Annotated in this window: 57 protein-coding genes and 1 riboswitch (1 of these 58 running past the window's edge); of the genes, 44 read left to right on the top strand and 13 right to left on the bottom strand. The window is 46.1% G+C overall.

Annotation, left to right across the window (positions count from 1 at the left end):
* A protein-coding gene (locus tag A4U59_RS12430; RefSeq protein ID WP_245680551.1) for an HAD family hydrolase crosses the window boundary here: on the top strand, positions 1-600 show its 3' portion. It extends 87 nt beyond the left edge of the window; only the last 600 of its 687 coding nucleotides appear in the window; its start codon lies off the left edge, out of view; the stop codon is at positions 598-600.
* Positions 585-764, top strand: a complete 180-nt coding sequence (locus tag A4U59_RS12425) for a hypothetical protein (protein WP_070120903.1) — start codon at positions 585-587, stop codon at positions 762-764. The genes A4U59_RS12430 and A4U59_RS12425 overlap by 16 nt, the downstream gene beginning before the upstream one ends.
* 150 nt (positions 765-914) lie before the next feature.
* On the opposite strand, the gene A4U59_RS12420 is transcribed toward A4U59_RS12425, so the two are convergent.
* The 3 genes from A4U59_RS12420 to A4U59_RS12410 all read right to left on the bottom strand — a co-directional run bounded on the left by A4U59_RS12420 (position 915) and on the right by A4U59_RS12410 (position 4,228).
* Positions 915-1,370 carry a GNAT family N-acetyltransferase gene (locus tag A4U59_RS12420; protein WP_070120902.1) on the bottom strand — a complete coding sequence of 152 codons (456 nt, stop codon included), beginning with the start codon at positions 1,368-1,370 and terminating at the stop codon, positions 915-917.
* 467 nt (positions 1,371-1,837) lie between these two features.
* Positions 1,838-3,352, bottom strand: a complete 1,515-nt coding sequence (locus A4U59_RS12415) for a gluconokinase (protein WP_070120901.1) — start codon at positions 3,350-3,352, stop codon at positions 1,838-1,840.
* 18 nt (positions 3,353-3,370) lie between these two features.
* A complete protein-coding gene (locus A4U59_RS12410; protein ID WP_070120900.1) occupies positions 3,371-4,228 on the bottom strand; it encodes a MurR/RpiR family transcriptional regulator in 858 nt (285 codons plus the stop codon).
* A gap of 285 nt (positions 4,229-4,513) precedes the next feature.
* Here A4U59_RS12410 and gnd point away from each other — a divergent pair, with 285 nt between their 5' ends.
* From gnd to A4U59_RS12355, 11 genes are all read left to right on the top strand, one after another.
* The gene (gene gnd / locus A4U59_RS12405) at positions 4,514-5,410 is read left to right on the top strand and encodes a phosphogluconate dehydrogenase (NAD(+)-dependent, decarboxylating) (RefSeq protein WP_070120899.1); all 897 of its coding nucleotides are present in this window, start codon (positions 4,514-4,516) and stop codon (positions 5,408-5,410) included.
* A gap of 38 nt (positions 5,411-5,448) precedes the next feature.
* On the top strand, positions 5,449-6,504 hold the full coding sequence (locus A4U59_RS12400; RefSeq protein ID WP_070120898.1) for a TRAP transporter substrate-binding protein: 1,056 nt from the start codon (positions 5,449-5,451) through the stop codon (positions 6,502-6,504).
* 104 nt (positions 6,505-6,608) lie between these two features.
* A complete protein-coding gene (locus tag A4U59_RS12395; RefSeq protein ID WP_070120897.1) occupies positions 6,609-7,139 on the top strand; it encodes a TRAP transporter small permease in 531 nt (176 codons plus the stop codon).
* Positions 7,140-7,157: 18 nt separating this feature from the next.
* Positions 7,158-8,438, top strand: a complete 1,281-nt coding sequence (locus A4U59_RS12390) for a TRAP transporter large permease (RefSeq protein ID WP_070120896.1) — start codon at positions 7,158-7,160, stop codon at positions 8,436-8,438.
* A 26-nt stretch (positions 8,439-8,464) separates the two neighbouring features.
* Positions 8,465-9,430: a sugar kinase gene (locus A4U59_RS12385; RefSeq protein ID WP_070120895.1), complete on the top strand. Its 966-nt coding sequence runs from the start codon at positions 8,465-8,467 to the stop codon at positions 9,428-9,430.
* Positions 9,431-9,455: 25 nt separating this feature from the next.
* A complete protein-coding gene (locus A4U59_RS12380; protein ID WP_070120894.1) occupies positions 9,456-10,103 on the top strand; it encodes a bifunctional 4-hydroxy-2-oxoglutarate aldolase/2-dehydro-3-deoxy-phosphogluconate aldolase in 648 nt (215 codons plus the stop codon).
* A gap of 13 nt (positions 10,104-10,116) precedes the next feature.
* Positions 10,117-11,265 carry a galactonate dehydratase gene (dgoD, locus tag A4U59_RS12375; protein WP_070120893.1) on the top strand — a complete coding sequence of 383 codons (1,149 nt, stop codon included), beginning with the start codon at positions 10,117-10,119 and terminating at the stop codon, positions 11,263-11,265.
* Between the two features lie 8 nt (positions 11,266-11,273).
* Entirely contained in the window at positions 11,274-12,170 is an 897-nt protein-coding gene (locus tag A4U59_RS12370; protein WP_070120892.1) for an AEC family transporter, read from the top strand.
* Between the two features lie 28 nt (positions 12,171-12,198).
* On the top strand, positions 12,199-13,197 hold the full coding sequence (locus A4U59_RS12365; protein WP_106406337.1) for a C-terminal binding protein: 999 nt from the start codon (positions 12,199-12,201) through the stop codon (positions 13,195-13,197).
* An 18-nt stretch (positions 13,198-13,215) separates the two neighbouring features.
* A complete protein-coding gene (locus tag A4U59_RS12360) occupies positions 13,216-14,124 on the top strand; it encodes a dihydrodipicolinate synthase family protein (protein WP_070120890.1) in 909 nt (302 codons plus the stop codon).
* 28 nt (positions 14,125-14,152) lie between these two features.
* A complete protein-coding gene (locus A4U59_RS12355; protein WP_070120889.1) occupies positions 14,153-14,413 on the top strand; it encodes an HPr family phosphocarrier protein in 261 nt (86 codons plus the stop codon).
* A gap of 170 nt (positions 14,414-14,583) precedes the next feature.
* On the opposite strand, the gene A4U59_RS12350 is transcribed toward A4U59_RS12355, so the two are convergent.
* Positions 14,584-15,471 carry a helix-turn-helix domain-containing protein gene (locus tag A4U59_RS12350; RefSeq protein ID WP_070120888.1) on the bottom strand — a complete coding sequence of 296 codons (888 nt, stop codon included), beginning with the start codon at positions 15,469-15,471 and terminating at the stop codon, positions 14,584-14,586.
* 156 nt (positions 15,472-15,627) lie between these two features.
* Here A4U59_RS12350 and A4U59_RS21380 point away from each other — a divergent pair, with 156 nt between their 5' ends.
* The 14 genes from A4U59_RS21380 to A4U59_RS12290 all read left to right on the top strand — a co-directional run bounded on the left by A4U59_RS21380 (position 15,628) and on the right by A4U59_RS12290 (position 30,808).
* On the top strand, positions 15,628-15,783 hold the full coding sequence (locus tag A4U59_RS21380) for a hypothetical protein (RefSeq protein WP_157888177.1): 156 nt from the start codon (positions 15,628-15,630) through the stop codon (positions 15,781-15,783).
* Between the two features lie 120 nt (positions 15,784-15,903).
* Positions 15,904-17,811, top strand: a complete 1,908-nt coding sequence (locus A4U59_RS12345) for a RiPP maturation radical SAM C-methyltransferase (RefSeq protein WP_070120887.1) — start codon at positions 15,904-15,906, stop codon at positions 17,809-17,811.
* An 18-nt stretch (positions 17,812-17,829) separates the two neighbouring features.
* Positions 17,830-17,994 carry a hypothetical protein gene (locus A4U59_RS21375; RefSeq protein WP_157888176.1) on the top strand — a complete coding sequence of 55 codons (165 nt, stop codon included), beginning with the start codon at positions 17,830-17,832 and terminating at the stop codon, positions 17,992-17,994.
* Positions 17,995-18,073: 79 nt separating this feature from the next.
* Positions 18,074-19,324 carry a M16 family metallopeptidase gene (locus tag A4U59_RS12340; protein WP_070120886.1) on the top strand — a complete coding sequence of 417 codons (1,251 nt, stop codon included), beginning with the start codon at positions 18,074-18,076 and terminating at the stop codon, positions 19,322-19,324.
* A gap of 17 nt (positions 19,325-19,341) precedes the next feature.
* A complete protein-coding gene (locus tag A4U59_RS12335; RefSeq protein ID WP_070120885.1) occupies positions 19,342-19,893 on the top strand; it encodes a winged helix-turn-helix domain-containing protein in 552 nt (183 codons plus the stop codon).
* 28 nt (positions 19,894-19,921) lie between these two features.
* Complete coding sequence (locus tag A4U59_RS12330; RefSeq protein WP_169823956.1) at positions 19,922-21,166, top strand: aKG-HExxH-type peptide beta-hydroxylase; 1,245 nt, start codon at positions 19,922-19,924, stop codon at positions 21,164-21,166.
* Between the two features lie 40 nt (positions 21,167-21,206).
* Complete coding sequence (locus A4U59_RS12325; protein WP_070120883.1) at positions 21,207-22,454, top strand: MFS transporter; 1,248 nt, start codon at positions 21,207-21,209, stop codon at positions 22,452-22,454.
* A gap of 150 nt (positions 22,455-22,604) precedes the next feature.
* Positions 22,605-22,754, top strand: a riboswitch (adenosylcobalamin (AdoCbl) riboswitch).
* Positions 22,755-22,835: 81 nt separating this feature from the next.
* Entirely contained in the window at positions 22,836-23,336 is a 501-nt protein-coding gene (locus A4U59_RS12320) for a DUF4430 domain-containing protein (RefSeq protein WP_070120882.1), read from the top strand.
* The gene (locus A4U59_RS12315) at positions 23,311-23,886 is read left to right on the top strand and encodes an ECF transporter S component (RefSeq protein ID WP_211274935.1); all 576 of its coding nucleotides are present in this window, start codon (positions 23,311-23,313) and stop codon (positions 23,884-23,886) included. The genes A4U59_RS12320 and A4U59_RS12315 overlap by 26 nt, the downstream gene beginning before the upstream one ends.
* Positions 23,887-24,006: 120 nt before the next feature.
* Positions 24,007-24,441, top strand: a complete 435-nt coding sequence (locus A4U59_RS12310) for a hypothetical protein (protein WP_070120881.1) — start codon at positions 24,007-24,009, stop codon at positions 24,439-24,441.
* Between the two features lie 445 nt (positions 24,442-24,886).
* Positions 24,887-25,450 carry an alkyl hydroperoxide reductase subunit C gene (gene ahpC / locus A4U59_RS12305; protein WP_070120880.1) on the top strand — a complete coding sequence of 188 codons (564 nt, stop codon included), beginning with the start codon at positions 24,887-24,889 and terminating at the stop codon, positions 25,448-25,450.
* A 22-nt stretch (positions 25,451-25,472) separates the two neighbouring features.
* The gene (ahpF, locus tag A4U59_RS12300; RefSeq protein WP_070120879.1) at positions 25,473-27,002 is read left to right on the top strand and encodes an alkyl hydroperoxide reductase subunit F; all 1,530 of its coding nucleotides are present in this window, start codon (positions 25,473-25,475) and stop codon (positions 27,000-27,002) included.
* Positions 27,003-27,161: 159 nt separating this feature from the next.
* Positions 27,162-27,533, top strand: coding sequence for a hypothetical protein (locus A4U59_RS12295; RefSeq protein WP_070120878.1), 372 nt, complete (start codon positions 27,162-27,164; stop codon positions 27,531-27,533).
* 74 nt (positions 27,534-27,607) lie between these two features.
* On the top strand, positions 27,608-30,808 hold the full coding sequence (locus tag A4U59_RS12290) for a DEAD/DEAH box helicase (protein ID WP_070120877.1): 3,201 nt from the start codon (positions 27,608-27,610) through the stop codon (positions 30,806-30,808).
* 134 nt (positions 30,809-30,942) lie between these two features.
* Here A4U59_RS12290 and A4U59_RS12285 read toward each other — a convergent pair whose 3' ends face one another.
* Genes A4U59_RS12285 through A4U59_RS12275 form a run of 3 tightly spaced genes read right to left on the bottom strand, consistent with a single transcriptional unit; the run spans position 30,943 to position 34,737 of the window.
* Entirely contained in the window at positions 30,943-31,482 is a 540-nt protein-coding gene (locus A4U59_RS12285; RefSeq protein ID WP_070120876.1) for a 4Fe-4S dicluster domain-containing protein, read from the bottom strand.
* A complete protein-coding gene (locus tag A4U59_RS12280; RefSeq protein WP_070120875.1) occupies positions 31,475-33,496 on the bottom strand; it encodes a molybdopterin-dependent oxidoreductase in 2,022 nt (673 codons plus the stop codon). The genes A4U59_RS12285 and A4U59_RS12280 overlap by 8 nt, the downstream gene beginning before the upstream one ends.
* Before the next feature lie 20 nt (positions 33,497-33,516).
* Positions 33,517-34,737 carry a PucR family transcriptional regulator gene (locus A4U59_RS12275; RefSeq protein WP_070120874.1) on the bottom strand — a complete coding sequence of 407 codons (1,221 nt, stop codon included), beginning with the start codon at positions 34,735-34,737 and terminating at the stop codon, positions 33,517-33,519.
* Positions 34,738-35,035: 298 nt separating this feature from the next.
* Between A4U59_RS12275 and A4U59_RS12270 the strand changes: the two genes are divergently transcribed.
* The 7 genes from A4U59_RS12270 (at position 35,036) to A4U59_RS12240 (ending at position 42,783) form a co-directional block, all read left to right on the top strand.
* Positions 35,036-36,355 (top strand): radical SAM protein, encoded by a 1,320-nt coding sequence (locus tag A4U59_RS12270; protein ID WP_070120873.1) that lies wholly within the window; start codon positions 35,036-35,038, stop codon positions 36,353-36,355.
* Positions 36,356-36,373: 18 nt separating this feature from the next.
* Positions 36,374-37,096: a TorD/DmsD family molecular chaperone gene (locus A4U59_RS12265; RefSeq protein ID WP_070120975.1), complete on the top strand. Its 723-nt coding sequence runs from the start codon at positions 36,374-36,376 to the stop codon at positions 37,094-37,096.
* An 18-nt stretch (positions 37,097-37,114) separates the two neighbouring features.
* Positions 37,115-39,688 carry a molybdopterin-dependent oxidoreductase gene (locus tag A4U59_RS12260; protein ID WP_070120872.1) on the top strand — a complete coding sequence of 858 codons (2,574 nt, stop codon included), beginning with the start codon at positions 37,115-37,117 and terminating at the stop codon, positions 39,686-39,688.
* A gap of 19 nt (positions 39,689-39,707) precedes the next feature.
* Entirely contained in the window at positions 39,708-40,247 is a 540-nt protein-coding gene (locus A4U59_RS12255; RefSeq protein WP_070120871.1) for a DMSO/selenate family reductase complex B subunit, read from the top strand.
* Between the two features lie 15 nt (positions 40,248-40,262).
* On the top strand, positions 40,263-41,096 hold the full coding sequence (locus tag A4U59_RS12250; RefSeq protein ID WP_070120870.1) for a dimethyl sulfoxide reductase anchor subunit family protein: 834 nt from the start codon (positions 40,263-40,265) through the stop codon (positions 41,094-41,096).
* Between the two features lie 78 nt (positions 41,097-41,174).
* On the top strand, positions 41,175-42,092 hold the full coding sequence (locus tag A4U59_RS12245; protein ID WP_070120869.1) for a 4Fe-4S binding protein: 918 nt from the start codon (positions 41,175-41,177) through the stop codon (positions 42,090-42,092).
* A 184-nt stretch (positions 42,093-42,276) separates the two neighbouring features.
* Positions 42,277-42,783: an endonuclease domain-containing protein gene (locus A4U59_RS12240; protein ID WP_245680549.1), complete on the top strand. Its 507-nt coding sequence runs from the start codon at positions 42,277-42,279 to the stop codon at positions 42,781-42,783.
* Between the two features lie 92 nt (positions 42,784-42,875).
* Here A4U59_RS12240 and A4U59_RS12235 read toward each other — a convergent pair whose 3' ends face one another.
* The 4 genes from A4U59_RS12235 to A4U59_RS12220 form a co-directional block, all read right to left on the bottom strand.
* A complete protein-coding gene (locus tag A4U59_RS12235; RefSeq protein WP_070120867.1) occupies positions 42,876-44,243 on the bottom strand; it encodes a sigma-54 interaction domain-containing protein in 1,368 nt (455 codons plus the stop codon).
* A 180-nt stretch (positions 44,244-44,423) separates the two neighbouring features.
* Entirely contained in the window at positions 44,424-44,870 is a 447-nt protein-coding gene (locus tag A4U59_RS12230; RefSeq protein WP_070120866.1) for an acyl-CoA thioesterase, read from the bottom strand.
* A complete protein-coding gene (locus A4U59_RS12225; protein ID WP_070120865.1) occupies positions 44,867-45,787 on the bottom strand; it encodes an alpha/beta hydrolase in 921 nt (306 codons plus the stop codon). Before A4U59_RS12225 ends, A4U59_RS12230 begins: the two co-directional genes overlap by 4 nt.
* A gap of 24 nt (positions 45,788-45,811) precedes the next feature.
* Positions 45,812-46,120 (bottom strand): muconolactone Delta-isomerase family protein, encoded by a 309-nt coding sequence (locus A4U59_RS12220; protein ID WP_070120864.1) that lies wholly within the window; start codon positions 46,118-46,120, stop codon positions 45,812-45,814.
* A gap of 280 nt (positions 46,121-46,400) precedes the next feature.
* Here A4U59_RS12220 and A4U59_RS12215 point away from each other — a divergent pair, with 280 nt between their 5' ends.
* The 4 genes from A4U59_RS12215 (at position 46,401) to A4U59_RS12200 (ending at position 51,900) form a co-directional block, all read left to right on the top strand.
* The gene (locus tag A4U59_RS12215) at positions 46,401-47,393 is read left to right on the top strand and encodes an NAD(P)H-dependent flavin oxidoreductase (protein WP_070120863.1); all 993 of its coding nucleotides are present in this window, start codon (positions 46,401-46,403) and stop codon (positions 47,391-47,393) included.
* A 39-nt stretch (positions 47,394-47,432) separates the two neighbouring features.
* Entirely contained in the window at positions 47,433-48,851 is a 1,419-nt protein-coding gene (locus A4U59_RS12210; protein WP_070120862.1) for a carotenoid oxygenase family protein, read from the top strand.
* An 88-nt stretch (positions 48,852-48,939) separates the two neighbouring features.
* Complete coding sequence (locus tag A4U59_RS12205) at positions 48,940-50,673, top strand: class I adenylate-forming enzyme family protein (protein WP_070120861.1); 1,734 nt, start codon at positions 48,940-48,942, stop codon at positions 50,671-50,673.
* 24 nt (positions 50,674-50,697) lie between these two features.
* Positions 50,698-51,900 (top strand): acetyl-CoA C-acyltransferase, encoded by a 1,203-nt coding sequence (locus A4U59_RS12200; protein ID WP_211274933.1) that lies wholly within the window; start codon positions 50,698-50,700, stop codon positions 51,898-51,900.
* A gap of 330 nt (positions 51,901-52,230) precedes the next feature.
* Here the strand turns inward: A4U59_RS12200 and A4U59_RS22030 are convergent, their stop codons facing one another.
* Together A4U59_RS22030 and A4U59_RS22025 are read right to left on the bottom strand one after the other, a co-directional pair.
* The gene (locus A4U59_RS22030) at positions 52,231-52,863 is read right to left on the bottom strand and encodes a thiolase C-terminal domain-containing protein (RefSeq protein ID WP_211274932.1); all 633 of its coding nucleotides are present in this window, start codon (positions 52,861-52,863) and stop codon (positions 52,231-52,233) included.
* Positions 52,850-53,452 carry a thiolase family protein gene (locus A4U59_RS22025; RefSeq protein WP_211274931.1) on the bottom strand — a complete coding sequence of 201 codons (603 nt, stop codon included), beginning with the start codon at positions 53,450-53,452 and terminating at the stop codon, positions 52,850-52,852. The genes A4U59_RS22030 and A4U59_RS22025 overlap by 14 nt, the downstream gene beginning before the upstream one ends.
* Before the next feature lie 382 nt (positions 53,453-53,834).
* Between A4U59_RS22025 and A4U59_RS12190 the strand changes: the two genes are divergently transcribed.
* The 6 genes from A4U59_RS12190 (at position 53,835) to A4U59_RS12165 (ending at position 57,652) form a co-directional block, all read left to right on the top strand.
* On the top strand, positions 53,835-54,845 hold the full coding sequence (locus tag A4U59_RS12190) for an EVE domain-containing protein (protein ID WP_083270823.1): 1,011 nt from the start codon (positions 53,835-53,837) through the stop codon (positions 54,843-54,845).
* 35 nt (positions 54,846-54,880) lie between these two features.
* Positions 54,881-55,864, top strand: a complete 984-nt coding sequence (locus A4U59_RS12185) for a helix-turn-helix transcriptional regulator (RefSeq protein ID WP_083270822.1) — start codon at positions 54,881-54,883, stop codon at positions 55,862-55,864.
* Positions 55,865-55,950: 86 nt separating this feature from the next.
* Positions 55,951-56,295, top strand: a complete 345-nt coding sequence (locus A4U59_RS12180) for a hypothetical protein (RefSeq protein ID WP_070120859.1) — start codon at positions 55,951-55,953, stop codon at positions 56,293-56,295.
* Positions 56,296-56,315: 20 nt separating this feature from the next.
* Positions 56,316-56,669 carry a thioredoxin domain-containing protein gene (locus tag A4U59_RS12175; RefSeq protein WP_070120858.1) on the top strand — a complete coding sequence of 118 codons (354 nt, stop codon included), beginning with the start codon at positions 56,316-56,318 and terminating at the stop codon, positions 56,667-56,669.
* Between the two features lie 14 nt (positions 56,670-56,683).
* A complete protein-coding gene (locus tag A4U59_RS12170; protein WP_070120857.1) occupies positions 56,684-57,241 on the top strand; it encodes a DUF1643 domain-containing protein in 558 nt (185 codons plus the stop codon).
* A 3-nt stretch (positions 57,242-57,244) separates the two neighbouring features.
* Entirely contained in the window at positions 57,245-57,652 is a 408-nt protein-coding gene (locus A4U59_RS12165) for a hypothetical protein (RefSeq protein WP_070120856.1), read from the top strand.
* The last annotated feature ends 19 nt before the right edge of the window (positions 57,653-57,671 follow it).

Here is a 57,671-nt window from a genome sequence, read left to right as displayed (position 1 = left end):
ATGATGAGCCACTTAAAAACCCACCCTTTACATAGCAAAAAATACCGCCTATTCATGTCACGGATTTTACCGGGGTATGTGGCATATAAGTGCAAGCTTTACCCTGAGCAGAAAATGAAAGAACTGTCGATGCGCTCCTATATCTCTTCTTTCGGCACCGCCCTTAAAGCGGAAATCGAGCAATTTTTTGCCGAGCTGGGAGATGCGATGAGCGAGAAACTGAGTGAACCGGTGCTGGACAGGCTTGAACAGCACAGGAGGGAGGGCTATTACATCATGCTGGTTTCCGGAGCATTCGAGCCCCTTTTACATTCTGTTACAAAGAATGTGAACGTTGACTATATTGTCGGGACCCGTATTCCGTATGAAAATGAGCAATTGGATAAGCGCACACCTGTAAACCATGTACACGGTGCCCGGAAAACGGAGAAAATTGTCGTGCAGCTTGCCGATTCCGAAGTAGACTGGAAGAACAGTTTTGCATACGGGGACAGCTATTCGGATCTGGATGTCCTGGAATTGGTGGGGAATCCTGTTGCGGTGAAGCCGGAGCCGCGCCTTTTGCAGGTTGCGGAGGAGCGTAAGTGGGAGGTGCTTTAGAAACGACAAGTGCCAGTTATTTCCCGGGTTATGTTGAATTTTGTCAAATTCCTGTAATGCCACTTTACCAGGAAGAGCTGGAATATGAGTCCGGCCGTTTAGGGATTGTATTAGTAAGTAATAAAATAAAATGGTTAGGAATTGGCACTGCAATTGACAGCTAAACAGCGAAAACAGCATAATAAAAAGGAGCTTGGAAACCAAGCTCCTTTTGTTATGAATTGAATGATCTCTTATTCAACTGACGCTTCCGTTAACACAATAAGAAAGAACCCAAGAATGGTCCTCCCTTATTAAAATATTCTATCGACCTATCACTCGGTTACATTTTTTATAACTGCCATTTCCTTACCGAACCTATCACCATTATCAATAAATCCCAAACTCGAGTATAAATTATGCGCTCCTAAATTTTCAGGATGATAACCCACAACAATTTTTTTTGCATTAGGTAATTTAGACATTTCTGTAATCATTAACTTAGTTGCAGCTTTACCTATACCCTTGCCTTGGAATTCCTTATCCACCATTATTCTATATACCCAATAACCATCAAGTTCTTCTTGAACAGAATTGTACATCAAAAAGCCAACTATCTTATCTTCAGCATAAATAGCATATGGCTTTAATGTAGGCTCAAACTTTGACTGAGCTATTGATATAGCATTTGGCTCCATGTATTCTTTTTGTTCTGTTGATACCTCTAACTCACAACATTCGTACCAGTTTTCTGCATTTAATTCTACGATTTTTACATTTTCTGTACTCATAATTTTCCCCTTTCAAAATTTGGGGAAACGCTAAACAACTTTGTTAATTAGTCGTTATCCCCTTGTAGTCATTAATAATATAAATTCTTTTGTTTGTCATAATGAACGCCTACTTTATATAGATTTTACCATATAAATCCATAATCCTTATTAAAGATTACTGCTCCGTTAGTAGAACAAATAAAAATCAAAAATAAACAATGGATTTATCACTCTTTTTGACATACTAATCCGATAAGTGACAATAGGTTGTGTCATTTTGCTAAATGGGGTGTTAATTCCTACGTATTTGTTTTAGTAATAAATCCCTTTGTATCAATTAAAATAAGCAGTCCAATTCTATGGCTAATTGGACTGCTATTTTGGTGTGTTATTTACCAGTCTCGTTAGGCTTAAAATATTTTGGAGGATTTATAACAGTAATGAAAAAAGGAGGTGCGGTTATGCGCCTCCTTTTTAAAACAAAATCAACTTTCCGTCCGTTTCTGAAAATCCGAAATAGCTGAATAATATGGGCTCATTGCATCAGCCAGCCCTTTATAAATCTGATAAAGCTCAGCATAACGCTCATGATTTTCACCATTTGGCGTTACCGTTTCTTTCATAGGAATAGAGCTTTTAATCGAATCGAAGCTGTCAACAGCTCCGATTGCAACAAGTGCTGTCCATGCGGCGCCCCAGGCCGAGCTTTGATGACTGATCGGTACATGGACCTCTTTGTTAAAGATATCGGCCAGGATTTGCAGCCACACGTGTGATCTGGCGAAACCTCCGCTTGCATAGATTTTTGCCGGTGGGCCCGCAAGTCTGCTGAGTGCTTCGCCAACGTGATAGATGCTGAAAATGACTCCTTCCATTGCCGCCCGCATAAAATGTTCCTTCTTATGGGTGGCATTCACTCCGAAAAAGCTTCCGCGCGCATCTGCATTCCAGATAGGGGCCCGTTCCCCGTTCAAGTATGGGTGGAAGAGCAGTCCGGCAGCACCGGGCGGCACCTTTGATGCCAAAACGGAAAGATCCTCAAACGAAAGATCCTTACCATGAAATAGTTCCTTTGCCCAATTTAGGACGAGTCCGCCATTGTTAATCGGTCCGCCCAAAATCGACAATTCTTCCGAAAAAGAATAGCAGAACGTCTGCTGCAGTGCGTCGGTTTCGGGGCTTGTGCCAAATTGCCTGATGGCTCCGCTTGTTCCGATTGTGATTGCGGTCTCACCAGGCTGAATCGCACCGATACCGAGATTGGCGAGTGGTCCGTCACTTCCAGCTAAGACAAATGGCGTATCGGGGGAAATGCCCATTTTTTCGGCAACATCATCGGACAGTCCGCGCCGGATTTCGGTAGGGGGGACTGGTTTCCCGAGCTGTTCTTTTGTAATGCCGGCAAGTTCGAGTGCAGCTTCATCCCAATCGAGTTTCCTTAAATTGAACATTCCCGTTGCGGCTGCAACTGAATAGTCGACAATGGCTTCGCCAAACCATCTGTATAGTAAGTATTCTTTGATGGAGAAGAACCAATCAGCCTTTTCATAGGCTTCAAACTTGTTTTCTTTCATCCATATGAGCTTAGGAAGCGGAGACATCGGATGAATTGGCGTACCTGTTCGCAGGTATATATCTGTTCCGGCTGTACTTGTCTTCAATGCTTCAGCCTGTTTGGTGCTTCTGCCGTCGGCCCATGTGATGGAGTTTGAGAGCGGGATCCCCTCTTTATCACAGCAAATCAGGGAGTGCATCGCGCTGGATAGACCGATTCCAAGCAGTTCACCTGATGAAAGGGAAGCATCTTCTGCCACAGTACGGATTGTGGAAATCGCTGCTTCTTCAATTTCAGCCGGATTTTGTTCCACCCATGCCGGCTGCGGATAATAAAGGGGATATGCAGTTTCAGCTTCTGCTTTGACACGGCCGTCCAGGTCAAACAGGACAACTTTTACGCTTGTGGTGCCGATATCAAGGCCGATTATATACTGTTTTCCCAATGTAGACTCACCTTTCTCTTATACTCGTTTTAACGAGATCGCGCTCCGCATTTTTTGGAGCGGCGCTTTCATTTTGTCATTCAGTTTTACGCTTACATTAACATAAAGGGCATCCAGAATACTGAGCTGGGCAAGGCGTGAAGCGGAAGCCTCGGGACGGTACTCCGTTTCTTGAGATACGGTGAAAAGCGGAATATCCACACTTTTGCTCAGCGGAGACCTGGCGAAATTCGTAATCCCGATTGAGGTAGCCCCATTTTTCTTGATTACTTCAAGTACTTCCAATATATCTTTGCTTGCCCCCGAATGGGATATCAGGATGACGACATCTTCCGGTGAAAGCTGTGAAGCACTCATGATTTGCAGATGGCTGTCTGTATAAGCAACAGATGGGATGCCGATCCGCAGTAGTTTGTGGTGACCATCCATGGCAACAACCCCGGAGCCGCCGTTTCCGTACAGTTCTATTTTTCTGGCATTCACAAGGGCATCGATCGCTTTTTTAAGCTGTTTGCCGTCAATGATCTGCATCGTGTCCTCAAGCGTGCGGATATTGGATTGGAATACTTTTGCCGCAATCGTTTTCTCATCATCTTCCGCGCTGATTTTTTCATGGATATCTGTCATCGGGGAACTCATCCGAATTTCGGATGCCAGTGCAATCTTAAGGGCCTGATATCCTTTGTAACCGACTGTACGGCAAAAACGAAACACGGTCGCATCCGAGACCCCGAGATCATCTGCTGCCTGGCTGATTGAACTGTGGATGATTTTATCAGGATTATTTACTATGTAATCGGCAACCAGCTTTTCCTTTTCACTGAATTGCGGGTAGGACGACTGGATCCGATTCAGTGTATGGTTAGTGGATGACATGAATATAACCTCCTTTTTTCCTTTATTAGACATATAAAAACGGTTCCATTTATGAAGAAATTTTTTTTCATGAAAAATAATCCTTCACATTTTATTCAATTATTCGCTTTGCGACTTCACTACTATTTTACCTCTAAAATCAAGGATTTACAGCTATTATACCCTAATTTTAGAGAAAAAAATAACTTTCATGGCAACTATTGCAAAGAAAAGAAATTGATGTATAATGAGCCTTGTAAGAAAATTTTTTTCACTTGTCGGACAGGGTTGAAAGGGGTTACAAAGATGAAGGTTGCGATGATCGGCCTTGGAAAAATGGGTTACAACCTTGCGTTGAACCTGTTGGACCACGGGCATACAGTTGTCGCGAACGACGTCAATGAGGACCAGATCAGAAAGATTTCTGAGGAAGGTGCATTAGGAGCGTTCTCTATTGAAGAAGTCGTGCAGCAACTAGAAAAACCGCGTATCATCTGGCTGATGATTCCGGCTGGCGAACCAACGGAACATGTGCTTTCCCAATTAGGGGAGCATTTAGAAGCTGGAGACATTGTGATTGATGGCGGAAATTCCAATTACAAAGACTCGCTTCGACGAGGACAGATGATGGAAGAACAGGGGATCCACTTTTTTGATTGTGGGACAAGCGGCGGAACAGAGGGAGCACGGCATGGTGCATGCACCATGATCGGCGGAAATGCCGATATGTTCAAAACCATTGAACCTTTGTTTAAAGACGTCACAATTGAAAACGGTTACTTTTATTCAGGTCCATTAGGAAGCGGCCATTTTTTAAAAATGGTACATAACGGAATTGAATACGGCATGATGCAAGCTGTTGCAGAAGGGTTTGACATCCTTGAAAAAAGCCAATTCGATTACGATTATGAAGGGGTTGCAAAAGTCTGGAACAACGGATCGGTCATCCGTTCCTGGCTGATGGAGCTGACTGAAAATGCTTTCTCAAAAGATCCGAAGCTTTCCGGAATTAAGGGAGTTATGAATTCTTCCGGAGAAGGCAAGTGGACAGTTGAAACAGCTCTAGATCTGGAAACAGCCGCACCGGTGATTGCGCTTTCGCTCATGATGCGTTACCGCTCCCAGGAGGATGATACATTCACTGGCAAGGTGGTAGCAGCTTTGCGAAATGAGTTTGGCGGCCATGAGGTAGTTAAAAGCTAGCAATAGCTAGTTAAAAATAAAAAGGGGGATATAAAAAAATGAAAAAGATATTATCATTGTTGGTAGCTGTAATGATGATTGCTGCTCTTGCAGCATGCGGAGGAGGGACTGAAGAAAGCTCTTCTTCAGGAAACGGCGACGGAGGCGGCGACAGCGGCAGCGAAGAATCAAAAACAATCCGTGCCGGAATTGGTCTTAATGATCAGCACCCGCAATATAAAGGTCTATTGAAGTTTAAAGAAATCGTTGAAGAAAAAACAGATGGTGCAATCACTGTTGAAACGTACCACAGCGGACAGCTTGGCGATGACCGCACAATGACAGAAGCATTGCAGCTTGGTTCCCAGGAAGTTACAATTCCTTCAACTGCGCCGCTTGCAAACTTTGTCCCTGAATTCAGCGTGTTTGACTTCCCGTTCTTATTCCCGAACGAAGAAGTGGCTGACAAAGTCCTTGATGGCGAAGTTGGCCAGAAATTTCTTAAGAAGCTTGAAGACCAGGATCTTATGGGTCTTGCATACTGGGAAAATGGATTCCGTAACGTAACAAACAGTGAGCGTGCCATTGCCTCTGCAAAAGATTTCGAAGGCTTGAAGCTTCGTACAATGGAAAACGATCTTCACCTTGAAGCATTCCGTGCGCTTGGTGCGAACCCGACTCCAATGGCATTTACTGAACTTTTCACTGCTATGCAGCAAGGTACTGTTGATGGCCAGGAAAACCCGTATGCGACAATTTATCTGCAAAAGTTCTATGAAGTACAGGATCATGTATCCAATACTCAGCATATCTACAGCCCATTCGTATTCTTGATGAGCAAATCGTTCTATGACGGCTTGACTGAAGAACAGCAAACAATCGTTAAAGAGGCTGCTGTTGAAGCTGGTCAGTATGAGCGTGAACTGAATCGTGAAGCGAACAACAAATATCTTGAAGATCTTCAGGCAGAAGGCATGACATATACTGAAATCCCTGCAGAAGGCCATGAAGAAATGAAAGAATTGGTAAAGCCGGTCATTGATAAATATGCAGAAAAAATCGGTAAAGATGTCGTACAGGAAGTCTATGATGCGGTAGAAGAGGCATCTAAATAATAGTTGAAAAACTAAAGAGAAGAAAAGGCTTTGGAGGCGGGTACCATTCTTCAAAGTCTTTTCTCATTTAAAATAGTCGTATCAAATGTGAAAAGGAGATTGTCATGAAAACGATTAGATGGCTTGATCGATATTTTGAAGAGGTTTTGCTTGTCCTGTTCACGACCGTTATGGTTTCTGTCATCTTCTTGCAAGTCATCATGCGGTTGATGGATAACTCGCTGTCATGGTCTGAAGAGCTTGCAAGGTATGCATTCATCTGGCTCGTATATATCGGAATCAGCTATGGTGTGAAAAAACAGCGTCATATCAAGGTTGATGTCATGTTGGTCCTATTAAAAGAACGGGGCCGGATTATCCTGACAATATTCGCAAACATCCTGTTCCTGATTTTCGCGATTTTTGTCATCAATTATGGATATCAAATTGCAACAAAGTTATTGGCATTCGGCCAGCAATCCCCGGCTCTTCATATTCCGATGGGCCTTGTCTATATGGCGACTCCGATTGGAATGGGGCTTACGGTCATCCGTTTGATCCAGAATCTTATTATCCTGATCGAAGGTCTTCGCAACCCGGACCGCGCCCATATTGAAACAGAAGCTGAACGAGTAAAGGAAAATCCAAATGAATAACGTAGGAGGGTTTACATCATGACGGCTGGAGTGTTATTTGGCAGCTTTGCCCTGTTTTTGTTGTTAAGCGTTCCAATTGGAATATCACTTGGACTGGCAACTCTTGTAACGATTTATTATTCGGGCTCTTTGCCGATCGAATTCTTAATGAAGGAACTGGTTACATCAGTTGACTCATTTCCGCTAATGGCGGTCCCGTTCTTTATCCTTGCTGGTGAAATTATGGGGAAGGGCGGAATATCAGAACGTCTCTTTAACTTTGCAAACTCACTTGTCGGAAATAAAACAGGCGGTTTTGCAATCGCTACCATTATTACATGTATGTTTTTCGCAGCTATTTCCGGCTCTGGCCCGGCTACTGTTGCCGCTATCGGAGGAATTATGATTCCTGCGATGGTACGAAACGGTTATGACAAAAAGTTCGCGACAGTTACCGTCGCGGCAGCTGGATCAATCGGTGTCATCATTCCGCCGAGTATTCCGATGGTCATCTATGGTGTAGTCGGCAGTACGTCAATCGGTGACATGTTCATCGGCGGCATTATCCCTGGTATCCTTGTCGGTCTTGCGATGATGGTCTGGGCCTACTTGTATTCGAAGAAAAAAGGTTTCAAAGGGCTGGATGAGCCGACTTCCCTTAAGAAAATCGGCCAGTCATTTTGGGCTGCCAAATGGGCGCTCTTGATTCCGGTCATCATTCTCGGCGGTATTTACGGAGGATTCTTCACACCGACAGAAGCCGCAGTTATTGCCGTTGTCTATGGCCTTTTTGCAGGTCTGGTACTTTACAAAGAGCTCACCATCCGCGATCTCCCGAAAGTGTTCGCCGATTCGGCCTTAACGACTGCAACAGTGTTGATCATCGTTGGCACCGCTACGGCGTTCGGCCGCTTCCTTACAATTGAACAGATTCCGAATAAAGTCGCAACGGCAATGATGTCCATCTCTGATAATTCCATTGTCATTATCTTGCTTATCACATTGCTGCTCCTTTTTGTAGGTATGTTCATGGACACACTTGCAGCAATTATTATCCTGACACCAATTTTGCTGCCGATCGGCATCCAGCTTGGTTATGATCCGATCCATTTCGGTATTATCATGGTCGTCAACCTTGCGATCGGATTCATTACACCACCGCTCGGAGTTAACCTCTTCGTCGCGTCAGGAATTTCGGGATTATCGATCGAAACATTATCCAAATCGATTGTTCCGTATTTTGTAGCAATGGTGTTCACGTTGCTCTTGATTACATTCATTCCGCAGCTCACGATGTTCCTATTGAGCTTCGGCCAATAGATTACCAGTAAAGCAGGTGTTCAGAAATGAAAGGATTAGATGTTGTAACGTTCGGAGAAACAATGGTGCTGTTTACGCCCGATCAGATGCTGCCGCTTGAATATGTGCCGGGGTTCAATAAACAGCTTGGCGGGGCCGAATCGAATGTTGCGATCGGCCTCCAGCGTCTCGGTCACAGAGTCGGCTGGTTCAGCAAACTTGGAAACGATCCTTTCGGAAGATATCTGTTGCATTTCATACGCGGGGAAGGTGTTGATACATCTTCCTGCCTTTTTACAGACGAGGCTCCGACAGGCGTATTCTTTAAAGAAAAGCGCTCTCCGGAAAACATCAATGTGTATTATTACAGGAAAAATTCCGCTGCCAGCTTACTCGGGCCTGAAGACCTGGATGAAGAATATATTGCAAATGCCAAAATCCTTCATTTGACCGGCATAACACCCGCTCTCAGCAGTTTTTGCAAAGAGGCGGTTTTCAAGGCAATTGATATTGCAAAAAAACATGGTGTGAAGGTTGTATTTGATCCGAATCTCCGTTTGAAGCTCTGGGACGCTGAAACTGCCAGGCAAACATTTCTGGAAATGGCCGGAAAAGCAGACGTAATCCTTCCCGGCCTGGATGAAGGGCAATTCATGACAGGGAAAGAAACGCCTGAAGAAATAGCCGATATCCTTGCAGGCGGTACAGAAAAAACGATTGTCATCAAGCTCGGTAAAAAGGGTGCTTTTTATAAAACGCCGCAGGGATCCGGTTACGTGTCCGGCTATCCTGTTAAGCAAGTCGTCGACCCTGTCGGAGCAGGGGACGGCTTTGCGGCAGGCATCATAAGCGGAATTCTCAGAAATGAGCCGATTGACCGAGCCGTTAAACGCGCCAATGCAATCGGAGCAATCGTTGTGGGTATTCCCGGCGATGTTGAAGGCTTGCCCCGTGAAGATGAAGTGGAAGCATACATGAACCAGGATGGAAATGAAAGAGATGTCATCAGATAAATAGCACCGCAAGGAGGTACGATTGATGAATAAGTGGGCAAACCTTGAAAAAATAAAAGAATCAGGCCTTGTAGCGGTCATTCGCAGGCCGAAAGCGAGCCAGATCAATGGGATTGCGGAAGCACTGGTTGACGGCGGTGTCGGTGCTCTGGAAATAACAGCCGATACACCGGGTGCTTTTGACATGATCCGCAGCATCAAAAAAGAATATGGGAACAGAGTGCTTGTCGGTGCCGGTACAGTTCTTGATGCGATCACAGCGAAAACGGCCATTGACGCAGGTTCGGATTTTGTCTTTTCCCCCAACTTCGATGAGGAAACGATCCGTGTGACCAATCAGTATGGCAGGATTTCAATCCCGGGTGTGCTGACGCCGACTGAAATCGTGAGTGCGTATGCGGCCGGTGCCGATCTATTGAAAATTTTTCCGGCTGATTCACTGGGGGAAAATTACATTAAGAACCTTCAAGGCCCGCTCGGCCATATTCCGATGATGCCGACAGGCGGCGTCTCGGCTGATAATGCGGAGCATTTCATCCGCAGCGGTGCAGTTGCGCTCGGTGCCGGCGGTTCTCTTGTTGATAAGAAGGCAATCGAACAGGGAGACTACGGCAAACTAACAGAAATCGCAAGACAGTTTACGGCAGCAATCAAGCGGGGCAGAGCCCGGTAAAAGGAGGATAACGATGAAAATCACGAAACTCGAAACCTTCGTTGTGCCGCCACGGTGGCTGTTTCTGAAAATAGAAACCGATGAAGGCCTGTTCGGCTGGGGTGAACCGGTCATAGAGGGCAGGGCGGAAACCGTAAGAGCGGCAGTGGATGAACTGAGCGATTATTTGATCGGCAAGGATCCGCTTCGCATCGAGGATCACTGGCAGGTCATGTACCGCGGCGGTTTTTATCGCGGCGGCCCCATCCATATGAGTGCAATAGCGGGAATCGACCAGGCACTTTGGGATATCAAAGGAAAGTTTTACAACGCTCCTGTCCATGAATTGATGGGAGGCGCCTGCCGGGATACTGTAAGGGTTTATTCCTGGATTGGCGGAGACCGCCCGTCTGATGTCGGGCTTGCAGCCAGAAAAGCAAAAGAAGCCGGCTTTACGGCGGTTAAAATGAATGGAACGGAAGAACTGCAGTATATTGATTCACACAAAAAAGTGGATGAAGCGATTGCCCGAATTGCTGCAGTAAGGGAAGCGGTTGGAGACGATTTTGGAATCGGCATCGATTTTCACGGCCGTGTACATAAGCCGATGGCAAAAATACTTGCAAAAGAACTGGAACCATTCCGGCCGATGTTCATCGAAGAACCGGTCCTGCCTGAAAATAACGAAGCGCTGAGGGATATTGCCCGTATTACGAACATTCCGATCGCAACAGGTGAAAGGATGTATTCACGCTGGGACTTCAAAAAAGTGCTGGAAGACGGTTATGTTGACATCATCCAGCCGGATCTTTCCCACGCCGGGGGCATTACGGAGTCTAAAAAGATTTTTGGAATGGCGGAAGCCTATGATGTTGCAGTAGCGCCGCATTGTCCTCTGGGTCCGATTGCGCTTGCATCCTGCCTGCAGGTGGATGCGACATCACATAACGTATTCATTCAGGAGCAAAGCCTCGGCATTCATTACAACCAGGGCAGTGATCTATTAGATTACTTAACAGACAAGTCGGTGTTTGATTACAAAGAAGGGTATGTAGAAAACTTGAAAGGGCCGGGCCTCGGTGTTTCCATCGATGAAGAATATGTCCGTAAGCAGGCCGAAACCGCACACCGCTGGCGGAATCCGGTGTGGCGGCACAAAGATGGAACCGTTGCTGAATGGTAGTCTTTTAAATGACTATTTTCATAGAAGTGGTGCTGCCCGTATTGTTAATCTTCGCGGCGGCATTCGGGCTGCAGAAGTGGAAACGGATCGATATTCGATCTGTTTCAACTGTGGCTATTTACATTCTGACACCGGCACTCGTTTTTCCGACTTTCTATAAAGCAGATCTGAACAGGGATTACTTGAATATGGTCATTTTCGCACTGATTTTGCTGGCTGTGATTTTGATTATCGTTACAGTCTACAGCAAAATCATGCGTTATTCGGAATCGGTGGAAAGCGGGCTGATCTTATCGACAGCGTTTATGAATGCCGGCAATTTCGGTTCCCCGATCATCTTATTCGCCTATGGGCAGAGAGGATTCGACTATTCGGTATCATTTCTTGTCCTGCAGGCGATCATCATGAATTTCTTTGGCATTTACTATGCCGCACGGGGCGGAGCAGGTGTCAAACTCGCCCTGAAGACGGTGATGCAAATGCCGCCGACCTATGCGACAATTATTGCCTTAATCATGAACGTTTTTGATATTGGCATGCCTGCCAATATCATGTCAGCGATCGAACTGGTTGCCAAAGCTGCCATCCCGATGGTGATGCTGATCCTTGGCATGCAGCTGGCTGAAATCCAGTTAAAAAACCTGCAATGGTCAAAAATAACGTTTGGAACCATTACCCGGCTTTTCCTTTCGCCTGTCATTGCCTATATCATCATCCAATTTTTCCCGATGGACCCGCTGCTTGAAAAAGTGCTGATCGTTTCAGCTGCGATGCCGTCGGCAGCAACGACGACGATGTTCGCCGTGCAATATGATTCCGAGCCTGATCTTGTTTCTAGTATTACGTTAATTACGACATTAGTGAGTATCGTGACGATTACACTCCTTTTAGGCATCATGGGATAATAAAAGAATGGAAGAAGGAGAGAATGACGTGAGTACATTTAAAGTGGTTGTGACCGATTATGAATTTAAAAGCTTTCAGCCTGAAAAAGAAGTGCTCGACCACCCGGATATCGATCTTCAATTTGCACAGTGCACAACAGAGGACGAAGTCATAGAGGCGGCGCAAGATGCAGATGCTCTGATCAATCAATACGCGCCAATTTCCAGGAAGGTAATCGAAAGCCTGGAAAACTGCAAAGTCATATCCCGATATGGAATTGGCTTTAACACGATTGATATTGAAGCAGCAACGGAAAAAGGCATTGTCGTCGGAAATGTCACCGATTACTGCCTTGATGAAGTTTCAGACCATGCATTTGCGCTATTATTGTCCCTTGCCCGCAAGGTGACATTGCTGAACAATGAGGTGAAGGACGGGAACTGGGATTTCAAAGCAGGCTCTCCGATTTTCCGCCTGCGCGGCAGGACGCTTGGATTGGTCGGGCTGGGCAACATTCCGCAGACACTTGCCCGCAAAGCGCAGGCATTCGGGATTGAAGTTGCCGCTTATGATCCGTTCATACCGGAGGAAACTGCAGCGGCCTTGAATGTGAAACTTCTTGAACTTGATGAACTGTGTGAGAGGTCTGATTTTGTCTCTGTCCATGCTCCGTTGAACGAACATACAAAAGGGATGATGAGTACAGAGCAGTTTAAAAAGATGAAAAATGAAGCATTCATCATCAATACAGCCCGTGGCCCGGTCATTGATGAAAAGGCATTGATCCTGGCGCTTCAAGAAGGCGAAATCGCCGGTGCCGGCCTGGATGTCGTTGAACAGGAGCCGATTGAAAAGGATAACCCGCTGCTTGAGATGCCGAATGTCATCCTGAATCCGCACGTTGCCTGGTACTCCGAAGAGTCGCAGACAGAGCTGAAAAGAAAAACAGCCCAAAATGTCGCTGATGTTTTTAAAGGCTATTTTCCTGATTATCTTGTAAACAGAGATGTGAAGGATAAAGTAGAGTTGAAGGAAAAAAACGCATAACGGCAGGAGGGAACCGCAATGGAAAAGAAACCGGCTTTTACAGGCATTATTCCACCTGTATCAACGATTTTTGATGATCAGGGGAACTTTGATAAAAACGGAACAGCAACGTTGATTGATTTTTTGATTGAACAAGAGGTTGACGGATTGTTCTTCCTCGGCACAGGCGGCGAATTCAGCCAGATGTCCGTTCAGGAAAGAAAGGAAGTCGCTGAATTTGCTGTTGACTATGTGAACGGGAGGCTGCCGGTCCTGATTGGTACAGGCAGCACCAGCACACGGGAGGTCATTGACCTGTCCCTCCATGCCAAAGAAACGGGGGCAGATGGTGTTGTTGTCATCAATCCATACTACTGGCCTCTTTCAGAAGAGCATTTGTATGCCCATTATCGTGATATAGCCCTGGCGGTAGACTTGCCTATTTTGCTTTATAATTTTCCAAATCTCACCGGCCAGGACCTGTCACCGGATTTTGTCCGGCGTCTTGCTGAAGAATTCGGCAACATCGCAGGAATTAAAGAAACTGTTGATACAGCCGGGCATATCCGTGAAGTCATCTTAAAAGTGAAGCCGATCCGTCCGGATTTTTCAGTCCTTGCAGGGTTTGATGATCATTTGCTCAATACCCTCAGTCTTGGCGGGGACGGTGCCATTTCGGCTAGCGGCAACTTCGCGCCTGAATTGACAATCGGCATTTTGCGGGCATTTCGGGAAGGAAACATGGAAAAAGCGGTTGAGCTTCATCAAAAACTCGCCCCTATTCCGTTAATGTACAAAATCGATTCACCATTCGTGAATGTAATCAAAGAAGCCATCAAGCTGAAGGGACTGGATATCTCCACTAACGTCCTGCCGCCGGCAAGACCGCTCGGTGAAGAGAAAATCAGTGAGCTTCGGGCAGTACTGCAGCAAGCCGGCCTTCTTTAAACGAATATGCATGAAAGGAGCATGGCGTATGTCTGAAAGTATAAGAGAAAATGTGCCTGTCCAAATATCTGATGAGCTAACGATTGTTGACTTAAGTGCTCTCACCCAGAAATACAAATCGGAAATTTACTTAAAAAAAGTTGTAAGAGGATCGGTGATTGAAGTAAGCCTTAAAAGCTTCCTCGGTTTAATCACCCTGCAGCTGCAAAACGGCGATGAAATCACCATCCGTGCTGTAGGGGAAGACAGCGAAGAAGCGGTTGCTGAAGTGGAGACGTTTTTTAGTTAAGCATGTTAAGAGAGTGAAAATGAAAAGCGGCTGAGATTTACCGCGGACGCAGACACAGCAATAAACGGGTAAGAAAGAGCGTACCAGGTGGATTCTCCGGTGATGCTCAGAAAGAAATAAAGAATCGCCGAGTATCCTCCCGGGTACTCGGCGACTCTCTAACACATGGCTCAATTCCCACCCTTAATCAGCTCCTGAACCTCATCCAAATCCGCTTCCGTCTTCCTATAATGGGCCTCATTCTTTTCCAGCCGAAACAAAAACTTCGCTTCGATCAAATATTCCCTCGCCTGTTCGTAGTCACCCAATTTCATATTGATTTTTCCCAGCATATGCTTCGTTTTCCCCATAATAAAACTCAGCTGCTTCTTTTCCAGCATTTCAATGATTTTGTATGCAAGGGTGATGGCCTCATGCAGGTTTCCGTTATAGTAGTGACAGTAGGCCAGGTTATAAGCCACCCTGGGAGCGAGTGTGAAATCACTTTTGAACGGCAAATCCTCGATGGCTGAATAGGCTTTTTTGAAATAGTTGATGGCAGCCGCGACACCTTGCCGGTTCAGTTTGACAAGACCGAGCGAATTGCAGATGCCGATGTCCAGTTCTGTTCTGAGCCGTTGTTCATAGATGCTTTTCAGCTGGTCTTCCGCTTCTGCCGGATTATTTTCTTTCATGTGCAGCAGTACGGCTTTGTGCCATGTGATGAAACGTTTTGTGCTCGCATATTCCGCCTGATGCTTATAAAGGTCTAAAAGCTTATCGAATTCCTCAATTGTTAGCGTGAGAGCTTCGTAATCTTCGTTGTATGTAAGTTCACGGCATAAATTTTTATATCGTTCAATTTCCATCAGGTCGTTATAATGAAGGTCGCTAATGACGAAGTCAATCGGGACCTTCAGTTTTCGGCAAATGTCATAGAGCAGGTCAAGCCTCGGGTTTTGCGCCCCTTTTTCGATCCGGTATAAAGTCGATTCGTCACAGATTCCAGCGGCCAGGTCTTTTCTGGTCATTCCCGCCTGTTTTCTATAGTATTCGATATTCTTACTTACGGTACTCATAAAAGCCTCCCTAAAGCAAAAAATCAAAAATATTCAGAATTTTAAAATTACTGCATAAATGCATATTTAAAATCTCCGTTATGCAATGGATAATGAAATCAGAGAGAAGATAGTCCTAAACTCTTATGAAAATTATACCATATGGGGGAGATTGATATGAGAAAACTGTTGCTGTTCTGTATTTTGTCTTTTGGATTGGTGTTTGGCGGCGGTACGGCTTCTTATGCTGAAGTAACTGTTGAAAAAGCGGTGGCGGAAACTGCTGATGTTATTGGAACGCTTGGCGATGAACTGATTCCGGGAAACCATTGAAGCTGAACTGAAATCTCCTATTCTATTCCGCTTGCATCACAAACTGCCTGTGATTCCGGATATATTCTAACAGATCGGCCTCACGTAATTTGTAATATTTTGTAGAAAGGAGATGGATAGATGAAAGCAGCGCTTATTAATATGCCCTTTGGTTCGTTATACAGGCCTTCCATCGGATTGAGTCTGCTGAAAGCAGGGTTGACGCAGCGGGATATCGAGTGTGATGTGCACTATCTGAATCTGAAGTTCGCCGAGCAAATTTCACCTGAGTTATACGATGGAATTGCTGAAGGGACCATCTTTTCAAGCAATGCCCTGGCAGGTGAAGTCGTCTTTTCTCAATCTCTATTCGGCAAAGATACCCTGGACGCCTACATAGAAGAAGCGAAAGTGAAGCTTGGGAATTCAGAAGCTGATTTTGAGATCATCCGTGAAGTAAGAACACACGTTGAACGGTTCCTGGACGCATGCTTGTCCGAAATCGATTGGAGCCAGTACTCAGTAATCGGCTTCACGAGTGTTTTCGAACAAAACGTTGCTTCAATCAGTTTCGCGAAAAGATTGAAAGAAAAATACCCGGAAAAATTCATCATATTCGGAGGAGCCAACTGTGAGGAAACGATGGGGGAAGAACTGATTCAACAATTCCCATTCATCGATGCTGTCTGTTCGGGTGAAGGCGATCAGTCATTCATTACGTTCCTCACTGAATGGAACAAAAACAAGAAGGTGCCAAAAATTAACGGGATCCGGCTGCAACGTTCCTCCAATGATAGCGCCCCTCCGATATCGCCAGCAGCCGTAAAACTCGATGAAATTCCTTATCCCGATTACACCGACTATTTCGAGCAATTTGTGAGCTGCAGCTACGGGGACCAGGTCAGTAAAACCCGTTTCCTGTTCGAGTCCTCAAGAGGATGCTGGTGGGGACAGAAACATCACTGCGTCTTTTGCGGCCTTAATGGAACGAATTTGAACTTCCGGAGCAAGTCGGCAGACAGGGCGCTGGAAGAATTGATTTACCTCAGCAACAAATATAAGGACTACACGTCAAAAGCCGCTGCCGTCGATAACATTATCGATATGGGTTACTTCAAAAGCGTGCTGCCGGCTTTGAAGGAAAAGGGCCTGGATCTGGATATGTTTTATGAAACGAAAGCGAATTTGAAAAAGAGCCAGGTGGAACTGTTTCGGGACGCCAAGTTCAGATCGATCCAGCCGGGGATCGAAAGCCTGCAGACCTCTGTTCTCGAACTGATGAACAAAGGTGTCACGATGCTGCAGAATATCCAGCTGTTGAAATGGTCGAAAGAGTATGGGGTGTTCCCGGTCTGGAACATTTTGTACGGCTTTCCGAAAGAGAATCCGGAAGAATATGAACGTTTGCCTGAGGTCGTCGAAAAGATCACCCATCTGACCCCGCCGGGCAGCGTCGCAAAAATCCGGCTTGACCGTTTCAGTCCGTATTTCAACGATTATGAACGGAACGGTCTTACAAATGTCCGGGCGATGTGGCCGTATAAGTACATTTACAGCGGGCTGGATCAAGCCGGGCTGAACCGGATCGCTTATCATTTCGATTATGATTACGCGGAACCGCGCAATCCGGGTGAGTATACAATTCCTATGCGCAAGGCGGTTGCTGCGTGGACGAAAACACATGCGAGCAGTGATTTATTCTTTGTTGATAACGGCAGGGAATTGCTGATTGTGGATATGAGGAAAGAGAACGACATTCAGATGACAGTTTTAAAAGAAGAAAAACGGCAGCTTTACCTGGCATTGGATTCAGCCAGAAATCTAGCGAGTGCATATAAAGACGTTCAGAATGCCGGTTACGACATTACGATCGATGAATCGGAAAAGATTGTCCGTGAGTTTGTCAACAAAGCATTGGTGCTTGAGGAGAAAAACAGATACATCAGCCTGGCGCTTGACTGCAAGATTTACAGTCCGAAAAAAGCCGCATTGGTGCGGCTGGCCGAGTGGAACGAAAAACAAAAAGAACAGCGTCCGGTTCATGCTTGAAAGGGGGTGAAATACATAATGGAAAACAAGAAAGTAAGCATTACTCCGGAAGTATTCAAGGTCAACGACAAGGGGGAAGTGGTCATCAGCGATTCCCAGCTGGTGGAGCAGATCGAAAAGGCGACTGACGAGTTGGCAGCCGGCGAACAGGGAATCAGGATTTCAGTTTCAGCAAGTTTCTAAAACGGCATCATTTGTTCAGGGAGATCATTATTTGAGCTCCCTGAACTTGATATGTCAAGCACCGTAAAGGAGGGATAACTTGTACTATGAATCGATTTCCAAAGGGATGCTTGAAAACTGTATGAAAGTGATTGTCAGAAGGACGAAACAATCCCGCAATCTATCAATCGGAATGTATGTGAACCACGGCTCAAAAGACGAAAACAATGAAAATAACGGGATATCCCACTTTATTGAACACATGGCGTTCAGCCATGAGAACATGAACCATTCTGCTAAACAAATGGTGGGGAACCTGCTCGACAACGGTGCGTTATATGAAGCCTATACAAATAAGGAAATGACAAGGTGCTGCATCACGTCGCAGCGGAATTACCGCTCTGATATCATTAAAGCTTTAGCTGAAATCGTTAAGCTCCAACATATCCCGGAAGAACGAATCGATCATGAACGGGCGATCATCTTACAGGAAGCCGAAACCTACTTCGCTTCATCGAAAGTGAAAACTGAGCTTGCGGAACGGGCGCTCTGGGGTGACCGCTCCCTCGGGCTGTTTGTGATCGGGAACCAGCAAAATATTGCCCGGTTTTCCAAAGAGGAAATCGAAAGCCGATTCAAGCAGTACTATTCACCAAGCAACACCCTCATTGTCATTCAAGGGGATGTCGATCCTGATGAAACGCTTGGCCAGATCGCTCATGAATTCGACTTCTGGAAAAGCGAACCGGCAAGCAACCCGTCCCCGCAGCTTGAAGTGTCCCCAAGTGTGATGGGGATCGGAAATGCCGATCGAGTCAATTTGACAGCTACATTCGTCGGGCCTTCCTTCCGGTCGCGGAAGAGGTACGCCATGGCGCTGCTTTCAGATATATTGGGTGATGGATTGAAATCGAGGCTTTTCATGGAACTGAGAGAAAAAAGAGAACTGGTCTATTCCGTTTATTCCTATGCATTAAGCTATGGCCTGGGCGGTTATATGGCAATTGATTTTAATTGCAAAAAAGAGTCCCTGGAAGAAAGTTTCAAGGTCGTTATGGACATCATCAATGATATTAAACAGAACGGAGTGACGAATGAAGAGCTGGAGCGGGCCCGCGCTTCCCGCATCACATCCACCCTGCAGATCCCGAATGACGCAGTGCGGCATCTGAATACAACCGGCCGCTATGCGCTGTATAATAAAGATTTTTTCGTGGATAATGAAGTGTTTGACTTAATGAGTGTAACGGAGGAAGAAGTCCGCGAGGTTGCCAGAGAAATGTGTGATCAGTCAAATATGGCTTTGTCTGCAGTAGGCACAGATTCCGAGTCGCTGCTGGCCCTACTATAAAAAACGAGGTGGTATGTATGACAAATCCAGCGATATACATAGATAATGCCGACAACGATTTCCTTGATGCAATCTTGCATGACGGCGGAATGGAAGTTTTAAGCGTCCTCTCAGTAGCTTCACTTACCGCAACGGAAGTGGCACGACAGGTGAGTGTCCCGCTTGCAAAGGTGAATTATATCATTAAAATCCTGGAAAGAAATGAACTGGTGTATGCAGACAGCACGAAGTCTAAAGAAGATATTGTGGAAACAGCTTACAAAGCGGATGTGAATTCATTCGGCATCCGGCTGAGCAACCGGAACTCCAATGAAATGGAAAAAATAAAACTGATTACATATATGATTGAAGAAGTGCGGACCGGAATGCGTAACGCCGTTTCGGGAAACTCGCCGGCCGAGTTTTCTCTCGTAAAAGCGCGAATTCCGAAAGAGCGGGTGAAAGAATATATCCACATGCTGCGCGAACTCGAAGATGACATTGACTCGCACCAGGAAAATAACGACGATCCTTACACATTTGCGGTTTCTTTGTTTCCAAATTTTAAAACAGAAAGGGTGAAAAAATAAGATGGTATCATTCCTGCAGCCTTCCCGTATGGAGAACGATCAGATCTATACGCTCAGTTTACGGCCTTTTTCCCAGCGGCTGATCAGCGTGATTGACATCATGGAGCAAGTCGGAAAAATCCCTGCAGATCTTGCGGAGAAACTGAAAGGCGCACTCGATCAGCCAGAATTTTTAAAAGACCTTTACAGTCCGGGTTTGAACTACTTCACTTACTTCCTGACAACCTATTCAGATGATGGCATGATCTATAATATGGAGCCGGCTGATGTGATCCGCAAAATGGAAACGACGAACTTTGTTGAACCATTTATGAGCTATTTTATCCTGCCGTGTGCGAAACATGGAATTGAGTTTGAGAGTGAAGTTGAATGCCGATCCGGAGGCACAATTGAAATCCCGGGGCTGAATCACAAAATAAACTTGAGTCCGCCTTATGAATGTTACCGCTGTACAGTCATTACAGCGAAAAATGAAATTACACTCCTTGCTGATGAGGTCATTATCGGAGCAATTCGGTCCAACGATGAGTTCACCACCCGGCTTGAAGTGACGAGCCCAAAACATATTGAATGCATTCCACATTATTTTGACAGTAAAAGCAGGATTGCATTTGAAATGAAAGAAGAGATCGTCGGACAATGCCTTTCAGAAAACATCAACTCTCTCAATGTCAGAAAGAGTGAAATCAAAGACAATAGGTTGCACAGCATTTCCTTCACACCGAATGACCACTTATTCTATGAATCGTGCTTGAATTTAATTCAAGAGATTTGGCCAGAATATTATGGAGAAATGGAGGGCCATATTAAACTTTTAGCCATCATGGATACGGATGCGTTTGGCGGCTTCACGACTGATATATTGCCAGATGCCATTTTCATCTCCCATCACCCCCATGACTTTCTATGGGTGACGGAAAATATCATTCATGAATGCGCCCATTCCAGATTGAACCAGCTGTTTGCGATTGATCCGATCGTCATGAACGACCACAGCGAAACTTATAAGTCACCGTGGCGGACAGACCCGCGGCCGATGAAGGGAGTCTTCCACGGCGCTTACGCTTTTGCGAGAGTTGCAATGTGGCTGGAAAGGCTCCAGCAATTCCATCCGAGTTATAATCAGACAGCAGAAAGGCTTGAATTTGTTAAGGGGCAATTGAATGATGCCATCTCTGTAATTAATGAATCTGGTAAGCTTAGCCCTCTTGGCGAACATATTTTTAATGAAATCAAGTCACTTACAGCTCCAAAAACATTAGTTGAAAACTAAGATTAAGAATCAAGCATACTTTTAAATGTGGAGGAAAAATATGAGTGAAACCTCAGTAGAAGCAACAGTGCCCTCTGAAAAGAAAGAGAAAACGGACAGTTTCAAAAGCCTCTTTGCCATCAAGGATTACCGGTACTTGATCGCCGGCCAGTTTGTATCAGCGCTTGGCGATGGGGTGTATGCATTATCGATTATCTGGGCGATGAAAGTGCTGACGGGGTCGGCTGTACTCATGTCACTTGTGCTGGCCGCGGAAATCGTTCCGACGATCCTGTTCGGAATCTTTGCGGGTGTGCTCGTTGACAGGGGAGATCAGAAGAAATTCATGCTGATGTCGGATATTTTCCGCGGCCTGGTAATCCTGGGACTGGTGTTTTTATTCTGGGCGGACTTGCTGGAACCGTGGATGCTGATCGTATCGGCAGTGATCATCTCGTCATTCGATTCGTTCTTCGTCCCGGCCAAAACCGTCGCCATCCGGTCGATTGTGCCGGATCACTTGATTACACGGGCCCAGAGTGTTTCATCGACGATTCAGACCGTCGTGGGGCTTGCTGCACCTGCAATCGCGGGGATATTATTGGTCTACAGTCTGCCGACGGCTTTCCTTTTCAACGCACTGACCTTTTTTGTTTCGTTCTTCTTTATTCTTTTAATAAAAGAAAAAGCATTGACGAAAAAAGCTGCTGATAAATTGAACTGGAAAAGCTTTGGCGCAGACTTGAAAACCGGGTTGAAAACGATTGTTTCGGTGCCGATTTTACGGGGCATGATCATTTATCTGGTGCTGATCAATTTCATGCTCGCGCCGGTAGCCGTGTTATTCCCGCTGTTTGTCGAAAGTGCGGCTGATCTGGCGAAGGTGGAGATCGCTTTCTTCATAGGAATCCTGCTCGGTTCGGTTTCCATCAATTTTTTTAATAAAGTCCGGAAAATCGTCCCGATGGTCGTTGGGCTGGTCCTGATGCTCGGTTCCTTTGGAGCGTTGGCGTTCACTGATAACTTTATCGCTGTCATGGGAATCATCCTGGTCGCCGGTATCGGAAGTCCGCTAGCCAGCATTGCGCTGCAGTCGCTGTTTATCGTGAAGGTGCCAAGGAAGCTGATCGGGAGGTCGCAAAGTACGATGCGGGTGCTGCTGGAGTCGAGCAAGCCGGTATCGCTGATGTTAACGGGTACGCTGCTTGTCCATTTCAGTATTAACCATTTGTTCCTTGGCATTTCGATTTTTGGAGGGATTGTCGTGTTACTGATGGTGTTGAATCCTGTCATCAGAAAGGCAGAGTGAAGCGGAGGAGGTTTCAGGTAACGGCCGTATAGCCGATTCGTGCCATCCCGTTATAAGAGGTAAGATATTCTCTTAATAGAAAAATAAAATTAAAGCAGTCATTTTTCAGAAATATGCTATAATTAAATTCGTAAACATTGAACGAGCTAATTAAAAAAGAATAAAGTGCGTTGATAAGGAAGTTGGTGAAAATCCAACACGGTCCCGCCACTGTGATAGGGCACAGCCCTTAAGTCAGGTCTATTATCACCGTACTGTGAATCGCTGTATCCAGGCTCGAGGTAAGCCGGTTACAAAAAGCTTAGTGATTTTTTCTACCTCACTGAGCTTTTTTTATTTATATCAAAAACTATATTTTAAGGAAAAAGGAGAGGCAACAAGATGAAAAAATGGTCCCACTATTTAATGACCCTGATGGCGGCATTTGGCTTGATCTTCATGACTGGCTGTACGCAAGCGGAAGAAGCCCCTGCTGATGAGCCGAAGGAAGAAACAACAGCTGATGAGGCGCAGGAAGAATCCTCTGCTGACAAGCCAAAGGAAGAAGAAAAGGCAGCGACTGAAACAGAAGAATCCGCGGCAACGGAGTCTGGTGAAGCGGAAACGGAACAGGTCGTTATCCAGGTGGTCTCGGACGAAGGTGAAGCGGTTGCCGAAAAGGACATCGAAGCGAACGGCGATAGTCTGCTCGACATCATGAAGGAAAACTTCGAAGTCGAGGAAAAAGACGGATTCATCCAATCAATTGAAGGCGAAGCCCAGAGTGAAGAAGACAACAAATTCTGGGTATATGAGGTTGATGGAGAACAAGTGACTGTCGGCGCCCAGGAGTTCACTCCTGAGGGAGGCGAGGAAATTGTCTGGAAGCTCACTCAGTTTTAAAAAAGCGGCAAGCCCGCCCATCACCAATCTCAGGAGCATTGCTTTATTGGCAATGCTCACCGCACTTGCGGTCGTGAGCCGCAACGCATTCGCCTTTCTGCCGAACATCCAGCCGACGACTGACATCATCTTGATCACAACACTGTTGATGGGCATCCGGTTCGGCCTCACCAACGCGATGCTCACCGTGCTGTTGTCCAATTTGACGCTCGGCATGGGAACCTGGACCATATCACAGCTTATCGCGTATGCGGTTGTGGTCCTCGTCACCGGCGTGTTTATCCGCCCCGTATTTGAAAAAATGCCGCTGTGGGCGATGGCGATTTATGCAGGTGCGGCCGGGCTGCTGTACGGCTTCATCATCTCACTTGCCCAGGCGCCGATTTTCGGTTTCGACAAACTCATCCCGTACTATCTCGCCGGGCTTCCATTTGACCTCATGCATGCAGGGGGGAACGCTGTCGTTTACTTCGTTCTGGGCCCGATTTTAGTGCCGCTGCTGGAGCGTTTGCTGATGAAGTATAATAATACTGGTGAAATGAATATGTGAGGGTGGGGAAAGACTTATTGCGCTGGCGATAGGTCTTTTTTGTATGGGGACAGGTCCCCTGTCCCTTCGGTGGTTTTACACTTTTAGTACAATATAGATAGATGATAAATAGAAAGAGTGATGACTATTAAGAAAAACAGAATAAAAGAAATTGTAAAGGACATATTGTGGCTGGACACTAAAAATTTAAGCAATCTGACATTGCCTCAACTGGAACAAAAAATGAAAGAAGAAGGCTTTCACGAAAGCGTTATAAAAGACTTGATTTCAGTATTGCAAGAAAAACTCATCAAAATCGGTGAACAAGATTTTCAAAAATGGCTTTATCATCTCAATTTTCAAGTCCCTGATGGGCTTCAGAATGAAAAATCCGCGGCAGAATTTTATGAAAAACATCATTTTTGGATCGAAGACGAACTCGTGAAATTAGAAGAAGAAACGAAACTTTCCTGGGACGTACAATCAGTAGACCTTAAAAAACTTGATGTAAAAGCAAGAAAGGCTCAATTGGTAATCAGGCATAGGTTATCTGAAATTGTTTTAGAATTGATTTGAGTGCCAAGTCATTCCGCGGTTTTCAGGGGACATCGGTGATTTTAGGAAGTGACACACATAATCTTAGGAAAAGACTTATTGCGCTGGCGATAGGTCTTTTTTTGTTGGGGGGAAAGGTACATCATCCCGGGTGGGACAGCGGACCTGTCCCTTGTTCTTCCGTTAAATAAACGTTTGTTTAAAACGAAGGGCCAGGCGTCAATGCAAGGGATCATGTCCGTAACCGGGAAAAGTCATTTTCAGCGTGGAATCGAAATTCTGTAAGTGTTTTCTCAATAAGAACTGATAATGATTATTAATTAAACAAAAAAGATAGTCTTTTTCTGTTGACTTAATGAAAATTATATATGATAATAAATATCGAATTAGAATTATTATAGATAACTAATTATTATAAAGTGATGTTATCTATAAAATAAAGTAAACAAACAGGAGGAATTAACTTATGTCTTTAATCGGAAAAGAAGTACAACCTTTCAAAGCGCAAGCATTCAAAAATGGTGAGTTCATTGAGGTGACAGAAGAAAACATGAAGGGACAGTGGAGTGTCGTTCTCTTCTATCCTGCAGACTTCACTTTCGTCTGCCCGACTGAGCTTGAGGATCTGCAAAACAACTACGAAGCGCTTCAAAAGCTTGGTGTAGAAGTTTATTCTGTTTCGACTGACACTCACTTCACACATAAAGGCTGGCATGACAGTTCTGAAACAATCGGCAAAATTAAGTATGCGATGATCGGTGACCCTTCACAGGTGCTTTCCCGTAACTTTGATGTACTGGATGAAGAAACAGGCCTTGCGAACCGGGGCACGTTCGTCATCGACCCTGACGGCATCATTCAGACAGTTGAAATCAACGCAGAAGGCATCGGACGTGATGCGGATGTTCTTGTAAGCAAAATCAAGGCCGCCCAATATGTCCGCAACAATCCTGGTGAAGTTTGCCCGGCGAAATGGAAAGAGGGTTCAGAAACACTTACACCTGGCCTTGATCTAGTCGGGAAAATATAAGAAGAGATAAGGAGTGCGGTAAATGGTACTTGAAGCAGATATCAAAGCACAATTAAAACAATACCTCGAACTCATGGAAAACGACGTGCTGCTTAAAGTCAGTCCGGGTGAAGATGATGTCTCAAAGGACATGCTTGACCTTGTTGATGAAGTAGCTTCCATGTCATCCAAAATAAATGTTGAAAAAGCAGAATTGAACAGAACGCCGAGTTTCAGTGTCAACCGTGTTGGAGAAGACAGCGGCGTTGCCTTTGCCGGCATTCCTTTAGGGCACGAATTTACATCATTCGTGCTCGCTCTCCTTCAAGTAAGTGGCAGGCCGCCAAAAGTCGATCAAGGTGTGATTGACCAGATTAAGAACATTCGTGGCGCATACCACTTTGAAACGTATGTGAGCCTGAGCTGCCACAACTGCCCTGACGTCGTACAGGCCCTGAATATCATGAGCGTTCTCAATCCTGGCATTACCCATACGATGATTGACGGCGCTGTGTATAAGGAAGAGGTCGAGAGCAAAAATGTCATGGCTGTCCCGGCTGTTTTCCTGGATGGCGAGTTTTTCAGCGGCGGGCGGATGACACTTGAGGAGATTCTGGCCAAGCTTGGTGATGGACCGAGTGCGGAAGAACTTTCAAATAAAGACCCTTATGATGTTCTTGTTGTCGGCGGCGGCCCTGCCGGGTCCAGTGCGGCCATTTACGCGGCGCGCAAAGGGATCCGGACAGGCATTGTGGCTGAACGCTTCGGCGGGCAGGTTCTCGATACGCTGAGCATTGAGAATTTCATCAGCGTTAAGCATACGGAAGGGCCGAAACTGGTTGCCAGCCTTGAAGAGCATGTCAAAGATTACGGCATCGATGTCATGAACTTGCAGCGTGCCAAACGCCTGGAAAAGAAGGACCTGTTCGAGCTCGAACTTGAAAATGGCGCTGTTTTGAAAAGCAAAAGTGTCATCATCTCAACCGGTGCCCGCTGGAGAACACTGGGCATCCCGGGCGAGGCCGAGCTCAAAAACAAAGGTGTGGCATACTGCCCCCACTGTGACGGACCGCTCTTTGAAGGCAAAGACGTCGCTGTCATCGGCGGCGGCAACTCCGGCATCGAAGCGGCGATCGATCTCGCCGGCATCGTGAAACACGTAACGGTGCTCGAATTCATGCCGGAGCTGAAAGCGGACGATGTGCTGCAAAAACGCCTGCACAGCCTGCCGAATGTGACGGTCGTGACAAATGCCCAGACAAAAGAAATCACCGGTACCGGCAACGTCAACGGCATCACCTACATTGACCGCGAAACCGGCGAAGAGAAACACATTGAATTACAGGGTGTATTCGTCCAAATCGGCCTTGTGCCAAACACCGATTGGCTGGACGACTCAGTCGAACGCAACCGCATCGGCGAAATCGCCGTCGATAAAAGCGGCGCCACCACAGTCCCCGGACTGTTTGCCGCCGGCGATTGTACAGACAGCCCGTACAACCAGATCATCATTTCGATGGGATCCGGTGCAGGCGCTGCGTTGGGCGCGTTTGACTATCTCATCCGGAATTAATAGAAGCCTGTCATTCCTGAAGGGGGATGGCGGGCTTTTTCGTGGTGCCTGTCACTCCCCGGATTATGTCGATATTCGACAAATTTCGGGAAGTGACAGGCACTCCCTTTATCCGCTAAAATAAAGAAAGTATATTTTTCATTAAGGGTGTCTTTCAAGATGAATAACGAGAAACTTAAGAAACGGGTAAAGGCAGCAACAAATGAGCTGCTCTATGAAAAAGGATACGCTAGTGCGGTTGATATGTTCATGGAGATCGGCAAGCTCAGTCAGAAAGATTATGAGGCATGGCGCAAGGGACAGGTTCCTTATCTTGAACGCGTCATCGGCATGAACCTGTCAAAAATAAGTTTTGCAGCAAAAGAGTTTCGTAAAGAGTGCCGTGAACAGGGGGCGAAACCGTCGTTCACCGTGTACAAAGGCTGGGGCATGAAGCGGAAGAAACTCGTCCTTAGGTTCAGCAAATCCGGCAACGAACAGATTGAGAAAAGTTACGCCACTCATTACGTACATAAACGGAATGGGAAATAGATGACTTTGTGATTGAGGATAATGAAATAAAACGAGGCGGCAAGCCGATTTAGGCAACGAACACCATAAAAGGAATGAGAGAGATGTTTATAACAGAAGAGGACATTCGCAATGAGTTTTCGCCAGAAGTTTTCCGGAAAGGCAAATCGTATTTCCAGCAGGGCCGTGTTCTCTCTTTGCAAAAGGCTGATACAAAGGGCGATGCGTGGCGCGGCAGAGTGGTTGGCAGTGACTTATATCATGTCGAGATCGAATTCGTGGATGATATGCTGTTCCTTCATTGCGACTGCCCCGCTTATGAAAAGTATGGGAAATGCAAACATGAAGTAGCAGTGCTGCTCAAGCTGGCCAATAAAAAGAGCGATCATGACCTTGTCGCAAAGGCAGAGGAGCCGAACACCGAGGCAAATAGGCTGATTCGGGCTTTTTCAAGTTTTGGACTGCCAGCACCCCGCCATCAGACGGACAGAACGCTGCTGAATGTGGAATATACACTGAAGCTGCACGAGCACGGGTGGGAAGAGTTCATGCTGGCACTCACCATGAAAGTTGGTGAAGGCAGGCCGTATGTCGTAAAGGACGTGAAGGATTTCATCCGCAATATTGAAAATGGGGAAGAACACGAATTTACCAAAAATTTCCGTATTCATTCTGCCGACCATACATTTCGTGAAGCCGATCGTGACATATTCCTGGTGATCAGCGAAATCATCCAGACCGATGCCTTTTATAATGCCGATTATTACTATTCATCCAGGAGTGCAAGTCCGAAGGAAATAATCATACCTCCTGCGTTCATAAAAAGGCTGTTCCCCCTGTTGGTGAAAAACGATTGTGCATTTGCTGGCGGGAGATATGCCCCTGAGCCTTTACAATGGGTGGAAAATGAACCGCCATTCTCATTTTCCCTCGATAAGAAAGACAGGGGATACGCACTGAACCTCGATTTTTTTAAAGACTCCTTGTATTTGGATAAATATGGGTTGTTATTGTCCGGCGGTTGCTTTTATAATCTGTCGCGCGAACAGCAGGCGATCGTGGAAGAAATGAAAGAGAAACTGCCTCATGCCGGATCCGAAATGTCGATATCGTCGAGGGAGATCCATTCCTTTGTGTCTCACGCCATTCCTGCTTTGAAAAAAGTCGGGACGCTGGATCTGTCCGAAAGTGTTTCCGATGAAATCATCGATGTTCCGTTAACGGCCCGCCTGTATCTTGATTATCAGGACGGCATGCTGAAGGCGAAACTTGAATTCCAGTATGGAAACTCGGTCATAAATCCTTTCGGCGACCAAAAACCGGAACTCCCGGAAAATAGCATTTTGATGCGGGATGCCGCAAAGGAAAGAAATTTGGTTCACCTTTTGGAAGACGGCGAATTCATGTTCCACCGGAAGGAATTGTATCTTGATGGTGACGACAGCATGTACCGGTTTTTGTTCGAGATCCTTCCGCGTTTTCAGGAAGAAGCGGAGGTGTACCTGACGGATGCGGCGGAAAACCTTATTCAAACGGAAAAGCGGCTGCCGAAAATGGAAATCGCGCTTGAAGAGGACAACGGCCTGCTTTCAGTAAGTTTCAGAAGTGACAACTTCACAGAGGAAGACATCCGCCAGCTCCTTCAGGCGGCTGTGGAGAAACGCCGCTATCACCGGCTCAGTGATGGTGTTTTCATTGACCTCGAGAGCGATACGATCCAGAATATGGCTGAATTCTTTGGGGAATTCGATCTGACACTCGAAGACATGGAGGATGGGGCTGTCCAGCTGCCAGCCTATCGCAGCCTTCAGGTTGATGAGGCGGCCGGGGGCAGGGCGCAGGCTAAATATAATAAACAACTGCGCCAGCTCATCGACTCCATAAAGAATCCGGTGCAAAATGAGTATCCGGTGCCGCAGGCGTTGAACGCAGAATTGCGCGACTATCAGCATACCGGATTTCAATGGCTGAAAGCCCTTGGCAATTATCATTTCGGCGGCATCCTTGCTGATGATATGGGGCTCGGCAAAACCATCCAGAGCATTGCGTTCCTGCTTTCCGAGCTGGAAGAAGGAAATACGGCGGACAGGCCCGCCCTGATCGTTGCGCCGGCCTCCCTTGTGTACAACTGGAAAAATGAGTTTTCGGCGTTCGCCCCTGATTTGAAGGTGCAAGTGGCTGCAGGTACGAAAGCAGAACGCGAATCATTGCTCGAAAATGCGGGTGATGCCGATGTGATTATCACGTCGTATCCGTTAGTCAGGCGGGATTCTCAGATTTATAAAAAACAGCCTTTTTCCTGCATGATCCTGGATGAAGCGCAGGCCATCAAAAACAGTGCGACCAAAACGGCAAAGACGATCAAGGCCATCCCTGCCGCTAAACGGTTTGCGTTGAGCGGCACACCGATCGAGAACTCCCTTGATGAACTATGGTCGCTTTTTGACGCGATTATGCCCGGCTTTTTCCCGGCCAAAAGGGAATTCAAAAAAATGTCTCATGACCGGATCGCCCGCATGAGCCGCCCGTTTATTTTACGGCGGATGAAACAGGACGTGTTAAGCGAACTGCCGGACAAAATCGAGTCCATCCACACATCAGAGCTGACAGCCGAACAAAAGAAATTGTATCTGGGGTACCTTGATAGAATCAAAGGCGAAACAATGGACGCGATCGAGCAGGAAGGGTTCCAGAAAAGCAGGATGAAAATCCTCGCCGGACTGACGAGACTGCGGCAAATCTGCTGCCACCCAGCTCTGTTCCTTGAAAACTATGAAGGCGAATCCGGAAAAATGATCGAGCTTCAGGAACTGGTCGACACATCACTTGCCAACAACCAGCGGATTCTTGTGTTTTCCCAGTTTTCATCCATGCTGCAAATGATTAAAGCCGATATGGAAAGCAGGGGGATTTCGGTCTTTTATATCGACGGAAACACGAAATCACAGGAAAGAGTCGAAATGGCTGAGCGGTTCAACAACGGAGAAAACGACGTGTTCCTTATTTCCTTGAAAGCAGGCGGGACCGGCCTCAACTTGACAGGCGCAGATACGGTCATCCTATACGACCTGTGGTGGAACCCGGCCGTCGAGGAACAGGCCGCCGGCCGCGCCCACCGCATGGGCCAGAAAAAAGTCGTCCAGGTATTCCGCCTGATCGCAGAAGGAACGATCGAAGAAAAAATCCACGAGCTACAGCAAAAGAAAAAAGAGTTGATTGGCACAATCATCCAGCCGGGTGAGAAGATGATATCGAGTTTGAGTGAAGAGGATATTCGGGAGTTGCTTAGTATTTGAAGTGAAACAGGGGACGGTCTGAGCTGTTGTAGCAGCAGAACCGTCCCCTGTTTTGTGTTGGTAAAGTGCCTGTCACTCCTCGAGTTTTGTCGACTATCGACATATTCCGACGGGTGCCTGGCACCCGTCGAAGTCTACTCCAAAAAATACCGTTTTCGTGGTTTTACCGGATAGAAAACGATGGAGGGGTTCGTTAGGTTGGTATCCGGGAATCCGATAATTGTGTTGAGTGTGTCAGGGTCGCTGAATGTAAGTAGATCAATGAGCTGGAGTGCCCCTGTCGTGCATGAATCAACACAGGCGGGTTCGAGTCCCGCATCCTGCCGCGGATAACACATTTGGCACTTGCTGACTTTGTGGTTTTCCTGGTTGAATTGCGGTGCACCGTACGGACAGGCGGATACGCACAATTGGCAGCCGTTGCATAGACTGTCATCAATAACAACAATCCCATCCCTCCGTTTGGTGAATGCATTTTCGGGACAAACCCGGAAACACTCCGGGCTGTCACAGTGGTTACAGGAAATGGAGAGAAAAATTTCAGGTGCAGGTTGGCTGACTTTTCTCCAGGATATATGCGTAGGAGTCTGGTTTTCGTTTTTACAAGCGATTTCACATGCTTTGCAGCCTATGCAGTCATCAGCATTAAAGCTGAAGCCGACTTCTTTAAACATCTGGCTCCCTCCATTTCCGTATGTTTACCAGGCTATCGTAAAAATAAGAGCTGGCTTCCTGTTCCCGCTGTTTGCCGTCTTCCTTGATCAGCTGATTGATCGGATGTTGCCCGCCCTGAGTTGCCAGTATTGTATGTGAAGGTAATAATGGATTTATTTTTACCCGCCTGATCACCTTTCCGTGTTCGTTGAAAATTTCCACTTTCATATTTTCATCTAATTTTAAATCAGCTGCAGCACTACGGGATATTTGGACATAAGCTTCTTTATTTTCCCGGGGGTGAAGCCAGCTCAGCCATTCATATTGCGAATGGATTTTTAATAGGGACTGAGGAGATATGAGACGGAATGCCCTCCTATTTTGCCGTGAACCTGCTGAATCTTTCTCCGGCAGCTCACTGCCGATTGATAAAAAGAAATGGAACTTCTCCTTCATATCTGAAAACAACGGCTCTCCTTTTTTATGGAAAGGACGTTCCATAAGGTCTTCTATACAGGAAATGCCGTAACGCTGCATGATTTCTGGAGTCAGTTCATCCTTGATCCAATCGATGGGTTCTTTATCAGCAGGGAAGTTGGAAAACGACGGTGAACGTTCATTTAGTTTTTGCGTAAGTTCCCTGGCAATCTGCAAATCGCTCTTTGCTTCATAATAAGGGGGTATCGCTTTTTGATTGAGTGATAGCCAATAATGCCAGTATCCGATATTCAAATCTTCTTCTTCAAAATGGGTGGCGGCAGGCAGCACGATATCCGATTGCTGCGCTGTTTTGGTCATGAAAAGATCAACGGTGACGACTAGTTCAAGTTGGTCCAGCAGTTCCTGCCAAGCGTTCAAGTTCGTATCTTGCGTCAGGATATTGCGTGATGCGATCCATAACAGTTTTAGCGGCGGATCATTAAATTTCAGCGCATTTTCTGCCAGATTACTGATTTCCGCTTCCCTTGAAGATTTAATGACCGGATGTTGCGGACCTTGATGATGCAAGAGGGCACACGGGAACTTTTCCACATCAAAGTGCATGTAATATAGCCCGCCATTCGGTTCTGTAAGGTTTCCGGTCATAGCGACAAGGCTGTTTATCGCTTCGATGCTGTTACTTCCGTTGCAAGTGCGCTGGATTCCAAGTCCGGCCCACGTAGCGGCAGGCTTGATTGAAGCATATAAGCTGCTGAGTTCGCATATCGCTTCAAGCGATACGCCTGTTTTTTCATGTACATACTCCAGTTCAAGTTCAGTTTCAAGCCAGTGTTTGAACACCGCCCAGCCTTCGGAGTGACGTTCCACAAATTCTTCTGCGTATTTTTCCTCTTGCAAAAGTATTTTTGCAATGCCAAGTGCAAGCCACATATCTGTTCCCGGTTGGATTTGAATATAAAGGTCTGCTTTTTGGGCGGTTTTCGTAAAAATCGGGTCAATGACGACCAGTTTTGCCCCGCGGCGCCTTGCTCCGTAAATGAATTTCATCTGGTGGACATTGGTCACGGCCGGGTTTGCACCCCAGAGAACGATTAAGTTTGCACCTTGCATATCTTCAGGCACCGAGCTGTAACTTTTATGGAAAGAACGGTTAAAGGCAGATTTACCGGTCAGCGCACATGGGTTCCCGACTGGCTTTGTATGCGGGCCGATGCTGTTGAACATGCCTTCCGTTGCATAATGCAATAAACCAAGGTTTCCGGAAAATTTATTATAGCCTGATGCAAGATTGGAGCCATAACGGCGGTTCAGCTCAATCATTTTCTCGGCGATGCGTGAATAGGCTTCATCCCAGGAGATTCGCTGCCAGTTGCCAGATCCCCTTGGCGTTTGCATCATCGGATATTTCAAACGATGGGGGCTGTATACAAATTCGGTATAGGCGTATCCTTTTGCGCAAAGTTTTCCCTTCGTATAGCCATGATTAGGATTACCTGTTACCTTGATCAGTTTGTTATTTTCCACATGGGACAGAATCCCGCATGTCCCATAGCAGTTCCGCGGGCAACTGTTGCGATAAATGCCGTCTTTCATAATGAATCTCCACCCTGCACTTATATTTTCCGCAGTTGTTTAATTTTGAATGCAGCCACGATTTTCAATCTATTATTCCAATCATCCAGTTTCAAGCCCAATATTTCTTCCGTCTTTTTCAAGCGGTACCGCAAAGTGTTCCGGTGCAAGAACAGCGCATTGGCGGTCGCTGTCATTTCAAATTGGTTGGCGGCAAAGGACTCGAGTGTTTCCGCCAGATCGGTGTGGTGGTTTTCATCATAGAGAATCAAGTCGCCAAGGCTTGATTGATAAAATTCTTTCAGTTCTTGCAGATCATGCTTATATAAGATTCTCTCAAGGCCGAGGTCGGTAAAAAACGGAATCGGAATCTTCAGCAATTGGCCGATTTCCAGCGCCACTTTCGCCTCCTGAAAGCTGCGAAACAGATCTGTCGGGTTATGGTACGTTTTCCCGAGTCCGCATGCGGACGTCCGGTCAGCATGAAGGCTGTGCATTTGCTTGATGACCGAAGCGGCAAGCGCTTCCAAAAGAGAAGTAGTTTGTTCTGCTGTTTCGTGTTCCGTTGCCACTATCGCTGTCACCTGGTTTTGCTTTAACATCGTGACCGGTTTCATGTTGTGCCCTAGGAGCGTTTTCTCAACGATGTAAAGAAGCTTTTCTGCCAGTTTTTTATCTGATGACACATGTGTAAAGTCCACAAGTGAGAAGACAATGGCTGTTTGGGGGATGGTGAAGTCCCAGCCCCATACCTTTCCATACTCAATGATTTCTTGTCTGTCCTTTATATTTCCGTACAGCAAATCGAATAGAAACGGCTTTTTGAAATTCATCTTTTCCTGGCGGAGTTCAATTTTTTTATGGAGTTGAATGGCTAAAAGGGAGGCGGTGTACTCGAGGAGGGATTGGCATGATTCCGGGTTTAGACGCTCATGTTCATCCACCAGCAAGAGGTAACCGACCGTATCTGCCTTATGGATAATCGGGACCCTGCAACAATGGAAAAACGTTTCAGTCATTGTGATCCGGCATTTGGACATGCTGCTGTGTTCATACATGTCCATCTGTTCGATTGCCAGGATAGAGTCTGTATTTGTTCCGTCAGGCAATGAAGCGGATGCAATGAGCTGGAAATGCTGATTCGTTACAAGAACGGGCAGTGAAAGCTCCTTAGAAAGCTGTGCAGTCAAAGAAGAAACACCTTCATGTGAAGAAGTGAGCAATGAATGGGCGATATCAGGGATGGACACTGGATCTTTCATGAAATCACGAATCCTTTCTTGACTTCTTATGTCACTAACCCCATCTTATTCCAATGCCGTGAGAAGGACAATCTCTTTCACAGAATCGTAATGCGGAAGGGGCACTGCATTGTCACCGATCTGACAAATCCCTATGTATTGCATGCACAAAACGGCCGTCCAATCTTCGTACACCGAGCCCATATAAAGGGGGAGCGGAGTTGTTTATAATTGAACTATCAAGTGAAATGGTTCACAAACTGTTCGTGTTCGCTTTGTATCCGGATGATAGTCTACGAAAACGAGGAAGGTGAATCCGATGGGGATTCTTACACGAAAGCAGATGGAACATAGCAGAAATAAGGCGCTGCTGAATTACCTGGACATATATGACACGGTCGAAAAAAGCACACTGAAGCACATCGAACAATTCGGGCTGCCGTTTGAAAATGAGTCAGGTTCTACGGTAAAAGAGAATCGGGTCCGGCAGCTTAAGGAAAATGGAGCCTTTTTCAGAAATAATGACAAAAGCATCCTGAACAGAAACCGGATTTCAAGTGCCTGTGAAGCATGCCAGACCGGCACCGGCAGTTATACAAGTTTTGTCTCACTGAAGTGCCACCGCGACTGTTACTTCTGCTTTAACAAAAACCAGGACAACTATCATTTTTATTTGCAGCATACCAAAAATGTGAACGGCGAATTGGAGAGCATCTTGAATCAGGGCACAAAGCTGACGCATTTGGCGCTGACTGGCGGTGAACCACTCCTTCATGCAGAAGAGGCCATTTCCTTTTTTGAGCTGGCGAACCGGCGGGCACCTGGCGTTCATACGAGGTTATATACGGCCGGCGACCTGTTGACGGAGGAAATCCTGCAAAGGTTAAAAGATGCAGGATTAAATGAAATCCGTTTCAGTATCAAAATGGAAGACCAGCATTCCAAGCAAAAGCACATTTTACGCCAGATCGGCCTTGCGAAGAAATACATTCCGGATGTCCTCGTGGAAATGCCGGTTATCCCCGGAACTGGCGAGGCAATGAAAGAGCTTTTGTGTGATCTGGAGGAACTGGGTATCTTCGGAATCAATTTGCTTGAATTTTGTTTTCCGCTTGAGAATCCGAAGCCGTTTAAAGACAGGGGGTTTTCCCTTAAAAACCCGCCATATGAAGTCTACTACAACTTCTGGTATGCAGGCGGACTTGCTGTTGCGGAAAGTGAGGCCCTTTGCCACGAACTCGTTCAATTCGCAATCGAGCAGGATTTCGAAATGGGAGTTCACTACTGTTCTCTTGAAAATAAATTTACAGGCCAAATCTATCAACAAAACCATGATCAAACACTTGATGCAACCTATACGTTCTCACAACATGATTACTATTTCAAAACGGCCAAAGTATTTGGGAAAGACAAACGGTCCGTCCGGAAAACGCTCGAAAAACGGAATATGCCGTTCATTGATAATACTGAGTATGACTTCCTGCAATTTTCAGTAGAGGCCATTCCGCTGCTTCGTCATAAAGACATCGATGTCATCATTTCATCTAATGTCATCGAAACGGCACGCTATGAAAGAAGCATCAAGGAAGTGAATCTTGAATTGGCCGACGTAAAAGAATTTGAGCTTGCAAGAATCTAGGGAGAAAGGATGATCGATATGCCACCGGTAAAACAGGTGCTTAGAGTAGACGATGTGTTGAATATATTTTACGCCAGGGAATTCGCCTACGACATTTTGCGAAGATTTTTTCTCGAAGAGCCGTCCAGGGAATACGTGAAACACTTCATCCAGCACAATATGATTGATATTTTTCCGTTCCGTGAAGAATCGGAGGGCATTCAAGCTGGCATCCAGGAAGTGAAGCGTTACCTGGCGGACCACAATCCGGGTAAAATTGAGAAACATTATGAGGACTTGCATTGGGATTACACGAGAATGTTCATCGGGCCGTTTGAAACACCGGCATCCCCGTGGGAATCGGTCTATGTGACGAGCGACCAGCTGCTATTCCAGGAAACAACGATGATGGTGAGAGGGCTCTATAAAAAATACGGCTATGAAACCGCATCATTTTCGATGGAAGCGGATGACCATATCGGGCTCGAACTTGACTTTATGTACCACTTGAATCAGCTTGCCATCAAGTCAGCTGGTGAAAAAACGGACACATCCATTCCGGAAATTATGTATTTGCTGGACGAGCAACAAAAGTTCATCCAGCAACATCTGGGCAGGTTCGCCCCCTTACTGGCGGAAAAGGTAATCGAGCATGCGGATGCCGGCCTGTACAGAGGATTGGCAATGATTTTGCAGCATTACCTGCAGATCGATTCAAAGGTTCTTTCAGAACTGTTGAATATAGAATTGGTCCAAAACTAAAAAGGAGGAGGGTCAATCATGTTGGATCTTGTGAAAAAAATAAGAGATTTCAAGATGTCGAGACGATCATTCATCGGCTGGTCTTCAGCTGTTGCAGCAACAGCGGCAATCCCAGTCAGCCGCGGGTTGGTCGAGAAGGCAGAAGCGAAGATGGGTGAAACAAAAGAAGGGGAAGTTTGGAAGACGGCAGCTTGCTGGCATAACTGCGGAAGCCGATGCCTGAACAAAGTCCTCATCAAGGATGGCGTCGTCATCCGCCAAAAAACGGACGACACGCATGAAGACAGCCCTGATTTTCCGCAGCAGCGCGGCTGTTTGCGCGGCCGTTCCCAGCGGAAACAGGTATTCAGCGCAGACCGCTTGAAATACCCGATGAAACGTAAAAACTGGTCACCTGGCGGAGGCAAAAAAGAACTGCGCGGAAACGACCAGTGGGTGCGGATCTCCTGGGATGAGGCACTTGGCCACGTAGCTTCAGAGGCGAAGCGCATCGCCGGCAAATACGGAAATGAATCCATCCTTGTTACCGGCGGCGACTCAAATGTGCGCAACGCACTGGCCTCGGTCGGCGGCTTCAGTTCCTGCTACGGCAGCTCTTCATGGGGCGCCTGGCGCTGGATTTGGGAGCAGATGGGAATCGGCGAAGGACTGATTGTCAACGGAATTAATGACCGCATGGATTTAAGGAACTCACAGCTGATTGTCCTTTGGGGGGCAAATCCGGCCTGGAGCACGATGGGCAGCACAACCTACAACTTCCTGCAGGCGAAAAAAGCCGGGGCAAGGTTCATTTCCATCGATCCGATGTATTCTGAATCAGCCCGGGTATTCGATGCAGACTGGGTACCGGTGCGGCCGGGAACGGATGACGCACTCGCTTTCGGCATCATGTACACCTTGCTTGATGAAGACAATCCAGCTTCGAATCCGCTGGTCAAATGGGATTTCCTTGATAAGTACACAATTGGCTTTGATAAAGAGCATATGCCGAAAGGCGCTGATCCAAAGGATAACTTGAAAGACTATATTCTCGGGACGTATGACGGCCAGCCGAAATCGCCTGAATGGGCTTCTGACCTTTGCGGCATCGAGCCGAATCAAATCCGGGAACTGGCCCGGGAAATTGGCGGCACGGATCGGGTTGCCCTCCTGACCGGATGGGCGCCAGCGCGTATTTCAAACGGTGAAGGCTGGGTCCAGGCATTTTCTGCACTCGGCATGATGACCGGCCAAATGGGTGGATCCGGCAAAATGACAGGCGTCAGCTGCTGGGAGTATGCCGGCAACATGGGGCCGCATCTTCTTCAGGGCGGCGGTTCAGGATCTCCGTCTGCTGAAAATCCGATTGACAATATGATCAATGAAAATGAAATATGGGACGCTGTTTTAGATGGCAAGTTCCTGCAGCGGTATGAAGGCGAGCGCAAGGCGAACATCCAGTTCATCTACCATAACTACAATAATACGCTGCAAACCCGAAGCAACATCGCCAAAGGAATTGAAGCGCACCGAAAAGTCGAATTTGTCGTCGCCAATTCTTACGTGTTAACAACAAATGCGAAATATGCCGACATCGTCCTTCCGGTTGCGACCCAGTGGGAAACCGAAGGAGCGGTAAAGGGCGGAAACCGCGAAATCCTGATTACATGGTCCAAGATCATAGAACCGCTATATGAATCAAAAACAGACCAGCAAATCGGCGAAGCACTAGTTGAGAAGCTCGGCAAGAACAAAAAGGAATTCTTCCCGCTTTCAGAAAGGCAGCAATATTTCAATCAGCTGGCCGGCAGCATGGTCGTGAAGGATAACGGTGTCGATTATGAACCGTTATGTACCATCACAGCAAAGGACATCAAAGAATTTGGCGGCGTTGAAGGCAAACCGCAGCAAGGCCGCATCCCATTAAAAGAATTCATTGAACAGGGCATTTACCAGGTGCCGAGAAAGCCAGGCGACAACTTCAGCTTCATCGCCTACAAGGATTTCATCGATGACCCGAAAAATAACCCGGTCTCAAGCGAAAGCGGCAAGTTTGAAATCTACTGTAAGGCTGTCAACGAGTTATCGAAAAAAGCATATTCCGAGATCAAGCCGATTCCTGTATACGAACCGAAAGTGCATGGCTATGAGTCCACATTTGATAACTGGAAAACGAAGAAAAAGGGTCAATACCCTTACCAAATCATCAATCCGCACTACTTAAGAAGGTCGCACAGCACGTTCGACAATGTCCCGCAACTGCGCGAAGCATGGCCGAACCCGGTCTACCTCAGCCGCAAAGATGCCGATGAACTTGGCATCAAAGACGGAGACACGGTGCTGATGTCCAATGAATTCGGAAAATCACTTCGGCCGGCAAAAGTGACGGAAACGATGATCCCTGGTGTCATCGGCCTTCCGCATGGCGCGTGGATCGACATTGATGAAGAAACAGGTATTGACCGGGCCGGGGCCGACAACCTGTTTGTCCCGCACATTCCAAAAGGATTAGGTTCCTCAGGGTTCAACCTGGCCCGGTGCAACCTGGAAAAATGGACCGGTAAACCACTGGAAGAAGATATGAAGTGGCCGCAGCGCGTCATCAAATTTTGATCAAAGGAGGGCATAACTCATGGCACAAATGGGATTTTATATCAACGTGGCAGAATGCATCGGCTGTAAAACGTGTACGGTTGCATGTAAAGACAAAAATGACCTTGAAGTAGGCAGAAACTTCAGGCGCGTCTATGACTTTGAAGAAGGCACCTTCCCGAAACCGGCCCTTTGGCATATATCGATTTCCTGCAACCATTGCGACAACCCGGCCTGTGTGGAAGGCTGTCCGACCGGCGCCATGTTCAAGCGGGACGAAGACGGCGTTGTCGTTGTCGATCAGGACCAGTGTGCAGGCTGCAAATACTGTGAATGGAACTGCCCGTACGGCGCACCGCAATACAATGAAGAACTAGGGAAAATGTCCAAGTGCGATACCTGCCTTGACTTGAGGGAAAACGGCGAAGAGCCGGTATGCGTTTCTTCCTGCATCATGCGGGCAATCGAATTCGGCCCGATTGACGAACTTCGCAAAAAATATGGCGAAAACGCTGATATCAAAGGCCTGCCGAGCTCATCCATCACTAAGCCGAACCTAGTCATCGGCGGAAAACAATAAAAGGAGGGGATCATCATGCATGAATGGCCGTTGTTAATTTTCACAGTCGCCCTACCGGCTGCTGTCGGCGGCATCCTGTTTCTCTGGTTTGCACACGGAAGCTTGAAAAAAACCACAACTGATGTAAGCCGTCTTATGAAATGGCCGCTCGTTATTACAGCGCTTGTCGCGATCGTCGGGTTAATCGGATCCTTCTTCCACCTCGGCAGCCCAATGAGTGCCATTAACACCGTCAAAGGGTTTGGGCGCTCGTGGATGAGTAACGAAATAGTCTTCACCGGCCTATTCCTGGCACTCATCTGCATCACTGCCGGACTGGCACTTGTGTATAAAAAAGTGAAGCCGGTTCTCATGATCGTCACGGGTTTAGTCGGATTGATTGCAATCTATTCAATGGCAACAACATATGCGGTTACCCGGATTAATGGGTGGGACCATCTGAATACGTACATTGTTTTCTTCGGTACCGCCTTCGCCCTTGGTCCGGTTCTTGGCGCAAGCCTGCTAGTTCCAGGCATGGAGAAGGAAAAACGGAAAGATATCATAAAACGCGCATTCATGATCAGCATCTTCGGGATTGCCATCCAGGTGATCGGAGCGGCAATGTTCTCCGCCTATACTTCTGAAATCCAATTGATTACAGGCGGAACCGCGGCAGAAAAACTCGCTCCTTACTCAGGAATGGCCGGCATCCGCTGGGTTGTTGAATTGCTTGGGCTCGGTGTTCTGGGCTATATGGCGCTCGGAACGAAACAAAAACTGAGTTATGCGTTTGTCTATGCGGCACTGCTCGTCTTCGTCATCGCTGAAGGCATGAGCCGATATCTGTTTTATGTGATCGGATCTTGATTAAGGAAGAAAAGAACAAGTAAGTGGAGGAGGCAGGTCCACCCTGCCTCTTTGCAACATTGAGGAGAGGTGAAGGATATGGGACTCCTTGGCAGCTGGCTGGAAAGCCTTGACTATGACTATAACGTTCTGGATAGCTGTGTCCGGAAGAAAAGCCGGAAAGCGACCTGCACCAGCTGTATCGAAAGCTGTCCGGACGATGCGATCGAGCTGAAAAACGGAGAACCGGTCATCAATTCGGACAAATGCACGGCATGCGGATGCTGCATGGTGGCCTGCCCCGTCCAGGCAATCGAAGGCATCTTCCCGAAAAAAGCGATCGCCGGAAACCAATTGGCTGCTGAAAACGAAAAGCCATTAACCGTTACCGAGCTGCTCATTATCCATGCCAGAGGGGTCACCACCATCCTTTCACAAGAAAAAGAAATAGACCTCGAGTGGAACGATAATATCCAGGAAGCGAATGCCATCCTTGCCCAATTGGGAAAACCGCCTTTTCTCGTAACGGACTCGGTGTTAACAGCCGAAGAAGAGACAGCCTACACCAGAAGGGAACTCTTTTCGCTATGGGGAAAAGAAAGCAAATCCACCGTGGCAAACATCACCCCGGCAAAATGGCGCTTCAACCATTCCAGCCTGGAACTTGCCAAATACTATCCGGACCACCAGTTTTTTGATGTGTCCGTTGATGAAGAAAAATGCACGCTCTGCAAAATCTGTTCCTCACTATGCCCGAAAGGCTGCTTCAGTTTGGAGGAGACGGAATTCGCAATATCAAGCCAGGCCTGTTCGAATTGTGGGCTTTGTGTGGATACGTGTCCTGAAGGTGCTGTTATGATTGAAGCGCGGATTGCGGAAGCATCGAAGGAAACCCATCAGGCAATCCGGAAAACGTGTCCGGATTGCAAACAGTCGTATCTGACGTTTAATGAGGGAGATGGGAAGTGTCGGGTTTGTGCGAATCGGAGGGGAGATTTTTTGCGGAGTAAGGTGTGAGATGAGACCAGTCCCGGTTAATTCCTGCAGTGAGGTCGACTAGTAGTAGAGATGCTTAACGGGTGTAAAGGCAATTTACATAGTTTAGCGGTGACTCCGCAGAACTCTACTTCATTATATTTTTTTACGTTCATCTGCATTCTTAAAAGAGAAAGTAAAGAGAAAGATTTGTCTAAAAGTGCTGGTGATAAAAAATTTAAGAGTCCTAAGCATGGGTTGGAAGTGCTTTGTTCATTCTAGTACTGAGGTGAGTTTATTGGAATCCGTACTGGGATTTACGTTGTTTGCATTTATTTTCATCGCCATGCCTTTATATTATGCTGTGTCCATACTGAGAAATTCTTCCCCTGAAACAGTGCCTGTGCCAATCGATAACCAGAGATTTAAATGTGAAAGCCCTATAGAGATAAGGTTATATACAGGCTTAATATTTAGAGGGTACTATGTAAAAACTCAAGTTCCATGTGGGAAATATCGAATTGACATTGCGTTGCCACAATATAACCTTGCCATAGAATGTGATGGAAAGGCTTATCATTCCACTCCGGAACAAAAGGTGCATGACAGAAGGAAGAATCTATACTTAAAAAAACATGGATGGACAGTCCTGCGATTCAGCGGTTCGCAAATCAATGGCAGGATGCCTAACGTGATTGCTGCAATTGAGAAAAAGATTGATGAGAGGATGTAAAAAAGCTGCTCTATTGTCACCGGCTTGGTGATTATTGAGCAGCTTTTTATGCTTTGTTTTGTTGATGGAATACGATAAGCGTTCAGTTAATATTACGCAGAACCATCGCCCTGCTGCGAATATTTTTTCAGTTTGTTTACTAGCGATGCCTGGCTGATGCCTAGTGCTTTGGCTGTTTTTCTTGTTGTTTTATACATTTTCATTTTTTCATGGATGATTTCTTTCTCGACTTCTTGCAGTACTTTTTTTAATGATATATTTTTGGCTGCGTCTGAATCATGCGAAATGAATGGCAAGTCGCTCCAGCTGAGTTCATCGTATTCTGATGTTACGACAAGCCTTTCGATGATGTTTTCCATCTCACGGACGTTGCCGGGCCAGCGGTATCGTTCAAGCAGTTCGATTACGCCTGGTTGAAAGTGTTTGTTTGTGCTGTATTTCTGATTGGCGCGGTTAAGAAACATATGTGCAAGTGGAGCGATATCTTCTATTCGATCGCGTAAAGGGGGGATTTGGATGGGCACGATGTTAAGCCGGTAGAAAAGGTCATTGCGGAATTTTCCTTCCTGTACGAGTTTTTCCAGGTTTTTGTTTGTAGCGGAAACGACCCGTACATCGACTTTTATGTTCTTCCTGCCGCCTACCCGCCTTATTTCCAGCTCCTGAAGAACCCGGAGTAATTTGACTTGTAAATCAAGCGGCATATCGCCAATTTCATCGAGGAATATTGTTCCGCCGTTTGCTTCTTCGAATAACCCTGGTTTGCCGCGGTCATCCGCACCGGTAAAGGCTCCTTTTTCGTAACCAAACAGTTCGGATTCCAGTAAGTGATGGGGGATAGCGGCACAATTCACTTTTACGAGCGGTTTAGTGGACCGGTGGCTTTGGCGGTGGAGCAGTTTCACGATCACTTCTTTTCCGACACCGGATTCCCCTAACAGGAGGACAGCGGAATCAACTTTGGCAATTTTCGTTACCAGTTGAATGATTTTGGTCATTTTTGTGCTTTTGGCAACGATGTTATCGGTCAAAGCCAGGCTGTTTCCGTGGGGAAGGGCTTCGTGTGTTGATGGTCCGGTTTTTTTCCGTTTTAATGCAATGGATAGCAGCAAATCGATTTTTACATTATTGAGCTCTGTTATGTCACGGACGTTAAGGACAACATGTGTTATTTTTCCGCTGGAATCCAAAACAGGGCTGCCTGTTACGAGGACCTCGGTTCCGCGGATGCTGATCACTTCTGTAACGGCTCGCTTTTTTTCTAGCACGCGTAGTGTGACTGAATTTGAAATGATCCCTTCTTTGACGGCATTCCGAACGTTATCCCCGACAAATTCCTCTTTGCTGAACCCGGTTATGCGTTCAGCTGCTTCGTTCATGGCGACTCCATTCCCATTGGCATCAAGGACACAAATTCCATCGAAGCTCCTTTGGAAGGCTTCATAATATAGCTGCTCCATCCTGCACCCCTACCTTCTTTTTAATTAGAAAGGCAACTGATCAATTTATTGATCAAGATTGTTTTCTTTAATGATAAACAATTTTGACTTTTTTGTAAATTTACACAGTGCTTATGTTGGAAACACAAAAAACCGCCCCCCATAATGGAAGAGCGGCTTATTGCTTATTTGTCTTTTGAATCAACGATGATCCAGCTCGTCAATGGCTGTACGCAATTCTTCCGGCACCATGACCGATTTCTTTGTATGCTTATCAATCAAAATCATGGTGGTCCAGCCGGATGAAATCAGTTCCTTATCATTTGATCGCTGGATTGCGTATTCGAGTGTGAAAGATTTCGATCCGATGCGGGCAGTTCGGACACCGATTGAAAGTTCTTGCCTGGCAAGAGCTTGCCGGTGGTAACGGCAATACGCATCACCTACCATAACTGACAGGTCGCTTTCATATAGGTTGACCTCTTCTAAATAGTCGACTCTCCCCTGTTCAAAATAAGGAAAATAGCTCGTGTTGTTTACATGTCCAAAGTGGTCTGTTTCACATACTCTCACCTTAACCGTTGAGAAAAAATGAAACATATTCAGCCATTCTTCAAGTGGTGGTTTTATATAGTCTGGTAAACTCATGCGTCTCTCTCCCGGGTCAAGTGCTCCAGAAACCAGTCTTTTGCAGCGTTGACTGCAAGGCTGAAGGTTTCGCCGTCATAAACATCAAAGTGGCCGCCCGGGAGTTCAACCAGTTTTTTCGGATCTTTCACTCGTGTCTCAAATGCTTGAATCGCAGCATCCGGCGGGGTAATGCCATCACCTGCAGCGACAATCATCATAAGGGGGGTGGGGGAAATAAGGTCCATCTGGGCTGCCGGGTAGTATTCAAGGTAATGTTCCATGGAGTCCAGCGTAATCCGGTTTTCCCAATTTGGTCCAACATCTTCAGCCATCGCCGTAAACCAGGGATACGCTTCCGGATGTGTTTGGGCACAAACATCACCGGTTCCGCTCACCACCTTTATATATTCGGCAGGCGCACCGTTATATTTAGCGTTCCGGTAATCAATCAGCTTTCGAATAAAGGATTGCATATTCTCTTTTCCCATCTTCTTTTCAGCACCTATCCATCCCCGGATTGTCGGCACTTGTGATACCGCCGCTTTCACACGTTTATCGACAGCGGCAACGTGCAATACATGGCCGCCGCTATATGACGTTCCCCAGATGCCGATACGTTCCCGGTCAATTTCAGGACGATTGGAAAGCCAGGATATCGCATTGCGATAATCTTTAATTTGTTCATTCGGATCCATATGCTGCCTCGGTTCCCCTTCACTATCTCCAAAATTGCGATAGTCAAATAAAAGGACAGCCAGGCCTGCTTTCGCAAAAACCTCTGCATACTTCGGTAAATACGCTTCCTTCACAAGGCTGAAACCATGCGCCATAACAATTGCAGGATATGTTTCTGTCCGGTCCATGCCGTCTGGGACAAAATAGTAGCCGCTTAATTGAACATCATCACTGTTGAACAAAACTTCCTCAACCTTCATTTGAAATCCCTCCCTGTGAAAACATCATTTGATTTCCCAACGGTTTGCCACGTCTTCCGCAAAGTCAAGGTAGGGACGGATCGGCAGAATTTCATCAATCACCACATAGTTTGATAAAGGCAAACCTGCCATGAAAATGCGGTCGATTTCATCGTGGGAAGCCGCATCAAGAATGAGAAGCACCTGGCGTGACCCTGACACTTTATAGGCGTGTACAATTTTCTTTTGCTCGATGGCTTGTCTGGCGACCTGTGCTTCTTTTTCCCAGATATCCCACAGTTGCTCCAATGTAAGATCTTTTTGCTGAACACTTACTTTAATGAAAAATAACATGCCATTACCCCTTTCGGACTTATGAGTTGTCGTCTTACCTACTATGCAAAACCCGTGCCATATCAGGGGAGGCGCAAAAACAAGCTTATGCCTATCACTTGCTGGTTTTCACGCAACGTTTGCAAAACTGCTGATCAAAAAACTGATCAGTGATTCAATACCTTATCAGTAAAAAGCGGATACGGAAGCGGGAATGCTTAACAGCACTGATATCTTAAGTTGGCACTATTCTTGCAGTGGATATAGGAGAAACCAGCTCAACAGAAATGGGGGTTATCAATTGGACAAAGAAGAAATCGTGCGGAAAATCGCCGGGCAAACGGTACTTCCGATTATTTCAGCGCCCATGTTCTTAGTTTCAGGGCCTGATCTCGTGACGGCATGTTGTAAAAGCGGTGTAATCTGTGCCTTTCCAGCACCGAATGCCCGTACCATCGAACAATTGGAACAATGGATGAAGACGATAACAGAAGAACTTGAAGCGGCGAAAGTACGCCATCAGAACGAACCGGTCGCGCCGTGGGCAGCCAACATCATCGCCCATCGTTCCTATGACCGGCTTGAACAAGAGCTTGATTTGATAAAAAAATACCAGCCGCCGATTGTCATTACGGCGCTTGGAAGCCCGGTGCGAATCATTGATGCTGTGCATGATTACGGCGGTCTGGTATTTGCGGATGTCAATTCCATTCACTTTGCCAAAAAAGCGGCTGAAACCGGAGTGGACGGCCTCATCCTTGTGAGTGCGGGGGCAGGCGGCCATACCGGAACGATTACCGGGTTCGCATTTGTCGATGCAGTTCGCCAGTTTTGGGATGGCGTCATCGTCCTTGCCGGCGGAATTTCGAGCGGGAAAGGCATTTTGGCTGCTCAATCGCTTGGTGCCGATCTCGTTTATATGGGAACAACTTTTATCTCAGCAGAGGAAAGTTTGGCGAATAGCCAATACAAGCAAATGCTTGTTGAGTCAGAATTTGACGATATCATTTCCACCAATGCGTTTACAGGCGTCCATGCAAACATGCTGAAACCGAGTATTCAGAGAGCGGGGCTTGATGTAGATAACTTAAAGCCTAAATCAACAATCGATTTCAGTAATCCGCAGGGTGATAAGAAAGCCTGGAAAGATATTTGGTCAGCAGGCCACGGCGTCGGCCAGGTTAAAGACGTCCAGCCAGCCGGCCAGATCATCGAGAGATTACGGGGAGAGTACCGGGACGCCTATGCGGACCTGGTTCGAAGGGTGGATGCGCCCACAGAGATTAAGAGCTGACAGTCACGTGAAGAGGACTATGGCGAAGGGGAGATTGTGATGAACAAGACGGATTATAATCCGTATTTTACGGATATGCTTTATGCGCCGATTGATAAAGAAATTGCGGAAGAAAAGTTAGCGGTAATTGAAGGACAAGTACCTTCGGATTTCAGTGGGGCGTATGTAAGGAACGGGCCGAATCCGAAATATGAGCCGATTGGAAGGCATCATTGGTTTGACGGCGATGGCATGCTGCATGCCGTTTACATTCATGAAGGGAATGTCAGCTACCGGAATCGTTATATCCGAACAAAAGGATTCCAGCAAGAACATGCCGAACAACAGCCGCTTTGGGCTGGGTTAATGGAAGATGTCTCAAAAAACCCGGATTTCGAACCATTGAAAAACACATCCAACACAGATGTTGTCTTTCATAATAATAATCTGCTCAGCTTGTGGTATATCTCGGGTGAGCCGTACCGGATCGATGCGAAAACACTTGAAACGATCGGTGTTGAGGATTTTGGCGGCCAGCTCAAACATCATGTGTCCGCCCACTCAAAAGTGGATGAAAAGACAGGTGAGTTCATCTTTTTCGATTATGGGAACACGTTTCCTTACATGTTCTATGGTGTCGTATCAGCCGATGGAAAATCAGTCCATAGCGTGCCGGTCGAACTGCCGGGCCCGCGCTTGCCGCATGATATGTGGATAACGGACAACTATTCCATCTTGATGGATTTACCGTTATTCAATGACCCTGAAGCCTTGAAAAAAAGGCGCTACAAAGTGAAATTTTTTGAAGAGATGCCAAGCCGCTTCGGTGTCATTCCCCGCTACGGAAAAACAGAAGATGTCCGCTGGTTTGAAGCGGACCCTTGCTACATTTACCACACGATCAATGCATGGGAAGAAGGGGATGAAATCGTCCTGATTGGCTGCCGTGTCAGGGAGCCTGAGCCGCCTGAAATAGAAGGGGGAAGCAGAATCGAACGAATGATGCAATTTTTGCGGCTCGATTCCCGGTTATATTCGTGGCGGTTAAATATGAAAACAGGTGCAGTGAAGGAAGGGATGCTATGTGATATGAACACAGAGTTCCCGGTCATCAACTCCACCTATTTAGGGGAAAAAGCGAGGTACTCTTATAACGTCCATATCGATGCGTCTTTCACGATGAAATTCAATGGCCTCGTGAAATATGATACGTGGACGGGAGCATCCAAGAAATTCATGTTCGCCCCTCATCAATATGGGAATGAAGCAGCCTTCGCCCCGAGACATAACGCGCAATCCGAAGATGACGGTTATGTGGTGACGTATGTGTATAACGAGCAAACAGACCAATCGGAATTGATCATTCTTGATGCCCGACAGTTTGAACTGGGCCCTGTCGCACGGATTGCCATTCCCCAGCGCGTTCCGATGGGATTCCATGCCACGTGGATTCATGGCGATCATCTTTATGCTGAATAATAGCGGGCCAAAAAACAACTGGTAAAGAAGGTCTGGCATTTTAAAGGAATCGTCCCGAACATTAAATCGAATGGAAAGGGTGGAAAAAATGATTCTTGCAAATGAAAAGAAGATTGCGGAGTATACGGCAAAAGGCTGGTGGACAACGGAAACGATTTACGATGTTTTCCGAAAACAAGTGGAGACCCGTCCGGATGTGGAGGCAATCCTTGATCCGCTGAATCGTGACAGTCTGTGCGGAACGAGGCCAAAACGGTTAACGTTCCGCGAGTTAAATGATGAAGTAGAGCGGACTGCGGCTCTTCTTTTGAAAAACGGTGTAAAAAAAGATGATGTTATCGTTGTTCAGCTCCCAAATGTCGTTGAAATTGTAATCGCTTACCTGGCGATCTTGCGAATTGGCGCGATTGCCAGTCCTTTTCCGGTTCAATACCGAGAGCATGAATACAAACAGCTGATTCCGTTTACAGAAGCCAAAGCCGTTATGACGATGACACAGATTGGCAATTACCAGGCAACCCAGAGCTTTGTGGATGCTTTTCACGAATTGCCGACGGTTCAAACCATTTTCACCTGGGGAAGCGACCCTGTTATGTCTCAGGAGGTCATTTCCTTAGACCATGCCGGAATCACGGATAGAGACGAGGACAACCTGAAGGAGTATACGGCTTCTCTAAACGAAACGGCGAATGATATTTTTACCATCTGCTGGACATCAGGAACCGAAGGGAAGCCAAAAGGGGTGCCGAGAAGCCATAATGAATGGTTCATTTCCGCCTATGCATCCGTTGATGTCGCGGAATTCACAGAAGAGGACATTTTGCTGAATACGTTTCCGATGGTGAACATGGCTGGGATCGGCGGCATGTTTGTCCCATGGCTGCTCGCCGGCAGCAAACTGGTCATGCACCATCCTTTCGACCTCCCTGTCTTTTTACAACAGATTGTCCAGGAAAAGGCCACGTATACACTGGCCCCGCCTGCTTTATTGAATATGATGCTGCACAATGATGCAGTTCTTGAGAAAGTGGATATTTCCTCCCTCCGCGCGATCGGCTCTGGCTCCGCCCCTCTTTCGCCATGGATGGTGAAAGGCTGGAAGGAGAAATACAATATCGACATTATCAATTACTTCGGTTCGAATGAAGGGGCCACTTTTATAAGCGGACCGAAAGATATTCCCGATCCGGTCCGGAGAGCGCAATATTTCCCCCGGTTCGGCGTCAAAGGACTGGACTGGTCAACAAGGGTTGCCGAACGGATTGAGAGTAAGCTTGTAGATATCGAAACAGGAGAGGAAATCAAGGAAACGAACCATCCGGGTGAGCTGCGAATAAAAGGAGCCGGTGTGTTGCCGGGATATTGGAAACGGGAAGACATCAATGAAAAGGTATTTGATGAAGAAGGTTTTTTCCGTACTGGCGATTTGTTCGAGATTGCAGGAGAGGAAGAAAATCCGAAGTACTATCGTGCGGTTGGCCGGATGAAAGATATCATCATTCGCGGCGGGCAAAATATTTCGCCTGAAGAAGTGGAAGCATTGCTGGTAAGCCATCCGAAAGTTGCCGAAGTGTCGATTGTCGGTTATCCGGATGGAACGATGGGGGAAAAAGCATGCGCTTGTGTGGTGATGAAAGACAAGGAAGATCCGCTTTCCCTTGAGGAAATGATTGACTTTTTTAAAGAAAATAAGGTTGCAGCTTATAAGATTCCGGAACGTATCCAAATCATCGACGCCCTCCCGCGGAATCCTGTAGGGAAAATCTTAAAAATGAAACTGCGCGAACAGCTGCATGAACAAGATGAATCCTTAAAGGCTTAAGTGCTAGGGAAGGAGATGCGATTGATGGATGCTTATATCTACGATGCGGTCCGAACGCCGAGGGGCGCTGCCAAAAAGACCGGCTCGCTCGCTGCAGTGGAACCCATTTCACTCGTAACCCAACTTTTGGCCGCACTTGAAAAACGGAACCAGCTTGAAAAACAATCAGTGGAAGATATCGTGTTAGGCTGTGTAACACAAGTGAAAGAACAGGGGGCAAACATCGCGAAAATCGCTTCCCTCATGGCGGAATGGCCGGAATCAACCGCTGGTATCACGGTCAATCGATTTTGTACATCTGCACTTGATGCCGTAAGCATGGCGGCGATGAAAGTCCACTCCGGTTCAGAAGATATTGTGGTGGGAGGAGGAGTCGAATCCCTTACCCGTGTCAGGATGTTTTCCGATGAAGGTGCCTGGTACGCGGACCCTGAAGTGAGGAAAAAGACAAATTTCGTCCAGATGGGTGTATCGGCAGATCTGATAGCGACTCTCGAAGGATTTGAACGCACTCAGCTTGATGAGTATGGCGCCATGTCCCATGAGCGGGCGACCTTTGCCAGAAATCATCAATACTTTTCCCGTTCCCTTGTGCCTGTCTATCATGCCGGGAATCAATTGGCACTGGATCATGATGAGCTCATTCGCGACCATGCCACAACCGATTCGTTAGCAAAACTAGAACCGTCCTTCAAAGCTTTCGGTGCAGGAGAAGCGGAAGAAGCGATTTTTACAGCGTTCCCGGAATTGAAGGAAATCAACTACCTCCATCATCCTGGCAACTCTCCATCGTTAGCGGATGGGGCCTCGCTTGTACTGGTGGGAAACAAACATGCCGAGTCGGCATTAGGGTTGCGGCCCAGAGCCAGAATTGCCGCTGTGACAACCGCATCAACAAATCCGCTATTATTGACCGGCGGGCAAGCGGCAACGGAAAAGATTTTGGCAAAGACAGGGTTTTCCGTAAACGATATCGATTTGTTCGAGTACAATGAATCGTTCGCTGCCACCGTATTAAAATATATGAGAGATTTAGAGATTGACCCAGATAAGATCAATGTAAATGGCGGAGTGATTGCAATGGGGCATGCGATGGGCGCAACGGGCAGCATCCTCACCACAATCTTGCTGGAGGAATTGGAAAGAAGAGATTTATTTAGAGGTCTTGTCGCTGTTAGTGGAGGAGGGGGTGTTGGAACAGCGATGATTATTGAAAGAGTAAGCTGAATATGTGCTTCGCCAAATCTAGTAAGTATTTCAGTTAAGCTGAAAAAACAAGTTCGTTCCATTGCGCTGCAGACACTCGCTTTCCACGGGGAGGAAGCTGAGCCTCCTCGGCTTCGCCTGCGGGGTCTCAGCCTTTCCTCTATTTCCCGTAGGAGTCGAGTGTCCTCCGCTCCATTCCACTGGTTTTTAAAAATAGTATGCAACATTAAAAGATTTGTTGAAGAGTAATTAAAGACCCGAACGGTCAGGTGAAAGATTCATTGAAATCTTTCCTAATCGTTTGGGTTTATCATTAGCTGAAATACTTATGTCTCAGTCTCTTTTAACATGTTAAATGCCGACTACAAAGCAAACTGTCGTTGTTGTGCTGCCCCCTAAGTTCAAGGTTGCAACATTCTTTGCGCCTTCAACCTGATACCCGCCGGCTTTACCGGTCACTTGCTTATATGCATCAAGCATCATCCGCACACCTGTTGCTCCGACTGGATGCCCTGAGCCGATTAATCCCCCGCTCGGGTTGATGGGGATGCTGCCGTTGAATTCTATTTCACCCGACTCAATTGCTTTCCAGGCCTCCCCGGGCTCGGTAATGCCAAAATGATCGATTGCCATATATTCTGTAATGGAAAAACAATCGTGCGTTTCAATCACATCAACTTCATTTACTCCGGTCATGCCTGCCCGCCGGAACATGTCTTCAATGGACTCGCGTACATGCGGGAAAACGTACCGTTCATTTGCACTCTGCTTCACTTTTTCTTCAAGCAGCATTGGCGCTGTCTTATGTCCCCACCCTTTTATCCATGGAATGCTTTCAAATGGAACACCTTGCCTCTTCGCATAACGCAGGGCATACCTTTTTGAAGCTAAAAAGACCACAGCTCCCCCATCCGTCATCTGGCCGCAATCCTGGCGGCGGATGCGCCCTTCAATGACATGATTATGTTCATCATCTTTTCTCATTAAATTGCCATTTTCTCGTTTGGGCATTGGGGTTTTTCTTTGCATTGTCAAAATTGATCTCTGCAATGCGGGCCAGATGTTCATACTTGATCCCATACCGTTCATCATAGACGTCAATTACCCGATCAAACAAATATGGCCACGGGTAAGTTGCATCAAGAGCTTCACGTCCTGTCCAGCATGCAACGCCGAGAAAATCTGCCGCTTGATCCCCCGGAACATTCCGCAATTGTTCAACTCCTGCAACACAGGCCAAATCATATCTTCCAGCTTCAATATCTGCCATTGCCGATAGAATGGCAATGCTGCCGGAAGCGCAAGCAGCCTCATGGCGGCTTGCAGGCACACCTGAAAAAGCAGGGTGAATCGAAGCGAATAAGCCGCCAAGCTGCCCCTGCCTGCTCCCGAGTTCACCGACAAAATTGCCGATATGCGCAACTTCCACATCACCGGGGTCAATCTTCACTGCATCAAGGCCGCCTAGAACAGCTGATTTTAATATATCGAAAATCTCTTTGCCGTCGCGCGCCCAATTACGTGCAAAATCGGTTTGATGACCGCCGAGTACATATACATTAGAGTTACCCATTCTTGATCTCCTCCTACATTATTCTCTTCTGCCCCTGTCGAGTGAGGGGGGCGGTTCATAATGATCAAGTTGATACTACTCGCTCTACAAGAAAACCCTTAACAAGAAGTCTTTAATTGTTCGAAGTAAAGTCTTGCTCTTAATAATGCCAAGCAAGTTTTATACCAATGGGGAAAACTTTGGATTTTGTAATATAGGCGCCGATTACTTTTATGCATTTTGAGTAGAAAATTAATCACTGATCAAAATTTTGATCAGAGTGATGGAGGGGACAGGTTCACCCACCCCCATCCCCCTTTCTTTTTCTACAAAATTTTCAAGCATACAATATATGGTACAATTTAATCAGGATAATTTTACCTGAAAAGCAGGAGGGGAGATTGTGCTTTATTATCTTGATGATGCGGATAAGAAGAATTTGCGGATGGTGAAGAGGACGAATCTTGACCAGATGGGATGGCTTGAACAGGATTTGGAAGAGTTGCTTTCGAATAATATCGAGCGGTTACTGGATGAGCAAAGCCTGATGCCGATTTTCAGGCAGCGGAGAATGCAGGAAGAACCGGATATTATGGCATTGGATAAGGAAGGGACTCTGTATATTTTCGAGCTGAAACGATGGAAATCCAGTTCGGAAAACCTTCTTCAAGTATTACGGTATGGACAAATTTTTGGTTCATCCACCTATGAAAAGTTGGAAGAGTTATTTAAAATATTCAATCCGTCAGCAGGTGAACTGTTGGATGAACACGAGAGATATTTTAATTTACAGATCGGTAAAGTTCTTAAAAAAGAACAATTCAATCGGAAGCAGCATTTCCTTGTCGTTACTGACGGAACCGATCGCAAGACGAGAGAGGCGATCAATTATTGGAAAACAACCGGCCTGAATATTGATTCAATTGTCTACCGGGTCTACCACACTGATTCCGGCGAGAAACTGCTTGAGCTGAATACATACTCCCCTGAACAGGATGTCATTGAAACGGAGCAGTCGAGTTATGTGCTTAATACCAATTTCTCAAACAATCAGGCTTCACATCACGACATGCTGGACAAAGGAAAAGCGGCCGCTTACTATGCCCCATGGAAATACAAGATTAACAGAATTCAAAAAGGTGACAGGGTTTTTCTTTATCAAAGTGGAAAAGGCATAGTGGCTGTTGGGACTGGCACAGGCGTCATCAATAAGGAGACATATAAGGGTGAGTCCGAAGAAGAATATAACACACCTTTATGGGATTTTAAGAGATTGAAGAAGCCTGTAACTGCTGCGGAAATGAAAGAGATAACGGAATCTAATTATATGTTTGCTCAGACGATGTTTTCTATTGATGAGAAGAAGAGTGATTTGCTTTGGGGGTATATTCATAGGAATTGCATAGAAAGCTAGACCGTTTCATTGAAAACGGCAGGGAGGAGAGTCATGTGAGTAAATTAGATTCACGCGACCGGCTCTTAAAGCTAATCGAAATCATGCAAAAGTATTCGGATGAAGAGAATAAGCTGTCGATCGGAGATATAATAGAGGAATTTCCTCATGAGGCAGACATAAAACCGGCTACTTTAAAACAAGATTTGGCTGCATTGGCAAAGTCCGACTTGTTTAGGGTGCATGAATATTGGGAGAAAAATGGCGTTGAGAAGCTCTATTGGTATGACGGAATTGGGTTGAAATTGCATGAGCTCCGTCTTTTGCTAGATGCGATTGTTGCAGCCAGGTTCATTCCTCCTAAAGAAACCCACCGCTTAGTTGAACAGCTCAAACGATTTGCAGGGAACCATTTAGCGGAACAGATGGATAACCAGTTATTTTTGGCCGATGAGCCCGGTGCAGCCTTGAAAAATATCGGGGACTCCATCCATGTTTTGCATGAAGCAATTCAAAATCAAAACACCATCTCATTCCAGTACGGCAAGTATGGAACGGATAGGAAATTCCATTTAAATCGAAACGGCGATTTCTATCGCATGAATCCGTATGCGCTGACGTGGAGCCAGGACTTTTATTATTTGATAGCAATACCGGTTGATAAAGAAGAAAAAAGACATTTTCGAGTGGACAGAATGCGTAACATTTACCGGACGGATGACCGCTTCATAAAAAATCCGAATTTTAACATACCTGCTTATTTAAAGAAGTTGTTCCATATGTATTCGGGCGAAGAAATTGATATGGAAGTTGAGTTTGACAACCATTTGATTAATGTTGTGATCGACAGGTTTGGACCTGAAGCGGATATTCGGCCAATGGATAATGGTCATTTTAAATTGTTTACGAAGGCTATTTATGCTGATGGCCTGGTCCGCTGGCTATTAACATGGGGCGGGGATGCAAAGGTGTTGTATCCGCCTAAGTTAGTGAAGCGGATGGAAGAAGAGGCAGAAAAATTTTATCAAACCTATTATTGAACCCTTGCTTTTTTTAGCAAGGGTTGGTTTGTTTCTTGAGAATATAATGAACATATGAAGAAAAGAACAAATAAAGGAGTGATTTCATGACTGAAATGGAAAGATTCCTTGATATTTGTAACGACGTCATCCCGGAGAGAGTATCGGTCCTAACGAATTATGGAGAATGGAACGATCGAATTGTCATGAAAGGCCCGAATTTGAAGGTGTCCGTTGTCGGGAAAAATGATGATTCCGATCAGTTCATCAAAATATCGGATGAGCGGGGGTTATCATTCGAACTTCCTTGTGAGGGAGTGGAAATTGTAGAAGTACAAAACACTAACTGGGATTTTGAATCACATATTTACTTTTTTACTTTTGAAGGTTTCGCAAGGTTGAATATAATCGGTCGGAAGCATGTAGTGCTGCAAAATGAATTGAAGCAATAGGTAAAGGAGGTGCCTGAAGGATGATGTTTATCTTAGTTTTTCTGCCCTTCTTCACTTTTTTCATGTATTCTACAAAGCCATCCAGAGACAATCCATCCATTGGTGAATCTAAAGTTGTTGATGGAGTTGAGTATTATAATATCGGGACATTGGATAATGAGGACAATTGGGTGAAGGTGGGACCTACTATTCCGCAGTTTTATGTGAATGTTTGTCAGGTTGATCATGGATATACCATCAAGGTAGAAAAGGAAATGAATCCTCATGCATACGATTATATAGAATGTTACGACCAACGTGAGGTAAATCTTTTTCAAAAATACCTTAAAGATGTTTACAGTAACCGGCTGCAATTTAGAAATGAAAATAATTAAAGGAGTGAAAAGCATTGAAGGAATTCCCATTGGAGTACCCATCTTTAGTATTAAAGGAAAAAATCAAAAGTGAGGGGGACGATCACTATCGATATGCTTTGAACATCCCTTTAAGCGATCAACCGAAAAACAAAGTTGTGGTTATCATGAAAAATCCGAGTGTGGCATCACATACAAATGGCGATCAAACAGCAAACAGGGTCATTAACTACTGTCATCGAAAAGGGTTCGATTATATTACCATTGTGAACCTTTTTGCTTATCGAACACCGGATGCTAAAACGCTAAAAACAAAAGCAGGGGAAATAGACATCATTGGCCCGGAAAATGATTCCCATATTCATAGAGCAATAGAGGATGCGGACACCGTTATATTGGCGTGGGGGAACTATCCAGCGGGGCTAAAGGCAAAGTACGACAATAGAGTTCGGAATATTTTGCAATTAATTGAAGGCAAAAACCTATTTTATATCGATAAGATTTCTAATAAAGGCATTTATCCGCTGCATGGAATGGTCTGGGGATATAAGATGGAAATGCTTCCATTCATCCCTGAAAAAATGGGGGTGTAAAAAATGGAATCTAATGTGGAGAGTAAGGCAGAAATTATACTTAAGTTAGGTGCAGAGGGAGGCAGTATAACGCTTTATGGCATTCCTCCTAACGATAGGGATGAAATTGGTGAATGGATATTTACACTTGACCTCAATGAAATATTTGCTGACCAGAATAAGGAATCTTATCAAGAAGAAGGGGCTGATAAAGACCTTGTGAATTTAAAGCCGACTATCGAAAGGCCTTCTGGGCCTTTAAAGGGTTGGGAGGGCGCTTTGGCAATATTGGAAGGGTATCCATGGAAAAGGTTGTTTCCTAGATATGTTCATGTTCTTTTTAGGGAGAGGTTTTTGGAGGAGGTTGGAGAGGGATTGTCTATAGGGAAAATGGCTAGGTGGAAACGGGTATGTGAAGGGAAAATAAAATAGTTGTGTGATTAAATAAAGA

Source organism: Bacillus marinisedimentorum (genome assembly GCF_001644195.2).
Lineage (GTDB): Bacteria > Bacillota > Bacilli > Bacillales > Bacillaceae_O > Bacillus_BL > Bacillus_BL marinisedimentorum.
Note: the sequence above shows the minus strand (reverse complement) of the source record. Positions and strands in the feature narration are given on the sequence as shown.

Bases quoted from the DNA above. Each gene is read 5' to 3' on its own strand.
- A4U59_RS12355 (WP_070120889.1), top strand. From the start codon at position 14,153: ATGTCTGAAAGTATAAGAGAAAATGTGCCTGTCCAAATATCTGATGAG.
- A4U59_RS12175 (WP_070120858.1), top strand. From the start codon at position 56,316: ATGATGTTTATCTTAGTTTTTCTGCCCTTCTTCACTTTTTTCATGTAT.
- A4U59_RS12285 (WP_070120876.1), bottom strand. From the start codon at position 31,482: ATGTTTAAAGAAGTCGGCTTCAGCTTTAATGCTGATGACTGCATAGGC.
- A4U59_RS12260 (WP_070120872.1), top strand. From the start codon at position 37,115: ATGTTGGATCTTGTGAAAAAAATAAGAGATTTCAAGATGTCGAGACGA.
- dgoD (WP_070120893.1), top strand. From the start codon at position 10,117: ATGAAAATCACGAAACTCGAAACCTTCGTTGTGCCGCCACGGTGGCTG.
- A4U59_RS12250 (WP_070120870.1), top strand. From the start codon at position 40,263: ATGCATGAATGGCCGTTGTTAATTTTCACAGTCGCCCTACCGGCTGCT.
- A4U59_RS22030 (WP_211274932.1), bottom strand. From the start codon at position 52,863: ATGAGAAAAGATGATGAACATAATCATGTCATTGAAGGGCGCATCCGC.
- A4U59_RS12235 (WP_070120867.1), bottom strand. From the start codon at position 44,243: ATGGAGCAGCTATATTATGAAGCCTTCCAAAGGAGCTTCGATGGAATT.
- A4U59_RS12255 (WP_070120871.1), top strand. From the start codon at position 39,708: ATGGCACAAATGGGATTTTATATCAACGTGGCAGAATGCATCGGCTGT.
- A4U59_RS12230 (WP_070120866.1), bottom strand. From the start codon at position 44,870: ATGAGTTTACCAGACTATATAAAACCACCACTTGAAGAATGGCTGAAT.
- A4U59_RS12335 (WP_070120885.1), top strand. From the start codon at position 19,342: ATGACAAATCCAGCGATATACATAGATAATGCCGACAACGATTTCCTT.
- A4U59_RS12410 (WP_070120900.1), bottom strand. From the start codon at position 4,228: ATGTCATCCACTAACCATACACTGAATCGGATCCAGTCGTCCTACCCG.
- A4U59_RS12245 (WP_070120869.1), top strand. From the start codon at position 41,175: ATGGGACTCCTTGGCAGCTGGCTGGAAAGCCTTGACTATGACTATAAC.
- A4U59_RS21380 (WP_157888177.1), top strand. From the start codon at position 15,628: ATGAGAAAACTGTTGCTGTTCTGTATTTTGTCTTTTGGATTGGTGTTT.
- A4U59_RS12270 (WP_070120873.1), top strand. From the start codon at position 35,036: ATGGGGATTCTTACACGAAAGCAGATGGAACATAGCAGAAATAAGGCG.
- A4U59_RS12280 (WP_070120875.1), bottom strand. From the start codon at position 33,496: ATGAAAGACGGCATTTATCGCAACAGTTGCCCGCGGAACTGCTATGGG.
- A4U59_RS12400 (WP_070120898.1), top strand. From the start codon at position 5,449: ATGAAAAAGATATTATCATTGTTGGTAGCTGTAATGATGATTGCTGCT.
- A4U59_RS12350 (WP_070120888.1), bottom strand. From the start codon at position 15,471: ATGAGTACCGTAAGTAAGAATATCGAATACTATAGAAAACAGGCGGGA.
- A4U59_RS12310 (WP_070120881.1), top strand. From the start codon at position 24,007: ATGACTATTAAGAAAAACAGAATAAAAGAAATTGTAAAGGACATATTG.
- A4U59_RS12345 (WP_070120887.1), top strand. From the start codon at position 15,904: ATGAAAGCAGCGCTTATTAATATGCCCTTTGGTTCGTTATACAGGCCT.
- ahpF (WP_070120879.1), top strand. From the start codon at position 25,473: ATGGTACTTGAAGCAGATATCAAAGCACAATTAAAACAATACCTCGAA.
- gnd (WP_070120899.1), top strand. From the start codon at position 4,514: ATGAAGGTTGCGATGATCGGCCTTGGAAAAATGGGTTACAACCTTGCG.
- ahpC (WP_070120880.1), top strand. From the start codon at position 24,887: ATGTCTTTAATCGGAAAAGAAGTACAACCTTTCAAAGCGCAAGCATTC.
- A4U59_RS12220 (WP_070120864.1), bottom strand. From the start codon at position 46,120: ATGTTATTTTTCATTAAAGTAAGTGTTCAGCAAAAAGATCTTACATTG.
- A4U59_RS12275 (WP_070120874.1), bottom strand. From the start codon at position 34,737: ATGAAAGATCCAGTGTCCATCCCTGATATCGCCCATTCATTGCTCACT.
- A4U59_RS12390 (WP_070120896.1), top strand. From the start codon at position 7,158: ATGACGGCTGGAGTGTTATTTGGCAGCTTTGCCCTGTTTTTGTTGTTA.
- A4U59_RS12165 (WP_070120856.1), top strand. From the start codon at position 57,245: ATGGAATCTAATGTGGAGAGTAAGGCAGAAATTATACTTAAGTTAGGT.
- A4U59_RS12225 (WP_070120865.1), bottom strand. From the start codon at position 45,787: ATGAAGGTTGAGGAAGTTTTGTTCAACAGTGATGATGTTCAATTAAGC.
- A4U59_RS12200 (WP_211274933.1), top strand. From the start codon at position 50,698: ATGGATGCTTATATCTACGATGCGGTCCGAACGCCGAGGGGCGCTGCC.
- A4U59_RS12290 (WP_070120877.1), top strand. From the start codon at position 27,608: ATGAGAGAGATGTTTATAACAGAAGAGGACATTCGCAATGAGTTTTCG.
- A4U59_RS12265 (WP_070120975.1), top strand. From the start codon at position 36,374: ATGCCACCGGTAAAACAGGTGCTTAGAGTAGACGATGTGTTGAATATA.
- A4U59_RS12380 (WP_070120894.1), top strand. From the start codon at position 9,456: ATGAATAAGTGGGCAAACCTTGAAAAAATAAAAGAATCAGGCCTTGTA.
- A4U59_RS12420 (WP_070120902.1), bottom strand. From the start codon at position 1,370: ATGAGTACAGAAAATGTAAAAATCGTAGAATTAAATGCAGAAAACTGG.
- A4U59_RS12330 (WP_169823956.1), top strand. From the start codon at position 19,922: ATGGAGAACGATCAGATCTATACGCTCAGTTTACGGCCTTTTTCCCAG.
- A4U59_RS12325 (WP_070120883.1), top strand. From the start codon at position 21,207: ATGAGTGAAACCTCAGTAGAAGCAACAGTGCCCTCTGAAAAGAAAGAG.
- A4U59_RS12295 (WP_070120878.1), top strand. From the start codon at position 27,162: ATGAATAACGAGAAACTTAAGAAACGGGTAAAGGCAGCAACAAATGAG.
- A4U59_RS12320 (WP_070120882.1), top strand. From the start codon at position 22,836: ATGAAAAAATGGTCCCACTATTTAATGACCCTGATGGCGGCATTTGGC.
- A4U59_RS12395 (WP_070120897.1), top strand. From the start codon at position 6,609: ATGAAAACGATTAGATGGCTTGATCGATATTTTGAAGAGGTTTTGCTT.
- A4U59_RS12370 (WP_070120892.1), top strand. From the start codon at position 11,274: ATGACTATTTTCATAGAAGTGGTGCTGCCCGTATTGTTAATCTTCGCG.
- A4U59_RS12385 (WP_070120895.1), top strand. From the start codon at position 8,465: ATGAAAGGATTAGATGTTGTAACGTTCGGAGAAACAATGGTGCTGTTT.
- A4U59_RS12205 (WP_070120861.1), top strand. From the start codon at position 48,940: ATGATTCTTGCAAATGAAAAGAAGATTGCGGAGTATACGGCAAAAGGC.
- A4U59_RS21375 (WP_157888176.1), top strand. From the start codon at position 17,830: ATGGAAAACAAGAAAGTAAGCATTACTCCGGAAGTATTCAAGGTCAAC.
- A4U59_RS12180 (WP_070120859.1), top strand. From the start codon at position 55,951: ATGACTGAAATGGAAAGATTCCTTGATATTTGTAACGACGTCATCCCG.
- A4U59_RS22025 (WP_211274931.1), bottom strand. From the start codon at position 53,452: ATGGGTAACTCTAATGTATATGTACTCGGCGGTCATCAAACCGATTTT.
- A4U59_RS12360 (WP_070120890.1), top strand. From the start codon at position 13,216: ATGGAAAAGAAACCGGCTTTTACAGGCATTATTCCACCTGTATCAACG.
- A4U59_RS12210 (WP_070120862.1), top strand. From the start codon at position 47,433: ATGAACAAGACGGATTATAATCCGTATTTTACGGATATGCTTTATGCG.